We start from the raw sequence: 56,763 nt of genomic DNA on the forward strand, positions 1-56,763 counted from the left end.
GGAGGCCTACCGGAAGGCGACCGCGGGGGAGGACCCGCGGGCGGAGCTGTTCCAGGCTGCGAAGGGAGCTTGAGATGGACGGCCGTCGACGTAATCCGTACCAGCTGACGGACGAATCACCTGTCTACGTGATCTCGATCGCGGCCCAGCTCTCGGGCCTGCATCCGCAGACGCTGCGGCAGTACGACCGTCTCGGCCTGGTCTCGCCCGACCGTACGGCGGGACGCGGCCGGCGCTACTCCGCGCGGGACATCGAACTGCTGCGTACGGTGCAGCAGTTGTCGCAGGACGAGGGCATCAACCTCGCGGGTATCAAGCGCATCATCGAGCTGGAGAACCAGGTCGCCGCGCTCCAGCAGCGCGTCGCCGAGCTCTCGGCGGCCGTGGACGGCGCGGCCGTGGCCATGCAGCAGCGCGAGGCCCAGGTGCACGCCTCCTACCGGCGCGACCTCGTTCCGTACCAGGACGTGCAGCAGGCCGGTGCGCTGGTGGTCTGGCGGCCCAAGAGGCCGAAGGACTGAGACAGCCGTACAGGGCCCGCTCCCGGGGTTTCACGCCCGGGGGCGGGCCCTTGCGCGTGTGGGGCCCACGGGTGCGGCAGCGCGCCCCGTACGGCCCGGAGGACGGCCTCCGGGCCGTACGGGGCGCCCTGGGCCCCGGAGGCCTCGGGTCGGAGCCGTCGGATCAGGAGTCCTGGTCCAGGATCCCCGAGCGGGCGATCAGATAGCCGAGCTGGGCGCGGCTCGTGCTGCCCAGGGTGGCCGACAGCTTGGCCACGTGGGCCCGGCAGGTGCGGACGTTCATGCCGAGGCGACGTGCGATGGAGTCGTCCACGTGCCCCTCGACGAGGAGCTGGGCGATGGAGCGCTGAACACCGCTGATTCCCGCGGGAGTCGGCTCGTACTTGATCTCTTCGAGCAGGGGGGCCGCCCTGGTCCACAGCTGCTCGAAGACCTTGGCGAGGTACTCGACCAGCCCGGGGTGGCGTAGCTCCAGGGCGACCATGCGGTCGTCCTGGGCGGGTATGAAGGCGACGCTGCGGTCGAAGACGATCAGGCGTTCGATGAGTTCTTCGAGGGTGCGTATCTCCACGTGGTCGCCGGCCATGCGCTCGGCGTAGGCGAGCGTGCTCTGGCTGTGGCGCGCGGTGTGCTGGTAGAGGGTGCGTATCCGCACGCCGCGGTGCACGACCGACAGTCCGCGTTCGAGGGACTTGCTGAGGCTGTCCTCGGGCCTCCCGCCGCCCGGCTGGACCGTGAGGACCTCGGAGCGGCATTCGGCGGTCGCCAGGTCCAGGGACGCGTTGATCCGGTTGACGCCCTCGAGCACGGTGATGGCGTGCGTGGTGGACGGACCCTGGGCGCTGATGTCCATGAACGGCTCGAAACACTCGGCCAGCGCCAGGGAGTGCCGCCGCCGTTCCTGGATCTCGCGCTCGATGGGATGCATGTGCTGGGCCAGCACGGCCGACGGGGCGACCGGGCGCAGCCAGTCCGTGGCGTCCGGATCGGGATGCAGGAGGGCGAACTCGATCAGGCAGGGGGCGGGTTCGACCTCGGCGCGGGCGATCCGCCCGGTACGCAACGCGATGGCGTAAAGGCGAGCTCCGTCTTCACACAGATCGGCGATCCCATGAGGATGTACCGGTTTTGCGGTACTTGCGCTCATATCTCCACCCCCCAGCTTCCTGCTCTTACAGGAACATGATGCATCGACTCGGTGGTGTTCGAGTGCCCAGGTGAGACATCGTCTTCAGTGCGGGGGAGAAGAATCCACAAGTGAGGACGAAGCCGACTATGTACAAGCGAATGCTTCGCTCGGCGCTTGCCGCCTCGTTCGTCGCGGCCATGGGTTTCGGGCTGTCGAGCGCGGGCGACATCGGCTGGAGCAGCGAGGCGACTGCTGCGCCGGGTGACATCGGCTGGAACGTGCAGGCAGCCACGCCGAAGGACATCGGCTGGATCGCTCCCCAGGGCGACCGGGGGGACATCGGCTGGTCCGCCCAGGGCGACATCGGCTGGAACGCTGCTCCGGCCCGCACAGTCGCATGACCACCCCTCCGGACGACCGCACCTTCCGGCGGGAGATGGCTACGGCGTATCGGTCAGGGTGGCACTTCATCGATCTGCTCACGGCCCTCACCCGGCAGGGCGATTCGTTGATGGTCACCCTGTTCGGCGAGCCGATCGTCGTCGTGATGGAAACGGATGAGGACATCCGCGCCTATCGCTGCCTCCGCCGGCCGCGGGGAGCCCCGCAACCGGTCCGCTGTGCCGTGAGGTACGGCATGATTTTCGTCAATCTCGATCAGCGCGACCATGAGCTGTTCGAACAAGAAGCCATTTCCGCCACCCCCCGCAGCGCCTGAACGATTCCCCCGTCGTTCCATATCGTTCAGGCGCTTCCCCCACACAACGGCGCCATCGTGACCTGAACACGATGGCGCCGTTGTGCTGTCCGGAACCGTAAACCGGAACCCGGCGGGTAAGGGAAGGGAAAAGGAAAGGGAAAGAGCGACGGAGGGCGAAAGGCGCGCAAAGGCGGAGGGGAAAGGGTTCAGCCCCTTCCGAGCGCCCTGTCCACGGCGATCTCGATGACGACCCGGTTCGGGTTCGGCCTCGGCGTGCGCTCGTACCGCTCCGCGTAGCGGCGTACGGCGTCGTCCACCTCGCCGGGCTCCGTGCGGACCACCGCGCGGCCCTCCAGGGTCGCCCAGCGGCGCCCCTGCATCTGGCAGACGGCGACCCGTGCCCCCTCCGGGCCGGCGGCCAGGACGTGGGCGACCTTCCGGCTGTGTCCGTCGGTGATGACGCGCGCCGTGAGCGTCTCGGGGTCGTACGTCACGCCGACCGGCACCACGTGCGGGGTCCCGTCGGGCCGCGGCGTCGTCAGCGTGCATACGTGGCGCTCCCGCCAGAAGGCGAGGTACTCGGGTCCGGGGTTGCGTACGTCAGGCATGGGGTCAGCCTAGGGAGAGGAGGTGCGAAGGGCCACGGTGGAGGCGACGTTCAGGCTTGAGTGGAATAGACTCAACTTTCTACTCGTTGTGAGAGTCATAGCTGCCAGGCCGGAAACACCAGCACGAGGAGGAGACAGCGCCCGTGGACGCCGAGCTGACCAACAAGAGCCGGGACGCCCTCAACACGGCCACCAGCAGGGCCGTCAAGGACGGGCACCCCGATCTGACCCCCGCCCACCTGTTGCTCGCCCTGCTCGCCGGTGAGGACAACGCGAACATCACCGACCTGCTGGCGGCCGTCGAGGCCGACCAGGTGGCCGTGCGCGCGGAGACCGAACGGCTCCTCGGCGCCCTGCCGAGCGTCACCGGGTCGACCGTGGCGCCGCCGCAGCCAAGCCGTGAGCTGCTCGCCGTGCTCGCCGACGCGGACCAGCGGGCCAAGGAACTCGGGGACGACTACCTCTCCACCGAGCACCTGCTGATCGCCGTCGCCGCGAAGGGCGGCCGCGCGGGTGAGATCCTCGACGGACAGGGTGCCGGTGCCGAGGAGCTGCTGGACGCCTTCGAGAAGAGCAGGGGAGGGCGCCGGGTGACCACTCCCGACCCCGAGGGCCAGTACAAGGCCCTGGAGAAGTTCGGCACCGACTTCACGGCCGCCGCACGCGAGGGCAAGCTGGACCCGGTGATCGGCCGGGACCAGGAGATCCGCCGCGTCGTACAGGTGCTGTCGCGCCGGACGAAGAACAACCCGGTGCTCATCGGCGAGCCCGGCGTCGGCAAGACGGCCGTCGTCGAGGGTCTCGCCCAGCGCATCGTCAAGGGTGACGTCCCCGAGTCCCTGAGGAACAAGCGGCTCGTCTCCCTGGACCTCGGTGCGATGGTCGCGGGCGCCAAGTACCGCGGCGAGTTCGAGGAGCGCCTCAAGACCGTCCTCTCCGAGATCAAGGAGAGCGACGGCCAGATCATCACGTTCATCGACGAGCTGCACACCGTGGTCGGCGCGGGCGCCGGCGGTGACTCGGCGATGGACGCGGGCAACATGCTCAAGCCGATGCTGGCCCGCGGTGAGCTCCGCATGGTGGGCGCCACCACGCTGGACGAGTACCGCGAGCGCATCGAGAAGGACCCCGCCCTGGAGCGCCGGTTCCAGCAGGTCCTGGTCGCCGAACCGTCCGTCGAGGACACCATCGCGATCCTGCGCGGTCTCAAGGGCCGCTACGAGGCCCACCACAAGGTGCAGATCGCGGACTCCTCGCTGGTGGCCGCCGCGACCCTCTCCGACCGCTACATCACCTCCCGCTTCCTCCCCGACAAGGCGATCGACCTGGTCGACGAGGCGGCTTCCCGGCTCCGTATGGAGATCGACTCCTCGCCTCTGGAGATCGACGAGCTCCAGCGTGCCGTCGACCGCCTGCACATGGAGGAACTGGCTCTCAAGAACGAGTCCGACGAGGGCTCCAAGCAGCGCCTGGAGAAGATCCGCCGCGACCTCGCGGACAAGGAGGAGGAGCTTCGCGGCCTGACCGCCCGCTGGGAGAAGGAGAAGCGGGGCCTCAACCGCGTGGGTGAGCTCAAGGAACGTCTGGACGATCTGCGGGGTCAGGCCGAGCGCGCCCAGCGCGACGGCGACTTCGACACCGCCTCCAAGCTCCTGTACGGGGAGATCCCCGGTCTGGAGCGGGAGCTGGCCGAGGCGGCCGAGGCCGAGGCCGAGCAGGAGGCGGCCAAGGACACCATGGTCAAGGAGGAGGTCGGGCCGGACGACATCGCCGATGTCGTCGGTGCGTGGACCGGCATTCCGGCCGGCCGGCTCCTGGAGGGCGAGACCCAGAAGCTCCTGCGCATGGAGTCCGAGCTGGGCAGGCGGCTGATCGGCCAGACGGAGGCCGTGCGCTCCGTCTCGGACGCCGTACGCCGCACCCGCGCGGGGATCGCCGACCCGGACCGTCCCACCGGTTCGTTCCTCTTCCTCGGGCCGACCGGTGTCGGCAAGACCGAGCTGGCGAAGTCCCTGGCGGACTTCCTGTTCGACGACGAGCGGGCCATGGTCCGGATCGACATGAGCGAGTACGGGGAGAAGCACAGCGTCGCCCGGCTCGTCGGTGCTCCGCCCGGCTACGTCGGCTACGAGGAGGGCGGCCAGCTCACCGAGGCGGTGCGCCGCCGTCCGTACAGCGTCGTCCTGCTGGACGAGGTGGAGAAGGCCCACCCCGAGGTCTTCGACGTCCTGCTCCAGGTGCTGGACGACGGCCGCCTGACCGACGGGCAGGGCAGGACGGTGGACTTCCGCAACACCATCCTGATCCTGACCTCGAACCTGGGCAGCCAGTTCCTCGTCGACCCGCTCACCGAGCCCGAGGTGAAGAAGCAGCAGGTCCTGGACGTCGTCCGGGCCTCGTTCAAGCCGGAGTTCCTCAACCGGCTCGACGACCTGGTCGTCTTCTCCGCCCTGTCCGGTGACGAGCTGGCCCACATCGCGGGCCTCCAGGTCCGCCGCCTCGCAGACCGGCTGGCCGACCGCAGGATCACCCTCGACGTCACCCCCGACGCCCTGGCCTGGCTTGCCGTGGAGGGCAACGACCCGGCGTACGGCGCCCGGCCGCTGCGCCGGCTGATCCAGACCGCGATCGGCGACCGGCTCGCGAAGGAGATCCTCGCGGGCGAGGTCAAGGACGGTGACACGGTCCGGGTGGACCGGGCCGGAGCCGGGCTGACCGTGGGAACCGCGCCGGCGGCGAAGGTCCTCTGAGGACGCACCGGGAGCGTGGCAGCGGTGGAGGTTCGCGGGACAGCCGTTAGCCCCCTGTCCCCCGGCCGGACGTGCCTGTTCCGGCCGGGGGACACGTGTGTGTGCGCCCCGCCCGCAATCATGGGTGCATATAGCACGTACCGCCCTGGCGGGCCGCCCTTGAAATCGAGCCGAAAACTCCCGTCCGGTGGCCGGATCGAAGGCGGGTGTATGCGGGAGGATAGGCCACCCTTTGTATTTCGACCATACATATTCCCTCCTTGCTCGGAGCCCGATCGGTTGGTGCGCGGGCGATCGGACCCCACTCGATATCAGGACACTCCGGACTCTTTTTCTTTATTGCGGGTGCGGCGGTCCTGAATTCGGAAACGGGTAAGGTACGGGCATGATGGAGCGGATACCGGGCGAGACGGGTGCGGAGTCGAAGGATTGCAGAAGTGACAGTCTGATTCGCCGAAGCGAATTCCGTGCGCTGTGGGCGGCTTTCGCGCAGTCGGTCCTGGGGGACCAGCTGGCGCGGGTGGCGCTCTCCCTGCTGGTCTTCGAACGCACCGACTCGGCGGGCTGGACCGCGGCGACCTACGCCCTGACGAGCCTGCCCGCCCTGCTGTCCGGAGTGCTCCTGACCGGGCTGGCGGACCGTTTCCCCCGCCGCACCGTCATGATCGGCTGCGACCTGGTCCGTGCCGTACTCGTCGGGCTGATGGCCCTGCCCGGCACGCCGCTGCCGCTGCTGGCCGCCCTGCTGGTGCTGGCGCAGCTCGCCGAGGCCCCGTTCGGCGCCTCGCAGGGGGCCCTGATGCCCGCCGTGCTCGGCACCCGCCTGTACGAGCGGGGGCAGCGGGTCATGCTCATCACCCACCAGGCCGGGCAACTGGTCGGCTTCGCCGCCGGCGGGGTCCTCGTGGTGTGGCTGGGCAGCCATGTCGCCCTGGGACTGAACGCGCTCACGTTCCTGATCTCCGCCCTCCTGATCCGGGTGGGTGTGCGGGCGCGGCCCGTGGACGAGAGCGCCGACGCGCGGCCCAGGCGGATGAGCTCGCAGGTCGGCAGCGCGGCCGCGCTGATCTGGTCGGACCCCCGGCTGCGCTCCCTCGTCGCACTCGGCTGGCTGGCGGGGTTCATCGTGCTCCCCGAGGGCCTGGCCGCCCCCTTCGCGGAGGAGGCCGGCGGGAGCGCCGCGTCGGTGGGGCTCCTGCTGGCCGCGCATCCCGCGGGCATGGTCGTCGGCGCCGCCCTCCTGGGGCGGGCGGGCGTCGGCGCGGAACGGCGCAGACAGCTGCTCGGGCCGCTCGCGGTGGGCTCGAACGTCCCGCTGCTCGTCTACTGGGCGGATCCCGCCGTGGGGCCGGCCCTCCTGGTGCTGCTGGTGTCGGGTATCTGTTCCGCGTACCAGATCACCGCCGGAGCCACCTTCGTCCTGCTCACCCCGGCCGGCCAGCGCGGTCAGGCCCTGGGGCTGGCCCGGTCGGGACTGACCGCCATGCAGGGGATCGGTGTCGCGGCGGGGGGCCTGGCGGCGGAGCTGTCCGGGTCCTCGGCCCGGACGATCGGCGGGGCGGGCCTCGTCGGGACGATGTGCGCGATCGCCGTCGCGGTTTCCTGGGCGCGGGCCCGGGAGACGAGCGCGGGGACGATTCCCCTGAGCGCGTAGGACTACCGGCCGCGAGGGCGGCTAGGGTCGACGGAAGGAAACCACGAGCGATCCACAGGAGTACCCAGCGATGTCTATCGACCCGTCCTCGATCCCCAACTTCGGGGGCCAGCCCGAGCCGCAGACGACAGGACCCGAGGGCCCCGTGGTCCCGGACCAGGACCTCGTCAAGCAGCTCCTCGAGCAGATGGAGCTGAAGTACGTCGTCGACGACGAGGGCGACCTCGCCGCGCCGTGGGAAGAGTTCCGCACGTACTTCATGTTCCGCGGCGAGGAGGAGCAGCAGGTCTTCTCGGTGCGTACGTTCTACGACCGCCCGCACGCCCTGGACCGGCGTCCCGCGCTCCTCGACGCGATCGACGACTGGAACCGCCGCACGCTGTGGCCCAAGGTCTACACCCACTCCCACGAGGGCGAGGAGGGCGCGGCCGCCTCCGTCCGGCTGATCGGTGAGGCGCAGATGCTCATCGGTACCGGCGTCAGCCTGGAGCACTTCGTCTCCTCGACGGTCAGCTGGGTCCGGGCCTCCATCGAGTTCGACAAGTGGCTCGTGGAGCGCCTCGGCCTGGAGTCCGGCGAGAAGAAGACCGAGGGCGAGGGTACCGAGCAGTCCCCCGAGGGCTGACCCGGGAGCTGCACGCCCGGCCCGGCACGTACCGAGGGCCCGGTCCGGGGCGGTGGTCACGGCGACCGCCGCCCGGGCCGGGCCTTCGCGCGTGCCGCGCGGGTCAGTGCGCGGAGAGGCTCTTCAGCCGGCTGACCGCCTCGGCGAGTACGTCCGTGCGCTTGCAGAACGCGAAGCGGACGAACGGCGCGCCCTGGTCCCGGTGGTCGTAGAACACCGCGTTGGGAATGGCCACCACCCCGCACCGCCCGGGCAGTTCGCGGCAGAAGGCGAAGCCGTCGCGTCCGCCGCCGAGCGGACGGATGTCGGTGGTGACGAAGTAGGTGCCCGCCGGCCGGAAGACCCCGAAGCCGGCCTCGGCGAGGCCGCTGCTCAGCAGGTCGCGCTTGGTGCGCAGATCGGCACGCAGGTCGTCGAAGTAGCCGTCCGGCAGCCGTAGGGCCTCGGCGACGGCGTACTGGAGGGGCCCGCCGGAGACGTAGGTCAGGAACTGCTTGACGGAGCGCACGGCGGCGACCAGGTCCTGGCTCGCGGTGATCCAGCCCACCTTCCAGCCGGTGAAGGAGAACGTCTTGCCGGCACTGCTCACCGTGACGGTGCGCTCCCGCATGCCCGGGAAGGACGCCAGGGGGATGTGCTCGCCCTCGAAGACCAGGTGCTCGTACACCTCGTCGGTGACGACGAGGAGGTCGCGCTCGCAGGCGAGCGCGGCGACGGCTGCCAGCTCGGCCCGGGTCAGGACGGTGCCCGTGGGGTTGTGCGGGGTGTTGAGCAGGATCAGCCGGGTCCGCGGGGTGACGGCGGCGCGGAGCTCGTCGAGGTCGAGCGCGTAGCCGTCCTCGTGCGGGCGCAGCGTGACGGGGACCCTGCTCCCGCCCGCCATGGCGATGCAGGCGGCGTACGAGTCGTAGTAGGGCTCGAGGGCGATGACCTCGTCTCCGGGCTCCAGGAGCGCCAGCAGGGCTGCGGCGACGGCCTCGGTGGCGCCCGTGGTGACCAGGACCTCCGTGTCGGGGTCGTACGTCAGGCCGTACCACCGCTGCTGGTGCTCCGCGATCGCGGTGCGCAGCTCGGGGACGCCGGAGCCCGGGGGGTACTGGTTCCCGTGCCCGGCACGCAGGGCGCGGACCGCGGCCTCGCGGACCTCCTCGGGGCCGTCGGTGTCGGGGAAGCCCTGCCCGAGGTTGATCGAGCCGGTCCGTGCGGCCAGTGCCGACATCTCCGCGAAGATCGTCGTACCGAACGCGGCGAGGCGGCGGTTGAGCAGCGGTCGTCCCTGCGGTCCCTGTGTCATGGACGCCATCCTGTGCCGAAGCTCTGGAGTTGCTCAAGTCCGCTTTGGCGCCCTCGGGGCATGGGAATCTCCCGGTCAGTCGAGAAGCGGGACCTCGCTTCGGGGGAAGAGAAGGACGTGAGGTCGATGGCCTTGTTCATCGTGGTGGCCGTGGTGGTGGTCGTGGTCGTGGGACTGGTCGCGCTCGTCGCGGGCGCCGGACGCAGAGGGGACCCGCTGGCGGGCCGCACCAGGCGCGGCGGCCGTCGCGGGTCGGGCGGGGACGGTGGCGGAGGCTCCGACGGGGGCAGCTGGTGGAGCGGTGACAGCGACGCCGGTCACTCCGGGGGCCACTCGTGCGGGGGCGGTGGCCACTCGTGCGGCGGCGGGGGCGGCTGTGGCGGCGGGGGCGACTGAACCGCGCCTTCCGTTCCTGCCCGCACTCCCGGGTGTTTGTCAGGTGCCCGACGGGACGAACTCCCGTCGGGCATCTCTTTGTTGGGGCGCGCGGGGAACAACTGAACCGTGCTGCCCCCTGAGGGATGGAAACCACGTCAAGTTGGGTAAAACCACTGCGGGTATGGGTACTTCATGATTCCCTCGTCGGAGAGAACATTCAGCCCTCGGACCCCAGTTGGGCCGGATCGGGCGTTCCCCTCCCCCACGTGCACCGCACCACCGCACCGGGGGCGCCTCCTGTCCACGTGTCCATGTGTGTTTGCGGAGCCGACCCATGCTCACGACCCTCCAGACCGCCTATTCCGATACCCGAGCCGCCGATCTGGCCTGGACGCTGGGGTGCGAGCCGCTGCCCGCCCTCGCCGTGCTCGACCTGCGGCTCGCCGGCGCCGAACTGCAGCTCAGGCTGCTCGGCGCCTCCCACCAGGTGCTGCTGGAGGAGGAGCGCGGTACGTGCTCCGAGACCGTCGCCTGCATGCCCGGCAGCAGCACACCCCTGCCCCTGGGTGTCGCCGAGCGGCTGGGCGACTGGGAGTACGAGTTCGCGGCCCGCGTCGAGACGCTCTCCGAGGGCTCGTTCGCCGGGCGCGCGCAGGAACTGCTCGCCCTGGTGGCCGACCACCCGCACGGCCTCGCCGGCACCTTCCCCGGCAGCCCCTACGCCTTCACGGCGATGCTGGCGCAGTGCACGGAGGGCCAGGTGCGCTGGCGTACGTGGCACGCGTACCCGCAGGAGGGGCAGCTGGTGGTCACCCGCACCCGGGTGGGCGTACGCGCGGCGGCGCCGGTGTCATGAGCGCGCAAGGGCGGCGGTGCGTGGGGGATCATGCGCGAGCGGCCGTACTTGCACCCGTGTGGGTGACAAAGCGCGACCTTTCCGTCACGTAGCGTCTGTTTCATGATCGACCACGAGGTGTCGCAGCGCGGGGGCGCGGCGCGGCTTCCGGTGCGGCCGAGGACCGGCCGCTTCCTGGTGCTGGCCGTGGTCTTCGTCTGCGCCGCGTGCGGGCTGGTGTACGAGCTGGAGCTCGTCGCGCTGGCCTCCTACCTCGTCGGCGACACGGTCACCCAGGCCTCCGTGGTGCTCTCCGTGATGGTGTTCGCGATGGGCTTGGGCTCGCTGCTCGCGAAACGTTTACGCAGCCGTGCCGCCGTCGGGTTCGGGCTGATCGAGGCGGCCCTGGCCCTGGTCGGCGGCGCCTCGGCGCTCGTCCTGTACGCGTCCTTCGCGTGGCTGGGCGAGTCGCGTCACGTACTGGTCGGGTTCTCCCTGGTCATCGGCGTTCTGATCGGGGCGGAGATCCCCCTGCTGATGACGCTGATCCAGCGGGTCGACCGGCAGGACGCGGGCGGGGCCGTCGCCGACCTCTTCGCCGCCGACTACGTCGGAGCGCTCGTCGGCGGCCTCGCCTTTCCGTTCCTCCTCCTTCCGCGGATGGGACAGCTCTCCGGTGCGCTGTGCACCGGCGCGGTCAACGCGGCGGCCGGGGGCGCGCTGGTGCTGTGGGTGTTCCGGCGGGACCTCACCCCCGGGGCGCGGCGGCTGCTGATCGTCGTCGACGTCACGGTGATCGTCCTGCTCGCGACGGCGTCGGTGCTGGTCGACGACTTCGAGCGGGCTGCGCGGCGCGCGGTGTACGGCGCCGAGGTGCGGGTCGCCGTGCGGACCGGGGTGCAGGAGGTCGTCCTGACGGGGGCGGGACGCGGCTCGCTCGACCTCTATCTGGACGGCCGGCTGCGGGCCAGCTCCCGCGACGAGTGCCCTTTCCACGAGGCGCTGGTCCACCCGGCGATGAAGGGGCCCCACGGGCGTGTCCTCGTCCTGGGCGGAGGTGACGGGCTGGCCGCCCGCGAGGTGCTGCGCTATCGCGACGTGCGGTCCGTCGTCGTGGTCGAACTCGATCCGGGAGTCACCCGGCTGGCCCGCACGGACCCGGCGCTCTCGCAGCTGAACGGGCACGCGCTGGAGGACGCGCGGCTGACGACGGCCACGGGGGACGCGTTCACCTGGCTCCGGGCCACGCGCGACCGGTACGACGTGGTCATCTCCGACCTGCCGGATCCGCGCATCACGGCCAGTACGAAGCTCTACTCGGCCGAGTTCTACGGTCTTGTCTCCCGGGTCCTCGCTCCGGGCGGGCGGCTGGTGGTGCACGCGGGGGCTCCGGGCAGCGGGCGGGCGACGTTCTGGACGGTGGAGGCCTCGATACGCGCGGGCGGTCTGGCGACCCGCCCGTACCGCGTCGAGGGGCGGCTCACCGGCGCTGCCGCGGGTTCCGGCCGGGCGGCGGGCGGGCCGGGCGCACCCCCCGACTGGGGCTTCGTCCTGGCCGCCCCGCACAGGGTGGGGCGACTCGGTACCGACCCGCGGGCTCCGGCGCTCCGGTCGCTGGGGGAACGGGAACTGGCGGCGGCCGGACGGTCCGCGGAGCGATTACGGCAGCCGGACGTACCCCCCTCGACGCTGGTCCACCCGCGCTACCGGGAAGGGACGTGAGACGAGCCACGACAGGGGTCCGTGAGGAGTCCCGGGTGGGGAAGCGCTGACGGGACGGCCGGGGCTGAGTAGGCTCGGACGATATGGAGCATGAGGTGTTCGTTCCGGTTCCGGTCGCGTCCCTTCGGCGGACGCTGGGTGATCCTGCGCGGGTGGCGCGCTGTGTCCCGGGCTTCCAGCAGGACGCCGACGCGGCCGCAGGCCCGCTGGCGGGCCGTCTGAAGCTCCGGGTCGGCGGTCACACGATCACGTACCGCGGATCGCTGGCGCTGCGTCCCTCCGGCACCGGCTTCTCCGTGACGGGGGAAGGGGTGGAGGCCCGGGGCACGGGCTCGGCGCAGCTCGCCCTGACGATCGGCCTCACCGAGTCGGACGGCGGTACGACGATCGGGTTCGCCGGGACGGCGAGCGGCGACGGCCGCATCGTCGACCTGGAGGAGGACGCGGCCCTCGCGGCCGCGCACCGGCTGCTGGACCGGCTGACGCAGCAGTTGGTGACGGAGGCGCTGGCGTCGCGGGACGGGGACGACGCGTCGACGGACCGGGACGTCACCGCGCGGGACGGGGAGGAGTCCGGCGGGGCTTCCGCCTCCGGCACGGCCGGCCGGCCGGTCGCGGACGTGCCGACTGCGGACGCTCCGGCTGAGGAGGGAACGGCGGACGCTCCGGCCGACGAAGGGGCGGTGGACGCCCCCGCAGTGGACGTACCGCAGGACGTACCGGCCGCGGAGAAGCCCGCTGCCGGCGCGTCGGCCCCTGGATCACCCGCCGGGGAGCAGCCCTCCGGGGAGGAGCGGACGTCCCGGGGACAGCAGCCGTCCGGGGAAGAGCAGAGGTCGTCCGGGGAGCAGCCGTCCGGGGAGGAACAGCCGCCCCGGGAAGAGCGGCCGTCCGAGGAGGAGCAGCCTTCCGCGGAGCAGCCGTCCGGGCCGTCCGAGGAGGAGCCCGGCAGCGAGTCGGTGTTCGACGCGCCCGTGCCGCCATCGGCCCTCGATCCTGCCGCGGAGCTGGAGTTCACCGTGCCGGACGAACCGCCGGCCGAGGCCGCGCACGCCCGCCGCACCATGATCGGCCGCAGTACGGAGGAGGTCGACCACGCCCCGCCGCGCGGCCGGTACGCCCCCGTGCCGTCGCCCGACACGAGCCCCGCCGGCATCGCGCTGCGCTGGGCCGCTCCGGCCGCCGCGCTGGCGATCGCCTCGGCCGTCGTCATCGGCCGGGCCCTGCGCCGCCGCCGGTGAGGCCCGGCCCGGTGGACGTGCCGGCCGTGCTCGCCCTGAGGCCCTGAGGCCCTGTGGGCCGGAGGCCCCGTGGCCTCGCCGGGCCCCGGCGTCGCACGCCGATCCGGAGGACGGCAGGCCACCTCCCCGGCCGCGCGCCAGTAGTGTCGTGGGGGTGAGCAGAGCTGAGAAGAGCGTCCGGCTGACCGCCGGCGACGCCGAGTTGACCGTCGACCCCGTCCATGGCTGCCGGATCCGCAGCCTGCGCATCCGAGGCGCCGAACTGCTGCGCCAGGGCGAGCGGTACGGCTGCTTCCCGATGGTGCCGTGGTGCGGCCGCACCGAGAACGGCCTCTTCCGCAACGGCGGCGAGCCGCACCAACTGCCTCTGAACTCCCCGCCGCACGCCATTCACGGCACCGGCCGCGACACCACGTGGCAGCTTGCCCGGCAGGACGACGCGGAAGCGGCCTTCTTCTACGACCTGGCCGACCCCTGGCCGTACGAGGGACGGGTGACGCAGTCCTTCGAGCTGACCGAGGACGCACTGACCCTCCGTCTCGGCATCGAGACCTACGGGGACTCCTTCCCGGCGCAGGCCGGTTGGCATCCATGGTTCCTCCGGAACCTCGGGGGGCAGGACGTGCGGATCGCCTTCGACGCGGCCTGGCAGGAGGAGCGGGGCGACGACCACCTGCCGACCGGCCGGCGTATCGACCCTCTTCCCGGTCCTTGGGACGACTGCTTCGGGATGCCCGACGGCGTCGATGTGAAGCTCACCTGGCCCGAGCAGCTCGAGCTGACGGTCAGGAGCCGGGACGAGTGGGTCGTGATCTACGACGAGCAGGCCGAGGCGGTCTGTGTGGAGCCGCAGTCCGGACCGCCGAACGGGCTGAACACCACCCCTCGGCTGGTCACACCGATCGACCCCCTGGAGATCGCGGCCACCTGGAGCTGGGTGCGGCTCTGAGCGGCCGCGCGGTACCCGCCGCCCCGGCCGTTACCCTCATGGGCATGACTGACGTACGCGCTGAGCTGCTCCAGCAGATCAAGGACAAGGCCGTGGTGCACGGCAAGGTGACCCTCTCCTCGGGTCTGGAAGCCGACTGGTACATCGACCTGCGCCGGATCACGCTGGACGGCACGGCCGCGCCGCTCGTCGGCCAGGTGATGCTCGATGCCACCGCCGAGCTGGACTACGACTGCGTCGGCGGTCTGACGCTGGGCGCCGACCCGGTCGCCACCTCGATGCTGCACGCCTCCGCCGCACGCGGGAAGAGCCTGGACGCGTTCGTCGTCCGCAAGGCGCAGAAGGCGCACGGGATGCAGCGCCGGATCGAGGGCACGGACGTCAAGGGCCGCCGCTGCCTCGTCGTCGAGGACACCTCGACGACCGGCGGTTCGCCGCTGACGGCGGTGGAGGCGGTGCGCGAAGCCGGCGGTGAGGTCGTCGCCGTCGCCGTGATCGTCGAGCGGGGGGCCGCTCCGGCGATCGCCGAGGCGGGGCTGCCGTACGTCAACGTCTACTCCGTGGCGGACCTCGGCCTGTCCTGACCTGCGGGTTTGCAGGGAGGTGCCAGGTTTCACGTGAAACCTGGCCCGCTACCCGATGGGCAGGGCGGAGCCGGGACGAGAGTCTGGGAAGATGGGGGCGACGATGACGTCGCCCCCAGGTCAGGGACCAAGCACTGCACACCCGCACATCCCAAGGAGCGGACAGATGCCCATCGCAACCCCCGAGGTCTACGCCGAGATGCTCGACCGGGCGAAGGCAGGCAAGTTCGCCTACCCGGCCATCAACGTGACGTCGACCCAGACCCTGCACGCTGCGCTGCGCGGCTTCGCGGAGGCGGAGAGCGACGGCATCGTCCAGATCTCCACCGGTGGGGCCGAATTCCTGGGCGGCCAGTACAACAAGGACATGGTGACGGGCGCAGTGGCCCTCGCCGAGTTCGCGCACATCGTCGCCGCCAAGTACGACATCACGGTCGCCCTGCACACCGACCACTGCCCCAAGGACAAGCTGGACGGTTACGTCCGTCCGCTGCTCGAGGTCTCCGCCGAGCGTGTCGCCAAGGGCCTGAACCCGCTCTTCCAGTCCCACATGTGGGACGGTTCGGCCGAGACCCTCGCCGACAACCTGGCCATCGGCCAGGAGCTGCTGGCCAAGGCCGCCGCCGCCAAGATCATCCTCGAGGTCGAGATCACCCCGACCGGTGGCGAGGAGGACGGCGTCACGCACGAGATCAACGACGAGCTGTACACGACCGTCGACGACGCCCTGCGGACCGCCGAGGCGCTCGGCCTGGGCGAGAAGGGCCGCTACCTGCTGGCCGCGTCCTTCGGCAACGTCCACGGTGTCTACAAGCCGGGCAACGTCGTCCTGCGTCCCGAGCTTCTCAAGGACCTCCAGGAGGGCGTCGCGTCCACGTACGGCAAGGCAGCCGGCAGCCAGCCCTTCGACTTCGTCTTCCACGGCGGCTCCGGCTCCACGGCCGAGGAGATCGCCACCGCCCTGGAGAACGGCGTGGTGAAGATGAACCTCGACACCGACACCCAGTACGCCTTCACCCGCCCGATCGTGGACCACGTGTTCCGCAACTACGACGGCGTGCTCAAGGTCGACGGCGAGGTCGGCAACAAGAAGGTCTACGACCCGCGCAGCTGGGGCAAGTCCGCCGAGGGCGGCATGGCCAAGCGTGTCACGGAGGCCTGCGCCAACCTGCGCTCCTCCGGCACCAAGCTCAAGTAGGACGCGGCCCCGGCCCGACCGGGCACAGGGGCCGGAGCACGCCGGAACTCGGCAGGACGTGTGAGCCGAGGCCGGCGGAGCGCGTACCCGTACAAGCGGGCACGCACGTCGTGGACGTGCGCGTGGGCCCGGCCTCCCGTCACCACGGGAGGCCGGGCCCACGGCCGTACCGGTGAGGAAGGAACGTCCGTGAGCAGGGCCGCGCGCTACGACTTCGACACCGCCGTCGACCGCCGGGGCACCTGGTGCGTCCAGTGGGACGGGGTCGCCGACCGGTTCGGGGTGGACGGGCTGCTGCCGTTCACCATCTCCGACATGGACTTCGAGACCGCGCCCGAGGTGCTGAGCGCGCTGCGCGCCCGCCTCGGCCACGGAGTCCTCGGCTACACCACCTGGCGGCAGGACGACTTCCGCTCGGCCGTCGCGCACTGGTACGCGACGCGGTACGGCACCACGATCGACACCGGCCGGCTGGTCTACGGCCCCTCCGTCCTCAGCCAGGTGTCGCAGCTGGTCCGGATGTGGACGCGGGAGGGGGAGGGCGTCGTCCTCCACACGCCCACGTACGACGGCTTCCGCAAGGCGGTCACCGGGCTCGGCCGGGAGCTGCGCGGGGTGCCGCTGGGGGACACCGGGGCGCTGGAGCGGGAGCTCGCCCGCCCCGACGCGAAGGTGCTGGTGCTGTGCTCGCCGCACAACCCGACGGGCCGGGTGTGGACGGAGGCGGAGCTCCGGGAAACGGCCGCGCTCGCGGCCCGTCACGGGGTCGCGGTGATCAGCGACGAGATCCACGCGGACTTCGTCCACGAGGGGTACACGCACGTGCCCTGGGTCAGGGTCGCGGGCGACGGCCGCTGGGCGGTCGTCACCTCGGCGTCCAAGGCCTTCAACTTCCCCGCGCTGACGGGGTCCTACGGGTTGATCGGTGACCCGGCCGACCACGCGGAGTTCCTGCGCCGCATGGAGACGGCGGAGGGACTGGCCTCCCCCGCGGTCCTCTCCCTGACCGCCCACATCGCCGCCTACCGCGAGGGTGCCGCCTGGCTGGACGCGGTGCGGGAGTACACCGCCGGGAACCTCGCCCTGGTCGCGGACCGCCTGAACGGGGCCTTCCCGGAGCTGGGCTGGGAGCCGCCGCAGGCCGGCTACCTCGCGTGGGTGGACCTCCGCCCGCTGGGCGTGGACGACGAGGCGCTGCAGCGGGTGCTGATCGAGCGGGAGAGGACCGCGATCATGCCGGGATCGGTGTACGGGGCCCCGGGTTTCCTCCGTCTGAACGTGGGCTGCCCACGCCGCAAGGCGGAGGCCGGAGTGGCGGCCCTGGTGCGCGCGCTGGGGGCCGTGCGCCCGGCGGCATAGGGGAGCCGGGCCCGGCCGGCGACACCGTCGCCGGGGGACACCGTCCGAACGTCCGGCGCCGACCGGGTGGCCCCCGGGCGCGGCGGCCCCGATGCTGGGCACATGGGCGAGACGACCTCCGACGGTGACATCCGCGTGGCCTCGGCACCCGGGCGCTGGGTGGTCCTGACCACCGTCCTCGGGTCGAGCATGGCCCTGCTCGACTCCACGGTCATCAACGTCGCCCTGCCCCGCATCGGCGCGGACCTCGGCACCGACCTCGCCGCCCTGCAGTGGACGGTCAACGCCTACATGCTCACGCTGGCCGGGCTCATCCTCCTCGGGGGCACGCTCGGGGACCGGTTCGGCAGGCGCCGGGTCTTCGTCGTCGGGATCGTCTGGTTCGCCGGGGCCTCGCTGCTCTGCGGGATCGCGCCCGACGCGGGTGTGCTGGTCGCCGCGCGGGCGCTGCAGGGGGTGGGCGGCGCGCTGCTCACCCCCGGTTCGCTGGCCATCATCCAGGCGAGCTTCCACCCCGACGACCGGGCCCGCGCGGTCGGGCTCTGGTCCGGTCTCGGCGGGGTCGGGGCCGCGGTCGGGCCGTTCCTCGGCGGCTGGCTGGTGGACGGGCCGGGCTGGCGGTGGGTGTTCCTGCTGAACCTTCCGCTGGCCGCCGTCTGCGTGCCCGTCGCGCTGCGCCACGTCCCGGAGTCCCGGGAGCCCGGCGCCCACAAGGGCTTCGACGTGCTCGGTGCCGCGCTGGCCGCGCTCTCGCTCGCCCTGGTCACGTACGCCCTGATCGAGGTGCCGGAGCAGAGCGCGTCGCCCCTGGTCATCGGTGCGGCCGTCGCCGGAGTGGTGCTGGGGGCGCTCTTCGTGCAGGTGGAGAGGCGGCGGGCGGAGCCGATGGTGCCACCCTCGGTCTTCGCCTCCCGGCGGTTCACCGCCGTCAACATCGTCACGTTCTGCGTGTACGCGGCATTCGGTGGGTTCTTCTTCCTGTCCGCGATCCAGCTCCAGGTCGTCGCCGGGTACTCGGCGCTCGGCGCGGGCACCGCGCTGCTGCCGACCACCGTCCTGATGCTGCTCTTCTCCGCGTCGGCCGGAGACTTCGGCCGGCGCGTCGGGCCCCGCGTCCCGCTCACCGTGGGCCCGCTGCTGGCGGCCGCCGGCATGCTGCTGATGCTGCGGGTCGGCCCGGGTGCCTCGTACGGGCGGGACGTGCTGCCGGCCGTCCTGGTGCTGGGGCTCGGCATGGTCACCCTGGTCGCGCCGCTCACCGCGACGGTGCTGGCCGCCGTGGACACCGGGCGGGCCGGGCTCGCCAGCGGGATCAACAACGCCGCCGCGCGGGCCGCCGGCCTGATCGCGGTGGCCGCGCTCCCCCTGCTGGCCGGGATGGGCCCGGAGGCGTACCGGGACGCCGGTGAATTCGCCTCGACCTTCCGGCGGGCGATGCCGATGTGCGCCGGGCTTCTGGTGGCGGGGTCGGTGATCGCCTGGTGGAGTCTGCGGACCGGGCCGCGGGCCACGCGGGCCGCCCGGCCGGTGTGCGCGACGCACTGCGGGGTCACCGCCCCTCCCTTGGAGCCCGGCCCCGGGGACAGGCACACTTGAGCCATGTCCATCCACGAGAACCTGCTCGGGGGCCCTGCCCCGACCCACCTGCCCGACGACCCGGAGCCGCGCGAGCTGCTCGCGGCCGGTACCGCACCCGCCGACGTCGCCGCGAAGTACCCCACGTCCTCGCTGGCGTGGGCGCAGCTCGCCGACGAGGCGTACGAGGGCGGCCGGGTCGTCGAGTCCTACGCGTACGCCCGCACCGGCTACCACCGCGGCCTGGACGCCCTGCGCCGGGCCGGCTGGAAGGGCCACGGCCCTGTGCCGTTCGAGCACGAGCCGAACCGGGGCTTCCTGCGTGCGCTGCACGCCCTGGCGCGCGCCGCGCAGTCGATCGGTGAGCAGGACGAGTACGAGCGCTGCTCGTCCTTCCTGCGCGACTCCTCGCAGACCGCCGCCGACACCCTGGGCTGACCCGCCCCTCTCCGGGCCCCGCGGGCAGCGCCCGCGGGGCCCGGAGCGTGCCGGACGGGACCGGCCCGGTGCCGTGACCGGTGCTGTCCGCCCCAGGGGGAGTGCCGTCCCGGCGGGCGGACGCCCCGGCGGAGGAGCTTCCAGGACGTCCTGCCGACGCTGCGGGCGTGCGCCCCGGGTGGCGCGACGAAGCGAAGCTTGCGGGACAGCCCTTAGGATGCCGACAGGGGACCGGAGCTCCACTACCTCTCAGGAAGGGGCGGACCGCTACCCGGAAGCTCGTGTCGAGGAGACAGAAATGTCGACCATCCACCCCGACCCCGAAGCCACCGGTGCGGACTCCCCGCATCTGGACTTCGCGGGTACGACTCCGTACGAGGACTATGTCCAGGCGGATGTCCTGACCCATCTGCAGCACCTGCGCTCCGAGGATCCCGGAGAGATGGTCTTCCTGGTCACCACCCAGGTCATGGAGCTGTGGTTCACCGTCATCGTCCATGAGTGGGAGACCGCGGCGCACGCCCTGCGCGAGGACCGCGTCCAGGTGGCGCGCGACGCGCTGAAGCGCTCGCTGCGGGAGCTGGAGGCGCTGAACGCCTCCTGGAAGCCGCTGGCCGGACTCACCCCCGCGCAGTTCAACTCCTACCGGGGCTCGCTCGGCGAGGGATCCGGATTCCAGTCGGCGATGTACCGGCGGATGGAGTTCCTGCTGGGTGACAAGTCGGCGTCCATGCTGGTGCCGCACCGGGGCGCGCCCCGTGTCCACGCCGAGCTGGAGAAGGCGCTCCACGAGCCCGGTCTGTACGACGAGACGCTCGCGCTGCTGGCCCGGCGCGGCCACGCCGTCCCGCAGTCGGTGCTCACCCGCGACCTGTCGCAGAAGTACGAGCCGTCCCCCGAGGTCGAGGCCGTCTGGGCGGAGATCTACGCCGCCCCGGACCAGAACGACGAGCTCGTGCGGCTCGGCGAGGTGCTGACCGACGTCGCCGAACTGGTGTGGCGCTGGCGCAACGACCACCTGACCGCCACCCGGCGCGCGATGGGTTCCAAGACCGGCACCGGGGGCTCGGCCGGGGTCGCCTGGCTGGAGAAGCGGGCCACCAAGACCGTCTTCCCCGAGCTGTGGACGGCGCGCAGCCATGTCTGACCTGGGGGAGCGCGCACAGGCGCTCGACACCGCCGACGAACTCGCCGCGCACCGCGAGCTGTTCGCCCTCGACGACACCGTGTACCTCGACGGGAACTCGCTGGGCGCGCTGCCCCGCCACGTCCCCGCCCGCCTGCAGGACGTCATCACCCGGGAGTGGGGCGCGCTGCGCATCCGCTCCTGGGACGAGAGCGGCTGGTGGACGGCGCCCGAGCGGATCGGCGACCGCATCGCCCCGCTGGTCGGCGCGGCCCCCGGCCGGATCGTGGTGGGTGACTCCACGAGCGTCAACGTCTTCAAGGCCGTGGTGGCCGCGAGCCGGCTGGCCGGCGACGGACGCGACGAGATCCTCGTCGACGCGACGACGTTCCCCACGGACGGGTACATCGCCGGGTCGGCGGCGCGGATGACGGGGCACCGCCTCGTCCCGGTCGCCCCCGCCGACGTGCCGGCCGCCGTCGGTCCGCGCACGGCGGCCGTCCTGCTCAACCACGTCGACTACCGCACGGGCAGGCTCCACGACCTGCCGGGGCTCACGGCCGCCGTGCACGGGGCGGGCGCCCTCGCCGTCTGGGACCTGTGCCACAGCGCGGGCGCCCTGCCGGTCGGCCTGGACGCGCACGGCGTGGATCTGGCCGTGGGATGCACGTACAAGTACCTCAACGGCGGCCCCGGTTCGCCCGCCTACCTGTACGTCGCGGAGCGCCACCAGGCGGCCTTCGACTCGCCCCTGCCCGGGTGGACGTCGCACGCCGACCCGTTCGGGATGACCCCCGCGTACACGCCCGCGGACGGCTCCGTACGGGGCCGGGTCGGCACTCCGGACATCCTCTCCATGCTGGCGCTGGAGGCGGCGCTGGACGTGTGGGACGGGGTGGGTGTGGAGGCGGTGCGGGCCAAGTCCCTGGCTCTGACGGACTTCTTCCTGGAGTGCGTCGCCGCGTACGTCCCCGAGGGCCGGGTCGCCTCGGTCACCCCGGTCGCCCACGCGGAGCGGGGCAGCCAGGTGTCGTTGCGGTGCGAGGACCCGGCCGAGGCGGAGCCGGTGATGCGGGCGCTCATCGGGCGCGGCGTGATCGGTGACCTGCGGCGCCCGGACATCCTGCGGTTCGGTTTCACCCCGCTGTACGTCGGTTTCGCGGACGCGGAGCGGGCGGCGCGGGTCCTCTCGGAGGTGCTGACGGCGTAGCCCCCGGGCCGGACGGGGCCGCTCTCCGGTCCCGTCCGGCCGTCGCCCGTCGTACTGGTACCGTCCCCGCAGATCGGTCCAGTTGGGCTTGTGCGTAGGACGGTTGGAGCAGCATGTCGGATTCTGCCGCGCGTGATCAGGACGCCGCCGAGACCGAGTCGGCGCTCGGGCATCCGGCGGTCGCCCCCGACCGGTCGGCTGCCTACGGCGACCATCCCGACCAGGTGATCGACTTCTTCGCGCCGCGCGGCGGCCGGGACGCCGCCCCGCTCGTAGTCGTCCTGCACGGCGGAGCCTGGCGTGCCCCGTACGACCGGCTCCACGTCTCGCCGTTCGCCGGCTTCCTGGCCCGGCGCGGGTTCGCCGTGGCGAGCGTCGAGTACCGGCGCGGCGGCGAAGGCGGACCGGGAGGGGGCACGGACGCGCCCGCCGCCGGACGCTGGCCCGAGACCTTCGACGACGTGGCCGCGGCGATGGACGCCCTGCCCGGGCTGGCGGCCCGTGACCTCCCCCGGGCCGACATACGCAGGACCGTCGTCACCGGTCACTCGGCGGGCGGGCAGCTCGCCCTGTGGGCCGCCGCCCGGCACGTCCTCCCGGCCGGGTCGCCGTGGCGGCTGCCCGCGCCTCCCCCGCTGCGCGGGGTCGTCGCCCTGGCGCCCATCGCCGACTTCGCGACAGCCGTGGAGCTGGACGTCTGCTCCGGCGCGGTGCACCAGCTCCTCGGCGGGCCGGACGAGGCGGCGGAGCGCGCCGCGCACACCGATCCGGCCCTGCTGCTGCCGACCGGGATCGCGACGGCCGTGGTGCAGGGCAGCCGCGACCTCACCGTGCCCCAGGCGGTCGCGGAGGCGTTCGTGGACGCCGCGGCGAAGGCCGGCGAGATGGTCGGGCTGACGGTGCTCGACGGCGTCGGCCACTTCCCGCTGATCGACCCCTCGGCGGACGCCTGCGCGGTGGTGGCCGAGGAGATCGCCCAACTGGCCTGGTAGTACTTGCGACGGACGGCGCGGGATCCGTATCACTGCTGACGACCGGCGCGCCGTGCTCCCCTACCGTGAGGAGCGTGACCGAGACGAAGACCAGAAGCCCGGAGTACCGGCTGGCCGCAGGCGCGATAGGCGACCTGCGGCAGGACCTCTTCCACCCTGTGCTCGACTACCGTCCGATGGGTCCCCTGGGCACGGACGGGCCGGTGATCCGCCGGCTGCCGCAGCCGCTCCGCAGGCGGGTCGTCTGGTTCCCGCACGCGGTGGTGGCCGCGGTGGCGGGGATCACGCTGCTCGCAGGCGTCTTCGACGCGAACACCTACGCGCCGTTCGGGATCACGACCGTCCTCAGCGCCTTCCTGCCCGCCGTCACGCTGCTCATGACCCTGGTCCGTCCCGTCCTCGCGTTCTGGGTGTCGATCGCGTGCACCCCGCTGGTGGCTGTGGCGGGCAACGGGGAGTGGCCCTGGGCGCCCGCCCCGTTCGTGTGCCATCTGGCCGTGCTGACCGTCGTCGCGGCGAGGACCCGGCCACGTACCGCCGCCTGGATGTGGGTCATCACCCTGCTCGTCGGGAGTTTCCTGGGCGAGTTCGGCCCCGGCTTCTCCAACACCGCGCCCATGGCCGTGACCTCCGCCTTCGCCCTGCTCGTCGTCACCATGATCCAGGTCCGCCGCGAGGCGCAGCGCGAGGTGACCGTGCAGCGCACCGTCACCGCCGTCGAGCGGGACCGGCGCACGCTCCTGGAGGAGCGCACCACCATCGCCCGCGAACTGCACGACGTCGTCGCCCACCACATGTCGGTCGTCGCGATCCAGGCCGAGGCCGCCCCGTACCGGGTGGAGAACCCGCCGCCCGAGCTGGAGCAGGCCTTCGTCACGATCCGGGAGAACGCCGTCGCCGCGCTCACCGAACTGCGCCGCGTCCTCGGTGTCGTACGGGCGGAGGACTACGAGGCGCCGGACGCCCCGCAGCCCACCCTCGCCGAGATCGACCGGCTGCTGGACAACGTCCGGGAGACGGGCCTGGATACGGAGAAGACGGTCACGGGCGCGGTACGCGCATACCCGCAGGGCGTCGAGCTGTCGGCGTACCGGATCGTCCAGGAGGCCCTCAGCAACACGCTCCGGCACGCCCCGGGCGCCACCGCCGGGGTGGAGATCGGCCATGTGCTCGGCGGGCTGGCGCTGCGCGTCGTGAACGGCCCCGCCAGGGGGCTGGTCAAGCCCTCGCCGGGGGCCGGTCACGGGATCACGGGGATGCGGGAGCGGGTCGCGATGCTGAACGGGCAGATGACGGCCGGGCCGACGGAGGACGGCGGGTACGAGGTCACCGTGTTCCTGCCCGTACCGGCTGCCGAGGTCACCGCGGAGAAGGGCGGAACGGCGTGAGCGACCCCATCCGCGTCCTCGTCGTCGACGACCAGATGATGGTCCGCGAGGGCTTCTCCGTCCTGCTCAACGCGATGCCCGGCATCGAGGTCGTCGGCGAGGCCGTCGACGGCCGGCAGGCCGTCTCGCAGGTCGCGGCGCTCCGCCCCGACGTGGTGCTCATGGACATCCGCATGCCGGAACTCAACGGCATCGAGGCGACCCGCGAGATCGTCGCCGCGGACGCGGACGCCAAGGTGCTCGTCCTGACGACGTTCGACCTGGACGAGTACGTCTACCAGGCACTGCGGGCGGGAGCGTCCGGCTTCCTCCTGAAGGACGCCTCCGCGCGGCAGCTCGCCGACGGCGTACGGGTCGTGGCCTCCGGCGAGGCACTGCTCGCGCCGACCGTGACCCGGCGCCTGATCACGGAGTTCTCCAAGCTCGCCGGTGCGCCCCGGTCGCCCGCCATGGCCCGGATCGGCGACCTCACCGAGCGGGAGACCGAGGTCCTCGTACTGATCGCCCAGGGACTGTCGAACCTGGAGATCGCCTCGCACCTGGTGGTCGCCGAGTCGACGATCAAGACGCATGTCAGCCGCATCCTGGTGAAACTCGGCCTGCGCGACCGTACGCAGGCGGCCGTGTTCGCGTACGAGGCGCGGCTGGTCACTCCCGGCTAGCGTGACGCCGGGGTGAGGCCCGGACGAGCAGGACCGTGACCGCTCCGAGGACCGCAGACCCGCGGCCGCCGTAGCCTGCCGCCTCGCCTCGCTCCATGTGTCCCGGGACGCGCCCGGGCACGGGGCGGTTCCCTACGGACCCTCGGTCGCCCCGACCGGACCCGCTGTGGAACCTCGGCGGACCCCTCCCCGTGCCTGGGTGCCGCCCCGCCGCGCGCCCTCAGCCTTCGGGTGGGTCCGCCGGGAGTATCAGCCCCCATGCCCCCGCCCGCACCGTCCAGGTGCGGGTGCGGACCGGGCCCGCGGCCTGTATGTCCGCGCGGTAGCGGAAATCCGGGCCCGAGACCGTGACGGCCTTGGCCTCCGCCGTGACGGTCTCGCCGGTGGCCGTGTGGACCACCACGTCCACCAGGCCGCCGTCGCCCCGCGTGGTCACCGACACCCCGTCGACCGGCCGGTCCAGGTCGTTCAGCAGGGCGCCGTCCGCCTCGACCCGGAGCCGGTGGGCCCGGGGAGCAGCCGACGCGGAGGCCGGGGCCGGGCGTACCAGGGCGGCCACCAGCGTGCGGCAGGTGTCCCAGACCGTGGAGGGCGCCGCCCCGCCCCCGGCCGGCCCGCCGGCCGGGATGCGGAGATCCCCCAGGACCACCCCGTCGCTGTCGTCGACCAGCAGGTCCAGCCGGCGCGCGACGCCGTCGAGCGCCGTGCGCGCCGCCGCGACCGCGCCCCTGGGCACGCCGAGCGCGTGGGCGAGTTCCAGGGTCTGCGCCGTGCCGACCGGGACCAGGGAGAGCGTGCTGTCCGTGAGCTCCCGCTCCCGGTGCAGCTGGGTCACCGCCCGCAGCAGCGCATGGTCGTCGCCCACGACCACCGGACGCCTCCCGCCCCGCCTCGACAGGGCCCGGGCGAACTCCTCCGGGCCGTCGGGCAGGCAGATCTTCGCGTGGGAACCGGCGCTCAGCACGTCCTTCGCGATGCGGACGGACTCGCCGTCGGAGCGCCTGGCGAGGGGGTCGATGAGTACGAGTAGCTGGTGGTCGCCGTCGCCGGGGGGCTCTGCAGCCGACACCTCGGTCCTTCCTCGGGTAGCATCTTGGTGCAAGAGCCCCTTGCGCTATTGCGCCAGGGGCTTCGTCTATTCCGGGGCACCCGGTTCGACGGCTCAGGCTGTGCCGTACATCGTCGTGCGGCAGGTACGACCTTTACGTACGCCCCCTGACCTTGGACATGCCCCGCCCGGAAGGGGTGTACGCCTGTGCCCGCACTTGTGCTGCTCGGTGCTCAGTGGGGTGACGAGGGCAAGGGGAAGGCCACCGACCTCCTCGGTGGATCCGTCGACTATGTGGTGCGTTACCAGGGCGGCAACAATGCCGGCCACACGGTGGTCGTTGGCGACCAGAAGTACGCACTGCATCTCCTCCCCTCCGGAATCCTGTCACCGGGATGTACCCCGGTCATCGGTAACGGTGTCGTGGTCGACCCGGCGGTCCTGCTCTCCGAGCTGAGCGGTCTGAACGAGCGAGGCGTCGACACGTCCAAGCTCCTGATCAGCGGCAACGCTCATTTGATCACTCCGTACAACGTCACCGTCGACAAGGTGACGGAACGCTTCCTCGGGAAGCGCAAGATCGGTACGACCGGGCGCGGCATCGGCCCGACGTACGCCGACAAGATCAACCGGGTCGGCATCCGCGTCCAGGACCTCTACGACGAGTCGATCCTCACCCAGAAGGTCGAGGCGGCGCTGGAGCAGAAGAACCAGCTCCTGGCCAAGGTCTTCAACCGGCGCGCGATCGAGTCGGAGAAGATCGTCGAGGAGATGCTCCAGTACGCGGAGCAGATCAGGCCCTACGTCGCCGACACGACGCTGATCCTCAACAACGCCATCGACGAGGGGAAGGTCGTCCTCTTCGAGGGCGGCCAGGGGACCCTCCTGGACGTCGACCACGGTACGTATCCCTTCGTCACCTCGTCGAACCCGACGGCGGGCGGTGCCTGCACCGGGTCCGGCGTCGGCCCGACGAAGATCAGCCGGGTCATCGGCATCCTCAAGGCCTACACCACGCGCGTCGGTGCCGGACCCTTCCCGACCGAACTTCTCGACGAGGACGGTGAGGCGCTGCGCCGCATCGGGGGCGAGCGCGGTGTCACCACCGGGCGTGACCGCCGCTGCGGCTGGTTCGACGCCCCGATCGCGCGGTACGCGACCCGGGTCAACGGCCTCACGGACTTCTTCCTCACGAAGCTGGACGTGCTGACCGGCTGGGAGCAGATCCCGGTGTGCGTGGCGTACGAGATCGACGGCAAGCGGGTCGAGGAACTTCCGTACAGCCAGACCGACTTCCACCACGCGAAGCCGATCTACGAGATGCTGCCGGGCTGGTCCGAGGACATCACCAAGGCCAAGACCTTCGGCGACCTGCCGAAGAACGCGCAGGCGTACGTGAAGGCGCTGGAGGAGATGTCCGGCGCCCCGATCTCCGCGATCGGCGTCGGCCCCGGCCGCACCGAGACGATCGAGATCAACTCCTTCCTGTAGGGGAGCGCGTGAGGGCCTCCGCCGGACGTTCCCCACGTCCGGCGGAGGCCCTCACCCGTGTGCGGGGCCCGTCGGTCCGCGCGCCGGAAGCCGTTTCCTCACCGTGCGGGGTGTGCCCGCCCGGTGCCCGGCACGTTCGGCTCAGGGAAAGGCCAGTCAAGGTCTAGACCTTGACAGGTTCAGACCAGCGGCGGTTGAGTGGCCGTACCCCCCATGGCGGCGCTCGCCCCTCGGCGGCGCCGCGCCGAAGGAGTGATCACGTGTTCAGACGTGTCATGAGCATGCTTATTGCGATGGCCGCAGCCGTCGCCACCCTCGTCCTTCTCCCCGCGGCATCGGCCTCGGCGGCCACCTGCGCTCCCGCCTGGAACTCCTCGTCCGTGTACTGGGGCGGCGGCACCGCCTCGTACAACGGGCACAACTGGTCCGCGAAGTGGTGGACGCAGAACGAGAAGCCGGGCACGGCCGACGTCTGGGCCGACCAGGGGACCTGCGGTACGGGCGGCGGGACGGACCCGGGCCAGCCGGATCCCTCGGGATTCGTCGTCAGCGAGGCCCAGTTCAACCAGATGTTCCCGAGCCGGAACTCCTTCTACACCTACAGCGGCCTGACCGCGGCCCTGAGCGCCTACCCGGGCTTCGCGACGACCGGCAGTGACACGGTCAAGAAGCAGGAGGCCGCGGCGTTCCTCGCCAACGTCAGCCACGAGACCGGTGGCCTGGTCCACATCGTGGAGCAGAACACCGCCAACTACCCGCACTACTGCGACAGCGGCCAGCCCTACGGCTGCCCCGCCGGGCAGGCCGCCTACTACGGCCGCGGCCCGATCCAGCTCAGCTGGAACTTCAACTACAAGGCCGCCGGTGACGCGCTCGGCATCGACCTGCTGGGCAACCCCTGGCAGGTGGAGCAGAACGCCTCCGTCGCCTGGAAGACCGGCCTCTGGTACTGGAACACGCAGAACGGCCCCGGCACCATGACGGCCCACAACGCCATGGTCAACGGTGCCGGCTTCGGTGAGACGATCCGCTCCATCAACGGCTCCCTGGAGTGCAACGGCGGGAACCCCGCCCAGGTCCAGAGCCGGATCGACAAGTACCGGGCGTTCGTCCAGATCCTCGGCACCACACCCGGCTCCAACCTGAGCTGCTGAGCGAGCCGCCACCGCACCGCCCGGGACGGGGGGTGCGGTGGCGGCCGGGTACACCCCCTGCCCCGTTCCGGCCCCGCACGGGCCGGAAGTCCGCACCCGGGCCGGGGCCGACGTCGGAGCGGAGCGGGACTGGCGGACATCGGCGGGTGCCGGTGAGCCGGCGGATTTCGTGTCCTTCCCGGCCGGGAGCCCCCGGCGCCCCGAAGCCGGGACCCCCGACGGACGGCGGGGGACGCGGAGTCGTGGGTCAGCTGGTCCTGCGGTAGGTCAGGCTCTCGCCGGTCTCCGGGACCTCCCGGCGCAGGCTCCCGTCGGGCAGCAGTGTCAGCACCGTGGGCCTGCCCGGGGTGCAGGAGGTCATCGGTTCGCCGGCCGTGACCTCGGAGGGGCCGAGGCGTACCGGGGAGCCGGGGGAGGGCTCGGCCCGCAGGGTGGCCTCGAAGACGCAGTGGTAGGAGCCGCCGGTGGCCAGCGGGCCTTCGGCCGTGAGGGACAGGACGGTCTCCCCGACCTCGCCCTGCCGGACGACCAGGTCACGGGTGGACCGGCCCGCGCCGTTGTCGACGGTTCCCGACCAGGAACCCAGATAGCCGGCAGGGATCGCGCCCTCGGCGTGCTTCCCGTCCTCGGAGGGGCCCGGCGACGGACCGGAGCCCTCCGTCCCGGAGCCCGTCGCGCCGGAGCGCGTCGCGGACGTGGTGGGCGACGGCGAGGCCGTGCCGTCTCCCTCGGTGCCGCGCATGAAGGCGTAGACCGACCAGCCCGCCCCCAAGGCGACGAACAGCGCCACCGCGACCAGCAGCACGGTCGAGCCCGCCGAACGCCCCCGCCCCGGCACGGGGGCGGGGTGCGGGAAGTGCGGCGGTGGCGGGCCGTCCGGGGGAGTGGGCCCGAAGCCGTCGCCGTACGCCGGGGCGGGCCGGGGGTAGCCGTACGAGGGGGCCGGGACGGGCTGCTGCGGGTAGCCGTACGGGGGCGCGGGCTGCCGCGGAGGGGGGTACGCGGCCTGCGGTCCCGGCTGCGGCGGCGACGCGGCTGCGCCGGCGGGTACCCCCTCGGGGGCGGGCGGTCCGGCGGGTGTCTGCCGCGGATGCGGGGCGCCGTCGGGGCCTTCCGGGCCTTCCGGGCCTTCCGGGCCTTCCGGGTCCGGGTCCTCGGCGTCCAGCAGCTCGACCGCGTGCCGCCCCAACTGGGCGACGAGCGTGCCGGGGAGCCAGGGCTCGTCGGTCTCCGCGCCGGCGAGCCGCTCCAGGAGGTCGCCCGTCGTGGGGCGCGCGGCCGGGTCCTTCGCCAGGCAGTCCCGGATCAGCCCGACCAGGTCCACGGGTACGCCGGTGAGGTCGGGATCCTCCTGCGCGATACGGAACATCAGCGCGTGGGCCCCGCTGTCCGCCGCGCCGAAGGGAAGCCGCCCGGTGGCGGCGTACGCCAGGACGGAGCCGAGGCAGAAGACGTCGCACGCGGTGGTCACCCGCTCGCCCCGGACCTGTTCCGGTGCCATGAATCCGGGGGAGCCGATCAGGGCGCCCGTGCGGGTCGGACCGTCGGCGACGGTGTCCAGCGCCCTGGCGATGCCGAAGTCGATGACCCGGGGGCCGTCGATCGTCATCAGGACGTTGGACGGCTTCAGGTCGCGGTGGATGAGGCCGGCCCGGTGGATGTCCTGGAGGGCGCTCGCGAGCCCGGCCCCCAGGACCCGTACGGAGCGTTCGGGGAGCGGGCCGTAAGCCCCCGGCGCCCCGGCCGGGGCGCCCGGGTGGCCCGAGACGACCCGGTGGAGGGCGGGCCCGGCGACGTAACCGGTGGCCACCCACGGCACCGGCGCGTCGATGTCCGCGTCGAGGACGGGAGCGGTCCAGGCGCCGCCGACCCGCCGTGCCGCCCGCACCTCGGCCCGGAAGCGGTCGCGGAACTGCTGCTGCTGCGCGAGATCGGGACGGACCAGCTTGATGGCGACGGTGCGTCCGCGGTCGGAGCGGGCCAGGAACACCTGTCCCATCCCGCCGGCGCCGAGGCGTCCGAGCAGGCGGTAGTTCCCGATGCGTTGCGGATCGCCGGAGCCCAGCTTCTCCATGTGCGCGCTTCCTCCCCGTACGGCCGTGGTGGGCCGGGGTCGAGGATAGCGGCGGGTTCCCCCGGCCGGACCGGGGCGGACCGGGGCCGGGCCCGCGGGTGCCGTCGCCGAGGTGACGGCGTCGCTGCGGTGCGGTTTCCTTACCGGGTTGCTATTGATGACAGGGAAACGTGAGGAGTGCTCACGCATTCCTTCGAACGCGTCGGGCTTTTTCGCGCATGCCTATGGCTCGCGGCGGTTATCCGCGAGCTGATTTCGTTACCCGCAAGTAGTGCACGTTTTTCCGAAGTGGCTCGGCGTGAGCCGTGTGGAGAACGCTGCATTGCGGGCCGGGGGACGTACTGCGGAATATCGGACGGGGACGGGGGGAATTGCTCGTGCGATCAGCGGAGGCGAAGTGTGTTCACACCTATGGAGACGCTGTGTGGCGGCGCAACGGTTGCAGTCGGTCCGCCGCCCGCCCGGTGGCCCGTACGGCGGGGCCGCCGGGGCCCCGCACGCCGGGCCGGGAGAGGGCCCGCGGTGCCCGGCGCGGGCAGGGCGGAGTCCCTCCGGGCCCCGGCGGTCCGGATGCGCTCCGGGCCGGCGGGCGGGCCGTGCCGCGCACCGTCCTCCCCGCGCCCGGCGGTGCCGGAACCCTTGCTCCGTAGGGCGCCTGACGGAGCGTCGTGGATGCTGGGGGAGCGACGGCCCCGAGGTGTGACGCGGAGCGACCGGCAGGGGAGGGGGCCGCGACCAGTGGTCCATGCCTTTGGTCGCCGCGTGCGGGGCGGATGGCGCCCGGTGTCGAGCGCCGGTCGGGGGTGTCTGCGGTGGGTGTCCGGCGGGGCGCTGAACGCACCGACGGCACCGGCGTGTTCGCAACGGCCCGGCCGGGTGTGCCCGGCGGGGCGTGGAGGGCGCGAGATCGGCCGAATCGTGCTCAACCCGGGCCGGTGGCCCCCGTTCGGGGCCCGAATCGGGCCCGCCTGGGCGTGCGATTCGGTCATGGCCGGAGGGTGGGCGGGTCCGGCGCGTTCCAGGGGTGGATGGCCGCTACCGGACATCGGTGGATCCGCTCCGTGTCCACTCGGTCACATACCGCAGGGTAAGTGGAATGTGGAGGGTTTGAATAGGGGCCCCGGATGCAGCTTGGTGACATTTTCGCGCCGCCGGGTGTGCCCGGAGGCGCCCGGACGGGAAATCGCGGATCGGATCCGTCCGCTTGTGCCGGTGGGCCGTTGACTGGTTCACGTCCGAGATCTAATGTCTGCGAAAGTAGCGCGATGGCGCGTAAGTGACCCTGGGAAAAGCAAACGGTTTACCGGTCAACCTCATTTGACTCCGCAGCGCCTTTGAGGGGTGAATGCAGCGCGCGTGCTTGTTTCCCGGGTCGGTCGAATCAGTGAACGAGGGAGCGTAATGGGTTCGGGGGTGACGGATGCGCCTGAAGGTATGCGCGGTGCTGATTCCGTGGAGCGCGCGCTCTTGGAGGCGCGGGCACTGATCGAGTCCTCGGTGTCGATGCACCGCAGCCGGCCGGGAGGTGCCTCGCTGCTGGTGAGGGCGGACGACGGCTCGGTGGACAAGGCCGTCAAGCGCGTCATGGCGGGCGCCAAGTACTCGGCGCACCTGGCGGTGACCGGCAACTGGAAGCACTCGTCGGTGGTGATCAAGGCGGTGGCCGCGGCAGTGGCGCAGCCCGCTGCGCCGAGGAGACGGGGCCAGCTCGCCGTACGGCTGCTCGCGGCGGGCCGGGCGCTCGAACTGTCCGCCGACTGCCATCAGGGCTTCGCCGACACGTCGCTGGAAGTGCGCATGACCAACGGCGAGTTGCGCGAGGCGCTGATCGTCGACGGCCGGACCGCTCTGGTGCAGTCGGGCGACGGCTCGGGCGGCAGGCACGCGGCGGTCGTCACGGACCCCGCGGCGGTGGGCGCGCTCGATCTGCTCTTCGCCGGAGCCTGGGCCGTCGCCCGGCCCGTCGCCGACGAACTCCGGCTGGAGGGAAGTCTGCGCGGCGAACTGGCGCGGCGGATCCTGGAGCAGCTCCGGGCGGGGCGCACCGACGACGTGGCCGCCCGGGAGATCGACGTGTCACTGCGTACCTACCGGCGCCATGTCGCCGCGATCATGCGGGTGCTCGGGGCGAACTCCCGTTTCCAGGCGGGAGTCCGCGCCGTGGAGCTCGGGTTACTGGAACGGTGCTGATGCGTCGGTCCGTGCACTGACACCAGCTGTGGAGCAACGGGGGCAACAGAACATGACGAGAAGCACACCCGAAACCGGCCCGAGCGCGGACGACGGCGAAGGGCGCAGACCCGAGGAACCCGGCGGGGGACCCCTCGGTCCACCGGACCGCGGCCCGGACGGCCAGGAGGGGCAGGACGCCATAGAGCAGGCGCTGCTCCAGGTCAGGGCCCTGATCGAGTCGACGGTGGAGCGGCACCGCAACAGGGTCTCGTGGGACCACCAGATCGTCGCCGTGGACGGCCGGCGGGACCATCTGCTGGACCAGGCGCGCAAGCTGGTGCTGACGGCCCGGTCGACCATCGACGTGGTGCTGGCCTCCGGCCCGAGCTGCGGGGCGGAGGCCAGGGCACCCCTGCGGGAGCTGACCTACGTGGTGCCCGGCACCGTCCGTATGCGGCTGCTGTGCTCCCCGGCCATGATCGACGAGGACTTCGTACGCGAACAGCTCGACCAGGGCACCCCGGTCGAGGTCCGGGTGGCCCGGGTCCCGCCCCTGCAGGCCGTCATCGTGGACGGGGCCGTCGCGCTCGTCTCGGCCGAGTCGTCGACCGGGCGCCGGGCGTCGCTCATCAAGGTGCCCGACGTCATCAGCACGCTCCGTACGCTCTACGAGGGCGTCTGGCGCAACGCGGTGCCGGCCTACGCGCGCATCACCTTCGGCGACCACTGCCGCACGGATCTCGCCCGGCGGATACTCGGGGCCCTGCGCGCCGGGGTCACCGACGAGGTGGCCGCACGGGAACTCATCGTCTCCGTACGCACCTACCGGCGTTACGTCGCGGAGATCATGACCCTGCTGGACGCCAGCTCCCGCTTCCAGGCGGGTGTCAGGGCCGCCGAGCTCGGCCTGCTGGGCGGCATCGAGGGGCCGGGGAGGTCACCGGCCCCTCCCGCCGACGGGACCTGACGGACCGGCGACGGCGGCCCGTGCTGGCAGCTTCCTGAAGTTGCCGTTGTCGGGCCGGGAAGCGGACGGCTACAACTGGCTGCGTCGACGGACGGCCGCGACCGGCCGCCTCGACCGGGCGCGCCTGCGTGCCCCGGCGCAGTACCGCCACGAAGTACCGCTGACGCGAGGTGCGAACAGGATGAAGGCCGGCACGGGCGGCGGACGGATCCGCCGCCACAGGGCTGCGGTTCTCCGCACGGGTCCGCCGGTCCTGTCTCCTGCGGGAGGCCGTGTCGTGTTCCCCGTCCGGTGGTGCCGGGCGGCGGGCCGGAAGGCCGTGGGCCCCCACGCGCTGCCCCCGCTCGCCTGTGCGGTGGGCGAGGAGGCGCTGATCCCCGTCTCCGGGTGCCCCACCGGTCCGTACACGACCGTCCCGGGGAGCCCGGACGCGCGGGCCGCCGCCCGGCGTGCCGAACCGGCCGGTGCGCCGGCCGAGTCCCTGGAGTGTGTTCGATGACCACCATGTCCTTCCCGGGACTCGCACTCCCCCACGACAGTGGGGTCGGCGTGCTGAACAAGGCCTCCCTGCTGTTGAGCGTGCTGGAGGACGGGCCCGCCTCGCTCTCCAGGATCGTGGTGGTGTCGGGGCTGACGCGTCCCACCGCCCACCGTCTGGCCCTGGCCCTGGAGCGGTTGCGGCTCGTCACCCGGGACGCCGGGGGCCGCTTCCAGCTCGGCCCCCGGCTGGGGGAGATGGCGGTCGTCGTGCACGGGGACCGGATGCTGGACCTCGCCGGCTCCGTACTGGCCGGGCTGCGCGACCGTACCGGGGCGAGCGCCCGGCTGTACCGGCGGTGCGAGGGCGGGCAGTTGTGCGTGGCCGGTGCGGAGGTGGCGGCGGCGGGGCAGGAAACGGTGCCGGTGGGGACCGCCTTCTCCCTGCGCTCCGGTGCGGTGGCCCAGGTGCTGCTCGCCTGGGAGCAGCCCGAGGTCCTGTACGCGGGCGTCACCCGGGCCCGCTTCACCGCCGCCGCGCTGACGCAGGTGCGCCGCCGGGGCTGGGCGCAGACGCTCGGTGTCTGGGACACGGACGTCGTCACGCTGGCCGCTCCCGTGCGGGGGCCCGGCGGCCGGGTGGTCGCGGCGCTCTCCCTGTCGGGTCCGGTCCCCGTGCTGACCAGGGAACCGGCGCGGGAGTTCGGCGGTGCCGTGATCGACGCGGCACTGCGACTGGGCGAGGCGTCCGACGGATGACCTTCCCCCAACAGGACGGGGGGCGGCCCCGCCTGCCGGGAGGGCAGGACGTGCCGGTGCCGCAGACGGAGTTCAGGATCCTGGGTCCCACGGAGATCTGGACGCGGGGAGTGCGCGTCCCGCTCACCGCGGCCAAGCAGCGCACGGTCCTGGCGGCGCTCCTCCTCTCCCCGGCGCGGTTCGTCTCCGACCTGTGGCTCGCCGAACTGCTGTGGGGGCCCACCCCGCCCGCGACGAAGTCGGCACAGCTCTACACCTACGTCTCCCGGCTGCGGCGCAGTTGCGAGCCCGGCGTCCGGCTGGTGCGCAGGCACCGCGGCTACGGCCTGATCCTGGGGTCCTCCCGGCTCGACTGGAAGACGTTCCAGCGGCTGGCCGAGCAGGGGCGGCAGTACCTGGCCCAGCACCGTTACGCGGAGGCCGCCGCATGTCTGGAGCCGGCCCTGCGGTTGTGGCGGGGGCCGGCTCTCGCGGACGTCACGGACGTGCTGGCCCGGACCGAGCTCCCCCTGCTGGAGGAGGCCCGGCTGCGGGCGCTGGACCACCGGATGGAGGCGGTCCTGGCGCTCGGCAGACACGAGACGGCGCTGCCGGAGCTCACCCGCCTGGTGGCGGAGAACCCCGCACGGGAGTCGCTGCGCGGCCACCTGATGACCGCGCTGTACCGCTGTGACCGGCAGATGGACGCGCTGCGGGTGTACGAACAGGGCCGCCGGGTCCTGCAGGAGGAGCTGGGGGTGGCCCCGGGGGCGTCGCTGCGGGCGCTCCACCGGGCGGTGCTGCTGGAGGAGCTGCCCGGCCCGGCCGCCGCCGAACCCCTGACACTGACCGTACGGCGCGCCGGGTGCGCCCCGCCGGCTCCGGACGCGGCGGCCGGCGGACCGCGGAACGCGGCGGACAGCCCCTGGAACGGACTGGTCCCGGCGATGCTGCCCGTGGACGCGCCCGGATTCGTCGGCCGCCGCGCCGAACTGACCCGCGTGGTGGAGGAGTTACGCAACAGTCGGAGCCCCTACCGAGGCGTCGTCCTGACCGGTGCGGCCGGGGTGGGCACCTCGGCGCTGGCCGTGCGCGCGGGGCACGCCTGCCGGGACGACTTCCGGCAGGGTCAGCTCTACACCGATCTGCGTGGCGAGGGAGGCCGCGCCAAGGATCCGCTGGACGTGCTCGGCAGCTTCCTGCGCGCGTTGATGTCCGTACGGGGCGCGGACCTGCCCGCCACGCTGGAGGAGCGGGTGCAGTTGTACCGCAGCGCCCTGTCCCGCCGCCGGATCCTCGTCGTGCTCGACAACGCGTCGGACGAACGCCAGGTGCGGCCCCTGCTGGCGAGCGGCCCCGGCTGCCGGGTGCTGATCAGCGGCGGCCGCCGGCTGGTCTCGATGGAGGGCGTCAGACCGGTGCCGGTCGGACGGCTCGACGACCGGGAGGCGCGCGAGCTGCTCGCCTCCCGGGTCGGCAGGGAGCGGCTGACCGCCGAACCGGGCGCCACCGGGCGGCTGCTGGACCTCTGCGAGGGCCTGCCGCTGGCCCTGCGGTTCTGCGCGACGCGGCTGATGGCCCGCCCGCAGTGGCCGGTGGCCGCACTGGTGGACCGGCTGGAGAGAGGAGAGGTCCGGCCGGACGAGTGGGAGGAGGGGGCCGACGAACTGTGGACCGTCCTGAGAGAGGGCGTCATGCGGCTGGAGCCGCCGCTGCGCCCCGTCCTGCGCGCGCTGGCCCGTACGGAGCCGGGCTCCGTCTCACCCGCCTGCCTCGCGAGGCGGCTCGACTGGTCGGAGGACCGGGCCCGCGGCGCGCTGGAGGCGCTGGTGGAGGCGGGGCTGCTGGAGGTGGTCGCCGGGAGACCCCTGGTGGGCGCGGTGGCCGACGGGGGTACGGAGGCGGCGCCGGGCGGGCCTCCTCCGTACCCGCCGGCCGTCGCGCCGCCGCCCCAGGACCGCTACCGGTGCACACCGCTGGTCAGGCTGATGGCCCGGGGGACGGCCGCCGTGACCGACGGTCCCTGACCCGGACCCCACGGGTCAGCCGGCCGGCGGAGTGCTGGGCGGCGGGGGCTGTACGTCGTTGATGAACGCCGCCAGCAACGCGGCCCAGCGCAGCCCCTCGTCGTCCGCGACCGCGTCCTCCTCCGGGAACCCCTCCTCCTCCGGTCCGTCCCCGCCCACCCCGTCGGGGACGTCGGCCGGTGCGCACCCGTGCCTCTGTGCCCCGGTCCGCTCCGGAGTGTCCGGCACCTCGGTCGGATCCGGTGCGGCGTCCGTGCTCATGGTTCCCTCCTCGTCGAACCGCCCCTGCCGGGCGTTCCCTCCAGAGTTGGGTACATACCTATGCCTTTTCTATACTCCGGGCCCCCGGAAGCACAGGCGGTCCCCGGCACCCCGCCTGCTGGCAGCTTCCTGAAGCGGGTATTGCCGAGCGCGGCGGGCCGGCAGTTCCATGAACGCGTCAGGTGCAGTGCTCGCCCCGAACGCGGAGCCCACCTGTCCGGCAGGCGACCCCCCTCGTACTGCCGGGACGCCCGGGGGTCCGGTCCCTTCGTGTGGCCGGACCACCGGAGTTGACGCGTGACGTGCCCGCCGTGCCCTCCCGCGACGCCGCGAGCCCGCCGAGAAGAGGACGAGGACATGACTGCCACGGCCCTGCCCGGTTCCGAACTGCTGGCCAACCTGGCCGCGCACGACCCGCGCTTCCGGGAGCGGACGGCGCACGCGCTGCTGGCCGTCGAGAAGCGTCTCCTGGCCTGCGCGGCGGACGCACCCGATCCGCGCGTGGCCGAACTCGTGGGCCACATCGCGACGGCGGGCGGCAAACGGCTGCGCCCCCTGCTCGTGCTGCTCGGCGCGGAGTTCGGGGAACCGTGGAGGGACGGCGTCGTGGAGGCCGCCGTGATCGCGGAGCTCGTCCACATCTCCTCCCTCCACCACGACGACGTGATGGACGGGGCGGAGCTGAGGCACGGAGTGGCCAGCGTCAACGCGCTCTGGGGCGCCCGGCTGGCCGTGGCGGGCGGCAACTGGCTGCTCGCCCGCGCCGCCCGTCTCGCCGCCGAACTGGGCCCGGAGATGGTGCGGTTCCAGGCCGACGTGGCCAGCGAGCTCGTCGAGGGCCAGCTGCGCGAGCTGACGGGTCCCGGCGAGGGCGAGGACCCCGTCGCCCACTTCTTCCGCGTCACCTCGGGCAAGACCGCGGCCCTGCTGGCCATGGCGCTGCGCGCCGGGGCGCTGCACGCCGGCGCCCCGGCCGCGTACGGAGGAGCCCTCGACGAGTACGGCCGCCAGCTGGGCGTCGCCTTCCAGATCTCCGACGACCTCCTCGACCTGGTCGCACCCGCGTCGAGCACCGGCAAGGAGCTCGGCAAGGACCTGGCCGCCGGGGTCCCCAGCCTGCCGGTGGTCCTGGCCGCCACCGACCGTCGCCCGGCCGGCGCCGAACTGCGGGAACTGCTGTCGTCCGGGCCGCTGGACGACCCGCGGGACCGCAGGCGCGCCCTGGACCTGTTCGCCGCCTCGCCCGCCCCGGCGGCGGCCGCGGCGCATCTGGGACACCGGCTGCGCCTGGCCCGGGAGGCGCTGGGCGTGTTGCCGCCGGGCCCGGCACGCCGGGCGTTGCACGCCCTGTGCGACTACGTCGACTCGCGCGTCGCCCGTACGGCGGACGCGGGGCACCGATCTGACCAGCAGACACGACAAGGGGTGGGACATGCCGACGGAATCGGTTGACGAACTGGCGGCGATCCGCGCCGAAGCGCTGAGCGGGCCGGGTGACGCCCGCTGGCTCCGCGTCGTGCGGTTCCCGTTCGACTGCCGGGCCCTCGCATAGCGCGACGACGACCTGCTCCCAAGCAAGTTCCTCCTCGAGCAGTTGCGCCGGCACCGGGCGACGGGGTTCGGCCTGGAGGCGAAGAGGCCGTACACGGACGGTGTGATCACCGGCTGGGGGACGGTGGAGGGCCGGACGGTCTTCGTCTACGCCCATGATTTCCGGATCTTCGGTGGGGCGCTGGGTGAGGCGCACGCGACGAAGATCCACAAGATCATGGACATGGCCATCTCGGCCGGGGCTCCGCTGGTGTCGCTGAACGACGGTGCGGGGGCCCGTATCCAGGAGGGGGTGAGCGCGCTCGCCGGGTACGGCGGCATCTTCCAGCGCAACACCCGGGCCTCGGGTGTGATCCCGCAGATCAGTGTGATGCTGGGCCCGTGCGCGGGTGGCGCGGCCTACAGTCCGGCCCTGACCGACTTCGTGTTCATGGTCCGTGAGACCTCGCAGATGTTCATCACCGGGCCGGACGTCGTCAAGGCGGTCACGGGTGAGGAGATCACGCAGAACGGGCTCGGTGGCGCGGACGTGCACGCCGAGACCTCGGGCGTCGCGCACTTCGCGTACGACGACGAGGAGACCTGCATCGCCGAGGTCCGCTACCTGATCGGCATGCTCCCCTCGAACAACCGGGAGAACCCCCCGGTCGTGCCGAGCGACGACCCCGCGGACCGGCGCGGCGACGTCCTGCTCGACCTCGTCCCCGGGCTGCCGTTGGCGGGGATGCTGTACGTGTTCCAGTAGCTCCTTGAGCAGCTGCTGCCGCTGAAGGAGCTCCAGGTGCTTGCGACCCGCACCAACATCATCTGCGCGCTGGCCCGCCTCGACGGACACGTCGTCGGCATCGTGGGCAGCCAGCCACTCTCGTACGCCGGGGTGCTGGACATCCACTCCTCGGAGAAGGGCGCGCGCTTCGTCCAGTTCTGCGACGCCTTCAACATCCCGCTGGTCACGCTCGTCGACGTCCCGGGCTTCCTGCCGGGCGTCGACCAGGAGCACGGCGGGATCATCCGGCACGGGGCCAAGCTGCTCTACGCGTACTGCAACGCGACCGTGCCGCGGATCTCGCTGATCCTGCGCAAGGCCTACGGAGGCGCGTACATCGTCATGGACTCCACCTCCATCGGAGCCGACCTGTCCTACGCGTGGCCGACCAACGAGATCGCGGTGATGGGCGCCGAAGGTGCCGCCAACGTCATCTTCCGCCGCGAGATCGCCGCCTCCGACGACCCCGAGACGACGCGCGGCCAGTTGGTCAAGGAGTACAAGGCCGAGCTGATGCACCCCTACTACGCGGCCGAGCGCGGCCTGGTCGACGACGTCGTCGACCCCGCCGAGACGCGGCACCTGCTCATCCGCTCCCTGGAGATGCTGCGCCTCAAGCACGCCGACCTGCCGTCGCGCAAGCACGGCAACCAGCCCGCGTGAGCGCCGTGCCCGGGCAGGGCGGTTCCCTGCTGAGAGTGGTCAACGGCTCGCCGACGCCCGAGGAGCTGGCGGCCGCGGTCGCGGTCGTGCTCGCCGCAGTCCAGCGGTCCGCAACGGCCGCCCCGGACACGGCGGCGCCCGCGCGGGCGCCGTGGCGCCGGGCGGAGGCCCCGGCCTCGTCCCGTGTCTCCTGGCGGGGCGGGCGCTGACCTGCCGGCGGATGCAGGTCGTTGCACGGCTACTTGAAGTCGGCGGGGACCTTGCGGAACGTGGCCGTCCAAAGGTCCGAGTGCAGATACGCGGCGGGACGAGCCGCGGGTGAAGACGTGGAGGATTCCCATGTTCCGAGGGATCGGGCGGTTCTCGGTGAACCGCCCATGGACGGTGGTCGTGCTGTGGTTGCTGGCGACCACCGCCCTGATCGCGCTGGCTCCGCAGCTGAAGCCGACCGACGACCAGGCGGAGTTCCTCCCGTCGCACTACGAGTCGGTACGCGCGGTGCAGATCCAGCAGGACGCCTTTCCGCAGAGCCGTCAGCCCGCGGCCATCGGCGTCGTCCAGCGCGCCGACGGCGGCAAGCTGACGGCGGCCGACACGGCGAAGGCCGGCGAGATCGCGGCCGCCCTGCGGGACGAGAAGTTCGCGAAGATCACCGAGGTGGTGGCCGACCCGAAGGCGGTCTCACCGGACGGGAAGATCGCCCTCGTCCACGTGTTCGCCTCCACGCAGAAGGCCAACGACGAGACGCTGGTCGAATCCGTCGGTGAGCTCCGCACCGCGACCGCCGACCGGATCGGGAGCAGCGGGCTGGAGTGGGCCTACACGGGTCCGGCCGCCACCGTGCTGGACTCGATGGAGGCGTCGGACAGCACCGACGCCATGGTCATGATGGCCACCCTGGTCCTCATCATCGTGCTGCTGCTGGCCATCTTCCGCAGCCCGGTCATCGCCCTGATGCCCGTCCTCGTCATCGGGGTCGTGTTCATGGTCACCATGGGCGTCATCGCCACAGCCGTGGAACTCGCGGGCATGCGGGCGCCCGCCTCCATCTCCGCCATCCTCATCGTGGTGCTCTTCGGCGTCGGCACCGACTACACGCTCTTCCTGCTGTTCCGGTACCGGGAGCACCTGAGGGACGGGATGGAGGCCAAGGAGGCGCTGGCCACCGCCGCCGGCCGGGTCGGCGAGACCATCGCCTCCGCCGCGGGCGTGGTCATCGCCGCGTTCCTCTCGCTGCTGCTGTCGTCCATGGGCATGCTCAGCAGCATGGGCCTGTCGCTCGCGCTCGCCGTCGCCGTCACCCTGATCTCCGCGCTCACCCTCGTGCCGGCCGTGTTCTCGCTGCTGGGCACCAAGGCGTTCTGGCCTTCGAAGGCCTGGCGCACCCAGCCGAAGAACGCCCTCTCGGGCCGGGTCGGAAGCTTCGCGTCCCGCAGGCCCGGCCTCATCGCCGGCGTCTCCGGCCTGGTCCTCGTGGCGCTCGCCTCGGGGGTCCTCGGCTTCCGGGCGGAGTACGACACCGAGAGCTCGCTGCCGGACACCCTGGAGTCCGTGCAGGCCATGGAGGACTTCCAGACCGGCTTCTCGGCCGGCCAGTCCGACCCCACGTTCGTCTACGTGAAATCCACCGGCGGGGCGCTCGACAAGGCCGCACTGGACGCCTACGGGAAGGAACTGGCGGACGTCGGCGGGGTGGCACAGGTGGCCCCGGCCGTGGTCAGTCCCGACGGCAAGGTCGCGCAGTACGGCGTCGTGCTCGACTACCGCCCCACCGAGGACCGGGCCATGGAGCTCGTCGGGGGCGACCTGCGGGACACGGTCCACCGGGCGGCGCCCCAGGGCACCGAACAGTTCGTGGGCGGCAGCACCGCCCTCCTCGCGGACGTCCGGACCGCCGTGAACCGCGACTACAAGCTCGTGTTCCCGGTCGCCGCCGTGGCGATCATGCTCATCCTCGGCCTGATGCTGCGCAGCGTCATCGCCCCCTGGTACCTGATGATCTCGGTCGGTCTGGGCTTCGGCGGCACCCTCGGCGCCACCGTCTGGCTGTTCCAGAGCGGTTCGGGCGGGCTGCTGTTCATGCTGCCGGTGATCGTCTACCTCTTCGTCGTCGCCATCGGGACGGACTACAACATCCTGATGGTGGCCCGGCTGCGGGAGGAGGTCAGCAGTGGCAAGGAGCCGAGGGAGGCCGTCCGGCTGGCCGTCACGCACTCCGCCCCCACCATCAGCGCGGCTGCGGTCATCCTCGCCGGCACCTTCGGTGTGCTGATGCTCGCGGACAACGCCATGCTCAAGCAGATGGGCTTCGCCGTGGCCTTCGGGATCCTGCTCAGCGCGTTCGTGATGGCGATCCTCCTCGTTCCCGCGGTCACCACCCTGGCGGGACCGAAGGCGTGGTGGCCGGGCAACCGTGGCGCCGCGGCGGCGGACGAGGAGGCCGCGGAGCCTCTCGCCGGCCACGGCTCCGACGACCTCGTGGGCTCCCGGAGCCGGTAAGGGCTGTCCCGCACTTCCCGGCGGGCGTGCGACGACAGCTACGGCACCTCGCCGCGTTGTCGGAACGTCCCCATACATCCAGTATGCGGACGCCCCTCCGCCGTGCGATGCACCGCATCCGACGCCGCACGCCGATCCACCGGGAAGTGCGGGACAGCCCTCAGGGCATGTCCCGGAGGCGGCGCCGTCCGCCCGGGTCAGGACCGGCGGCGTCCGGTGCCCGAGCCCTCGGTCCCTCCGGGCCGCCCCGGATCACCGCCCGCCCCCGGCCGGACCTCCCGGCCGGGGGCGGGCGTCTTCCGTCCCCCCGGCGGGCCGTGCAGCTTCCTGAAAGACGAGGGGAGCGAACAGTGGGGGTGTCTGTAGGATTTTGATACGGCGTTCCCGGTCATCGGAATTCCCGCCGCGGTATCGGCCGAATGCGAGGTGTGATGCACGAGCGTGAGTTGAGAGCTTTCGTTTCGGTCGCGGAAACCGGACGGATGGATGCCGCGGCACGGCAACTCGGCTATTCCCAGCCGGCGATCACCTATCAGATCCAGTGCCTGGAACGTTCCCTCGGCTTCAAGCTGTTCACCCGGCACCCCGGTGGGGCCAGGCTGACCCGCGGCGGACGATCGGTCCTGACGTCCGCACAGGCGGTTCTGGCGCTCATGAGCGACATCCGCGGCCCGCGCCCGGACGAGGACGCGGAGTGCGGACGGACGCCCGCCGGGGCGGCCGTGCCGATGGCCGGGAAGAACAGCGCCTGAAAGGCGTGCGCCGATTCCCTTCGGCGGCGTCCACTGTTTCCGCGGCCGTTCCGGCGGAGATCTCTTCCCATCTTCTTCCCCTTCCAGAAACGTTGGAGAGAAAACGATGAGCACCAACCCGTTCGAGGACAACGACGCCTCCTACTACGTGCTGGTCAACGAGGAAGGCCAGCACTCCCTGTGGCCCGCGTTCGCCGAGGTCCCCGCCGGCTGGACGGTGAAGCACGGTCAGGACAGCAGGCAGGCCTGCCTGGACTACGTCAACGAGAACTGGACCGACATGCGCCCGCTGAGCCTCCAGCGCCAGATGGCCGAGTCGAAGTAGGACGCGGCCGGAAAGGACGATCATGCAGACGGTCTCCTCCGCCTCGGCGGTGTACCGGCCCCGGCCGCGTCCGGGCGCAGGCCGGGTCCTGGTGTGCCTGAGCTTCTGCGGCGGAGGCACCGCACCGTTCCGCCGGTGGGCCGACGTCATGCCCGCCGACGTGGAGTTGGCGCTGATCTGCTACCCGGGGCGGGAGATGCGGTTCGGCACGCCGTTCGCGCGGGACTGGATCACCCTGCGCGACGACGTGGTGAACGCCGTCCGTGGCCTCACCTCCCGGCCCTACACCCTGTTCGGCCACAGCATGGGGTCCTGGCTGGCCTTCGAGACGGCGGCCCAGCTCGAGCGCATCGGCGTCCCGCCCCCGTCCTCGCTCGTCGTGTCCGGCGGGGTGGCGCCCCACAAGCGCCAGGCCCACGGGGCCCACACCCCCCGCTCGGACGACGGCGACGACGCCCTCGTCGCCTGGATGCGCGCCTTCGGGCAGATGCCGGCGGTCGTGGCCAACGAACCCGAACTCCGCGCCATCGCCGTGGAACTGCTCCGCGCGGACCTCGCCGTGTCGGAGTCGTACCGCTTCACCGAGGGGACCCGGGCGACCGTGCCGCTGAGGCTGCTCTACGGCTCCGGCGACACCGCGCCCTTCGCCGAGGTGGAAGCGGACTGGAGGTCGCTGGCCGACGGCGGCTTCGAGGCCTGCGAGCTGCCGGGCGGGCACTTCTACGAGACGGATGTGTGGTCCGGGCTGCCGCGGTGGTGCACGGAATCCCTTCCGGGCACGGCACGTCCGTGACGCCGGAACGCCGCGCCGACCAGGTCGACGCGGCGTTCACCGTACGGGCAGGAGGACTTCAGGCCGCCTCGCGCAGCGCGCGCCTGCGGTCGTGCAGCACCAGCAGGATGACCATTCCCATGAGCACGCCCAGGACCGTGCCGGCCTGGCCGGCCAGCAGGTGCGCCACCTCGCTCTCGGGGGCGGGACGCTTCGTGCCGAGGTTGGTCAGCAGGCTGTAGAGGCTGTACGAGAAGAGCATGCCCGAGGAGATCCAGGACGCCGCCATGGGGACCAGGAACTTCCTGGCCCCCCGCCGGCCCGTCAGGACGAGCAGCCCCCAGGCGCCCAGGAAGGCCCAGACCCCCATGCTCAGGGACAGCAGGTGCCACCACATGTCGCGGTAGGACAGACGGTCCGCGTCGAGCCCCACCGTCACGCCGGCCGCCCAGAACACCTTGACGAGGCCGAGCGCGACGCAGCCCGCGGCGAGCAGCCGCGCCACCGTGATCTGCAGCGACCGGGTGCCGCCCGCGGCCTCGCCACCGTCGACCGGACCGCTCAGGGCCTCCGGCCAGCGCGCCCGGGCGTATCCGGCGAGCGCGAGGGGCAGGCCGATGCCGACCCCGACCAGCGAGATCATGACGAGCACCTGCTCGTACGCCCACAGGTCGTTGGAGGCGTCGGCCTGTTCGTCCTGGGACATGGCGGCCGGGCCGAGCACCGGTGCCAGGACCAGCATCGGGACGAGCAGGCCGGTGCCCACCCAGACGGGCAGGACGATCAGCCAGGCCGGAAGCCTCTCGCCCCAGGGCTGGATGAAGGCCACCGCCAGCAGGATTCCCACCGCGGCGAGCACTGCGGTCGTGGCATTGATCGCACGCCAGTCCGCCTCGCCCATTTCGTCGTTCGGAAGGAATATTCCGAATGTCCAGACGATTTTGATCAGCATGTACGGCATAACCGCGACCACGGTGCCGTAGCCGCATATTCTGCGCATCTTGATCAGCCGTGAGGTCGGCTGTGCCGCCATTACTGTCATGATCGGCATGCTATCCGACCGGTCATCGGCGGTCAAAGTATCCCACCTTCTCCCATGGGTTCCTGCATTGCGGAAGAATGGTGAAATCGATGTTCTTCCGGGCTGCGCAGTGCTATGGCGGTGAGATGCCCCGAATCGGAGAGGGAGACCAGCAGCGCGGTTCCTCCCGCCCTCGCCAGCGCGGTCAGTTCCAGCATTCCCGAGACCGTGCAGTGCCGGGCCTCGGTGATGCGGCCGCCGGAGCCGCGGAGCGAGCCACCGGCCCCCGCGGTCGCCGCCGCGACGGCGTCGAGCACCGCCGCCGCGAGCGGCGCGGCCCCGGCCGGAGCGCTGACGACGAGCCGTACACCGTGCGCGCCGGCGGCCAGGGCGGCGACGCGTGCGCCGGCCGCCGCGACGGCCTCCGGGTCCCGGCGGCCACCGGGACCCCGCGGCAGGAAGCGGGAGAGGCCGCCGGTGATCTCGGCGAGCGCGTCGTCCGGGCCGGCCGCGTCCGGCGTGGACAGGACGACGGCGGCGGCGCCGTCCAGCAGGCCGTGCCCCTCGTCCCCCTCGGGCGCCTGGTCGGTGGCCGCGGCCACCACCCGGTCCGCACGGCCGGTACGCAGCGCCGTGAGCGCGAAGTGCACGGCCTCCAGCCCCGCGGTGACGGGATTGGTCAGCGTGACCGAGAACGCCCGGGCCCCGGTGCTGATCGCGAGCTGGCTGCCGGGGGTGCTCATCGAGAAGGCGGGGACCTCGGCCGGGCTGATCCCCCGGACGCCCTCGGTGCGCAGGGTGTCGTCCATCCGGCGGTGCGCCCGGGCGATCGCGTACTGGGTGCCCGTGACCACACCGAGGCGCAGGCTCGGATCGCCGTCCAGGGGTGGGTCGTCGTGGCGGCGGCCGAGCGCCTGATGGCCGGCGGCCAGGAGGTAGCGGGTGGCCGGGCCGAAGTACTTCCAGCCGCGCCGGCCGAGGTGCGCGGCGGGGTCGAACCAGGCCGGGTCCCGGTCCCCCGCCCCGTCCGGGAGAGTCTCCGCGACCGCGCCGGCGCCCGTGAGCAGTACGTTCACGCGACGGCCTCCCAGGCGAGCACCGCGTTGTTGGCCCCGAACCCGGTCCCGCTGACCAGCACGGCCGGGCGGGGCAGCGGCACGGGCCCCACGAGGGGGACGTCCATCGGGCAGGTGGGGTCGACCTCGGTGACGTGGGCGTTCGGCGGGACCAGGCCGGTGCGCAGCATCCGGGCGGCTATGACGCAGCCGAACACACCGGCCGCACCCGCCGTGTGGCCCATGACCGCCTTCGGCGCGTAGCCGGCCGTCCGGGTGATGTCACCGCCGGCGGCGGTGACGGCCTCGCTGACGGCCGTGCTCTCCACGGAGTCGTTGAGCGCCACCCCGGCGCGGTGGAGGACCACGGCCCCCGGGAGTCCCGAGGTGGCGAGGGCCTGGGCCGCCGCCCGCCGCAACTGCCCGCCGGACGGCTCCGGGGCCATCGGGTGGTGGGCGTCGCAGCTCCATCCCTGGCCGGTGAGCGCCGCCTGGGCGGTCACTCCCCGGCGCCGGGCGGACTCGGCGGACTCCAGCACCACGGCCGCGGCGCCCTCACCGGTGACCATGCCCGCGCGCCCGGTGTCGAAAGGCCGGCAGCACTCGGGGTCCAGCAGTCCGAACCGGTGGAGCGTGCCGACGGCGACCCGGGAGAAGGCGTCGCCGCCGCAGGCCACGACGATGTCGGCCTGCCCCGTCTCGATCAGCCGGGCGCCCCAGCCCACCGCGTACGCCCCGGCGGAGCAGGCGGTGGACAGGGTGTGGGCGCTCCCCCCGATGCCGAACCGGTCGGCGACCACCGCGGACACCCCGTGCGTGGCGGTCCGGCGCTCCGGCCCGTCCGGCAGCTCGGCCAGATCGATGTCGCCGAGCGACGTGCCGACGGTGAGGCCCGCGTCGAACAGGTCCTCCCGGCTCAGCCGGGCCTCGGCGACGGCCTCCGCGACCGCCTCGACGACCAGCGAACTGGTGCGTCCGGGGGTGCCGGTACCGGGCGGAGCGGCGTACAGCGGCGGATGCTCCGGCAGCCCGCAGCCGTTCGGAGCGGGCACCGGGCGGCGGTCGGCGCGCAGCAGACCCTCCCACAGCGCGTCGACCCCCCTGCCGAAACAGGTCATCGCCCCCAGTCCCGTGACAACGACCGTCACCGGCACCCCACTCCTTCCGAACGTGCGGAATAAATTGACCGATAGCGACCAGAGTGCCGTCGTGGAAGCTCTGCGGCCGTTATCCCTGCAAGTACCTGCAGAAAAGGGCCGGGTGTTAGGCGGCCTCCCATACGATTCGGGGCGATCGGTTCGGCTCCGTAAAAAGGAAAAAGAAGTCCTTATGAAGCGGAGTCGAATTCAATATTCGAAAGAAAGGGGATCCGGTGACGGTCGAAAGCACGCTGGACACGTCGGAGCTGCGGGACATGGTTGCGGACACCCTGGACGTCGAGCCCACGGCCCTGACCGACGACGCGCTCCTCATCGAGGAGCTGGGCGTCGACTCGGTCGTCGCGCTGGAGCTCGCCGTCACGCTGGAGCAGCGCTACGGGATCAGGATCCCCGAGGAGGAGCTCGTCGAGCTCCGGACCTTCACCGACATCCGCGAACTGCTCAGCCGGAAGCTGAGCGGTTGATGGAGGCGCAGCCGGTCCGGACCGCGGACACCGGCGGAGCCGCCGCCTCCTACCTCCTGATCGAGAGCAAGGGCACCTGGGCGGGTCCCAACGCGGGCACCTTCCTCCTGGACGCCGTGGCGCTGGCCGAAGCCGGCCACCGGGTCCGGGTGTATCTCGTCGAGGACGGGGTGCTGGGCGCGGTGGGAACCGCCGTGCCGGAGATCGAGCGGCTCGCCGAGGCGGGGGTCGAGGTCCTGGTGGACGACTTCTCCGCGGCGCAGCGCGCGCTGGCACCCACCCGGCTGTCGCCGCACGTGAGGATCGCCGGCATGGACAGCGTCGCGGCCGCCCTGGCCGAGGACGGCTGCAGGGGGGTGTGGCACTGATGGGTACTCCGATGAAGCGCCGTGTCTGGGACCTGCTGCTGATCATGACGGCGGCCCCGCACTCCGGTGACGTGGTCACCTCCGCGCTGCGGCTCTCGCACGCGGTGCTGGAGAACGGCGGCTCGGTGCGGGTCTGGGCGTGCGGCTACGCCAACATGCTCACCCAGGACACGTTCGGTGACACCAAGTTGCCGAACACCCGTGATCCGGAGGGACACTACCCCTCCACCTCGGCCGTCGTCCGGCAGCTGACCGCCGACGGCAAGGGCCGCTTCGCCTGGATCGCGTGCACCGCGTGCTCCGAGGAGCGCGGCGCGACCCACCACATCCCGCAGGTGCGGCACCGCTCGCCGCTCCGGCTGGCGGGGACCATCGACGCGGCCCGGCAGACGCTGTACCTCGGGGGAGCCTGATGACGACGAACCGACGGGCGGAGCCCCGCAGGCGCGTGCTCTGCGTCATCGACCGTGCCTACCGGGGCGCGGTCGAGGTGCAGTTCTTCCACCCGCTGTACGGACTGCTCGATCTGCACGGGCAGTTCGAGCAGGTCGACCTGGCGCTGCGCGGCGCGACGGTGACGATGGCCGTCGAGGAGCACACGTACGTGCCCTCCCTGCAGCTCGGCTCCACGACCCTGGACACGCTGCCGGACTACCGGGGTTCCGTACGGGACCTGGTCGCCGAGGGCTTCGAGGTCTTCGTGGACGGGGCCGCGCTCACCGCGCTCGGGTTCACCCCCGAGGACCTGGTGCCGGGCACCACCTGCCTGGACCCGGCGGAACTGGCGGCCCGCTGGCCCGCGTACGACCACGTGTGGTTCATATGAGCGGCGTTCCGGCCGTGGCGCCGCGCACCTTCGCCACCCCGCTGCGCGCGGTCGACCGGATCGAGGTGTGCCCGGGCGGGCCGGACCTGCGGTTCCGTACGTTCAAGACGGTCCGTGCCGAGGACCCGTACATGGCCGGGCACTTCCCGGGACTCACCCTGCTGCCGGCCGTGTTCGTCCTCGAAGGACTCCGGCAGGCGGTGACGACCCTCACCGGCGCCGCCGAGCCGCTGAATCTGCTGGAGGTCACCTCCGGCCGGTGGCTGGCGCCCATGCAGGGCGGCGACGAGGTCCGCCTCGACGTCACCGCCGCGCAGACCGCGGACGGACGATGGCTGGTCACCGCCGACGGTGTGCGCCAGGACGGTGTCCCGGTCGTCGCCGCGAAGGTGGTGCTCGGCGGCCGGGACGCCGTCCTGTCCGACCGGCTCGCCCCCGCGGGCGGGCCGCCCCCGGTACCCGCCACCGCGTCCGGACCGGACTACACCGCGATCCTGGACCGGCTGCCCGTACGCCACCCCATGCTGCTGGTGGACCGGGTGGAGGCCTTCGACCCCGGCCGGGAGATCACGACGCTCAAGGCCGTCTCCGGGTCCGAGCCGTGCTACGCCGCGATGGAGGACGGCCTGCCGCTGTCCCGGTACATGTATCCCCGGGCGCTCATGCTGGAGTCCTTCGGGCAGTCCTCGGTGCTCCTGTGGCTGTCGAGCGGAACCACCGGGGGCGTGCAGGTCGCCGCGGCGTTCCGGCACTGCCGCTTCGCCGGCGAGGTCCGGCCCGGGGCGGTGCTGCGGCACGTGGCGCGCATCGACCGGCTGATGGCCGACAACGTCTTCGTCTCCGGGGAGAGCTGGGACGGCGACCGGTGCGTCATGACGGTCGGCGCCCTCATCGGTTCGAGCAGGCCGCGCGCCCAGGTCGACCGGACGGCCGCGGCCCGCTGACACAGACCGGCGTGTGCCGGGGTACCTGACACCCCGGCACACGTCATGACAGCGCGGGGGCCGAGAGGAACTCGGTGACGGCGCCGGCCGTCAGGTCGCTGCGCAGGATGTCGGCGTGGCGGACCGGGATGTCGACGGCCCGCGCGGCGAGCCGGGAACCCTCGGTCGGCTCCGCGGAGTTCACCGCGGTGGCGGTGCGCCAGGCGGCGGCCGGATCGATCCCGCGGGCCGCGTCCAGGTACGACACGAACGACCGGAACACCGCCGCGAACTCCTCGAGCAGGTCCGGGTCGAGCTCCTCGCGGGCGAACGCGGCACCGGCCTGCTCCCGGAAGATGCGTACGAGTTCGTCCCCGAAGGCGGCGAAGTCGGGGGCGGCGGTCCGTGCCGTCGCCGCGGCCTGCCGGGCGGTGGCCACCTCGTCCGCGGAGAGCACCGAGGCGAACTGGTCCAGCATGGCGGTGAAGTCCCGGTCCAGTGCGGCCCGGGTCGGCACCTCCGGGTCGAACATCAGGAACCCGGGCGGCTCCGTCCGTCCGGCCCCCAGCCTGGCGGCCAGCTCCCCGGCGAAGACGCTGCCGGCGCAGTAGCCGAGCACCGCCCGGACGGGCCGGCCGCAGGCCTCGACCTCGCGGGCCCACCGCTCGACGTAGTCCCGCGCGGACATCCCGTCGCCGGTGGCCGGCTGCCGGGTCTCCCACACGGTGAACTCCGGGCCGAGGCGCGGGGCGAGGTCGGAGAAGCCGGAGTCGGAACGCCCGGTGGTGGCGAAGTCGACGGCCAGGACGAGGCCGGGGCCCCGGCCCGCGCTCAGTACTTTCCAGGCGCTGGGTGTTGTCATGGATGCAGTCCACTCTGGTCGACGGCCCGCACCGCGCACGGGTGCGGACGGGGGGGAGGCGTGGTGGGGGCACGACGGAGGGCCCGCCCCGCACCGGGGTCTCCCGTTTCGGAGGACCCCGGCGGCGGCGGACCCGCCGGGCCGGTCTGTACGGGGCGGCTGAGAGCCTGTCGGTGGCCTCCGACCGAGCGGCCACGCCCCGGTACGCACGCTTCCCGCGTTGCCGGGATGCCCACGTAACCGAGCTACGTGGGCATCCCGGCGCCTCGGAGTCGCACGCACCGGACCGCGTCCGCTTTCCGGTCCCAGGTCACCCGACAGGCTCAGCCGCCGGTGATCCGGATGGCCTTGGACGGGCAGATGTGCTCGGCGATCTTGCGTGCGTGCTCGGAGTCGACACCCGCGGGGCGGTCGTCGAGCAGGACGACCAGGCCGGTGTCGTCCTCCTGGTCGAAGACCGACGGCGCGCTCATGACGCAGAGACCGGCACCGATGCAGCGGTCGCGGTCGACGCTCACCCGCATGCCGCTCACCAGCCGACCACGAGCTTGTGCACCGGCGGCAGCCCGTCGACGAGCTCGATCGGCTCGTCGGACTCGACCACGTGCAGACCCGGGAAGCGGGTGAACAGCGAGGTGAAGCAGAGCTCCATCATCAGCCGCGCCACGTGCTGGCCCAGGCACTGGTGGACGCCGTACCCGAAGGCCAGGTGGTCCCGGGAGTCGCGGTGGATGTCGAAGGCGTCGGGGTCCGTGTACTTGGCGGGGTCGCGGTCGCCGAGGCCCTTGAGCACGAGGATGCCCTCGCCCTCCTTGATGGTCACCCCGTCGATCTCGACGTCGGCGAGCGCCACGCGGGCGATGATCTCGTCGACGATGCTGAAGTGCCGCAGCACCTCGTTCACGGTCTTGGGCATCAGCCCCGCCGGGTCGGCCTGCAGGGCCTTCAGCTGGTCGGGGTGGTCGAGGAGCGTCTGGGTGCCGAGCGCGATGCGGTTCACGATGAACTCGTAGCCCGCCAGGAGCAGCATCTTCGTCATCAGCGTCAGACCGTGGTGGTCGAACTCGTCGGTCCGGCCGGCCCGGGTGATGAAGTTGCCGAGCATGTCGTCGGTGGGGTTCTTCTGCTTCTCGGTGACGAGGGTCGCGAAGTACTCCATCAGCTCGTTGTTGGCGGCCATCTTCTCGTCCATGGTGTACGAGTGGCGCGTGCCCACCATGATCGCGGCGTTGCGCGTGAAGACGTCACGCTCGGCCTCGGGGATGCCGGCCATCTCGCAGATCACCTGCGCGGGCAGCGGCAGGGCGAGGGCCTGGACGAGGTCGAGCGGGCCGCCGGCCGCCTCCATCCGGTCCAGGTAGCCGTCGATGAGCTCCTGGACCCGGGGGCGCAGCTTCTCGGCGGCCTTGATGGTGAAGTCCGGCAGGGCCATCTGACGGACCCGCGTGTGCCGCGGCGGGTCCATGGTCACCAGCAGGTTCTTCGAGTCCCGGGCGATCATGTCCAGCAGTTCCTGCGGCGCCGGGAACCTGATGGGGAACGTCGGGTGCGGCTCCACGCTGAACCGGTCGTCGGCCAGCAGCCGCTGGATGTGGTCGTGCTGGGAGACGAGCCACGCCTTGCTGCCCGACGGCATGGTCACCTGGGTCAGCGGACGACCCGCCGGCACCTGGTCGTACTCGGCGAGCAGCGGGTTGGGCCAGCCGCGGGGGGCGACGGGGCAGGTCGCCGGTATCTCCATGGCGTCGGTCATGGGAAATTTCCCTGTCTTCGATGTGGTAATGAGCCTGCTCGGGGTGATGCTACGGACGGAATTCCGGTCCGCCGGAGGCTCTGCCACTTGCTGCAAGACAATCCGGTCCGGCGGAATCCGCATCCTTCGGGCCGAGGGTGAGAAGAGCCCTTTCCGGAAATTGCATCCACGTGCGACACGGCTTGTCCGGACGTGTATTCGTTTACTGGACGTTGATGGACCGCAGCCGGCGGAAACCGGTTCCCACGGGCGAACGGCACGGCCCTGCCCACCTACTGACGGCCGGTGAGCCGGCCCGCGCCGGGCGGCACCGGAGCCCCGTGCCTGCCGACACCCAGCTCACCGACCGATTCCCGGATCGGCCAGGCCCGAAGAAACAGAGGACAGATGTCTGACTCGTCAGCCACGGTTCTGCCGCTGACCGCCGGCCAGGCCGGAATCTGGTACGCGCAGAGCCTCAGCGGTCCGAACGCGACGTTCAACGCGGCCCTGTACCTGGAGATTGCGGGCGCGGTCGATCCCCTGCTCTTCACCGCCGCCATGCGCCAGGTCGTCGGCGAGACCGACGCGCTGCGCGCGCGGTTCACCGACGGGGGCGCAGGCCCCGTCCAGGTGATCGGGCCGGTCACCGACTGGTCGGCGGAGCCCGTCGAGGTGCTCGACCTCACCGCCGAGGAGCGGCCGGGCGAAGCGGCCGACGCGTGGATGTGGGCGGACGCCCGTACCCCGGTCAACGTGCTCGGCGGTGCCCTCTACCGCTTCGCGCTCCTCAAGGTCTCCGACGACCGGTTCCTCTTCTACTACCGCTACCACCACCTGGTGATGGACAGCTTCGGCGCGAGCCTGGTCGCCTCCCGCACCGCCGACGTCTACACCGGTCTCGTCACGGGCGCGGACACCTCCGACGGCGCGTTCCCCCCGCTGCGCGAGCTGATCGAGGACGAGGTCGCCTACCAGGAGTCCGCCGCCTTCGCCGCCGACCGCGACTTCTGGACCGCGCAGTTCGAGGACCGCCCGAACGCCGTGAGCCTCGGCGACCGCCCGACGGCCCTGCCCACCGACCTCGTACGCGAGACGCTCGGTGTTCCGGCGGAGACCGGCACCCGGGTCCGCGACGTGGCCCGCGGCGCCCGGGTCGGCTGGCCGGCCGCGGTGCTGGCCGCCCTCGCCGCGTACACGAGCCGGATCTCGGGCAGCGCCGACGTCGTCATCGCCCTGTCGGTCGCCGCACGGACGACGGGCACCGGGCGGGCCGTGCCCGGCATGGTGTCCAACGTCGTCGGTGTCCGGATGACGGTGCGTCCCGACATGACGGCGCGGGAGCTCGTCCGCCACGCCCACGAGCGCATGCGCGCGGTCTCCCGTCACAAGCGCTACCGCTACGAGGACCTGCGGCGCGACCTCAAGCTCCTCGGCTCCGACGGCCGGCTGCTCGGCCCGCGCCTCAACCTGCACGTCGTCTCGCCCGCCCTGCACTTCGCGGGGCTGCCGGCGAGCCTGCACCCGCTGGTGGCCGGACACGACGACGACTTCTCCCTCATCGTCCTCGGCCGGCAGGACGGCGGCTTCCAGCTCGACGTCTCGGCCAATCCGGACGTGTACGCCCCCGAGGCGGTGCGCCAGCACCACCGGCTGATCACCCGGCTGCTCGGCGAGCTCGCCGAACACCCCGACCGCCCGATCGGCGCCCTGGACGTCGTCGACCCCGACACGCTGGCCAGGCTCGTCGGTGACTGGGGCGGTGCCGCACGGAACTCCGGTCGGGGCGAGGACACCTCGCTGCCCGAGCGGTTCGCCGCGGCGGCGGCCGCGTACCCGGACAACAGGGCGGTGGTCTACCCCGACGGGGCAGGCACCCGGTCCCTCACCTACCGGGAACTGGACGACCGCTCCGACCGGCTGGCCCGGCTCCTCATCGCCCGCGGCGTCCGGCGCGGCCAGCTCGTCGCGCTGGCCATGCCCCGCTCCGTGGACATGGCCGTGGCCCTGCTGGCCACGCTGAAGGCGGGGGCGGCGTACCTGCCGATCGACCCCGAGTACCCCGCGGACCGGGTGGCCTACATGCTCGGCGACGCCGAGCCCGCCGTCGTGGTCACCGCGCAGCGTGACGCCTTCGCGCAGCTCACGGTGCGCACCCCGGAGATCGTGCTCGACCACCCGCAGACGACGGTCGAGCTGGACGGCCTGCCGGGCGGCCCGCTCCGGGACGAGGAGCGCGGCGGACCGGTCCTGCCCGACCAGGCGGCGTACGTCATCTACACCTCCGGGTCGACGGGCCGCCCCAAGGGCGTCGTCGTCGCCCACCGGAACGTGATCCGGCTCTTCGACTCCACCGCGCGGTGGACCGGCTTCGGGCCCGACGACGTGTGGGCGCTGTTCCACTCGTACGCCTTCGACTTCTCCGTGTGGGAGATCTGGGGAGCGCTGCTGCACGGCGGGACGCTCGTCGTCGTGCCGTTCGCGGTGAGCCGGGCGCCGGAGGAGATGCTCAGACTGCTGGTACGGGAGCGGGTGACCGTCCTGAACCAGACGCCGTCGGCCTTCTACCAGCTGGTCCAGGCCGACCGCGACAACCCGGACACCGGGCGGGCGCTCGCCCTGCGGTACGTCGTCTTCGGCGGTGCCGCCCTGGAGTTCGGGCGACTGGCCGAATGGTACGAGCGGCACCCGGAGGACTCGCCGCGGCTCGTCAACATGTACGGCATCACCGAGACCACGGTGCACACCACCGAGCGGATGCTCGACGCCTCGTGCGCCACGTCCCGCAGCGGCAGCATGATCGGCCTCGGCATCAGCGACCTGCGCGTCTACCTGCTCGACTCCGCGCTGCGCCCGGTCCCGCCCGGCGCGACCGGTGAGCTGTACGTCGGCGGTCCCGCCGTCGCCGACGGCTACCTGGGGCGACCGGACCTGAGCAGCACCCGGTTCGTGGCGGACCCCTTCGGTCCGGCCGGGGAGCGCATGTACCGCTCCGGGGACCTGGCGCGCTGGGCCCTGGACGGCAGCGCCGACCTGGAGTACCTGGGGCGCGCCGACCAGCAGGTCAAGATCCGGGGCTTCCGGATCGAGCTGGGCGAGATCGAGGCGGCCGTGCTGCTGCACCCCGATGTCCGGCAGGCGGCCGTCGTCGTCCGTGAGGACACCCCCGACGACCTGCGGCTGGTGGCCTACGTCGTCGGCGGCGAGGGGCCCGAGGGCCGGGTCGAGCTGGAGACGGCCATGCTGCGCAAGCACGCGGCCGCCACCCTGCCCGAGCACATGGTGCCCACCGCCTTCGTCCAGCTGGACGTGCTGCCCCTGACCGGCAACGGGAAGCTCGACACCCGGGCCCTGCCCGCCCCCGACCTGGCGGGCTCGGCCGGCGGCCGCGCGCCCCGCACCCCGGAGGAGGAGATCTTCTGCGGGGTCTTCGCCGAGATTCTCGGTGTGCCCTCGGTCTCCATGGACGACAACTTCTTCGACCTGGGCGGCCACTCCCTGCTGGCCACCCGGCTGGTCAGCCGCATCCGCGGGGCGTTCGGCGTCGAACTCGCCATCCGTACCGTCTTCGAGGCACCCACCCCGGCCGCGCTCATCGCCTGGCTCGCCGGCCACGGCGACGTGCCCAGGGCCCGGCGCCCGCTGACCCGGATGGAGAAGCCGGCGGAGATCCCGCT

The 56,763-nt window shown here is 72.4% G+C and carries 52 protein-coding genes and 1 pseudogene (2 of these 53 only partly in view); 41 read left to right on the forward strand and 12 right to left on the reverse strand.

Translation table 11 applies throughout. The features are described from left to right. Both dnaJ and BA175_RS15140 read left to right on the forward strand, forming a co-directional pair. Window positions 1-73, forward strand: the 3' portion of a protein-coding gene (gene dnaJ, locus BA175_RS15135; protein ID WP_069171792.1) for a molecular chaperone DnaJ. Its footprint begins 1,115 nt before the window's first position; the window shows 73 of its 1,188 coding nt (coding positions 1,116-1,188); its start codon lies beyond the left edge, outside the window; it ends in the stop codon at window positions 71-73. A 1-nt stretch (window position 74) separates the two neighbouring features. Then, window positions 75-521, forward strand: a complete 447-nt coding sequence (locus BA175_RS15140) for a heat shock protein transcriptional repressor HspR (RefSeq protein WP_033296623.1) — start codon at window positions 75-77, stop codon at window positions 519-521. Between the two features lie 163 nt (window positions 522-684). On the opposite strand, the gene BA175_RS15145 is transcribed toward BA175_RS15140, so the two are convergent. Continuing rightward, on the reverse strand, window positions 685-1,668 hold the full coding sequence (locus BA175_RS15145) for a helix-turn-helix transcriptional regulator (protein ID WP_175420827.1): 984 nt from the start codon (window positions 1,666-1,668) through the stop codon (window positions 685-687). Between the two features lie 128 nt (window positions 1,669-1,796). Here BA175_RS15145 and BA175_RS15150 point away from each other — a divergent pair, with 128 nt between their 5' ends. Continuing rightward, complete coding sequence (locus tag BA175_RS15150) at window positions 1,797-2,051, forward strand: 5'-nucleotidase (RefSeq protein WP_107407565.1); 255 nt, start codon at window positions 1,797-1,799, stop codon at window positions 2,049-2,051. Next, entirely contained in the window at window positions 2,048-2,368 is a 321-nt protein-coding gene (locus BA175_RS15155) for a (2Fe-2S)-binding protein (RefSeq protein ID WP_069171793.1), read from the forward strand. The genes BA175_RS15150 and BA175_RS15155 overlap by 4 nt, the downstream gene beginning before the upstream one ends. Window positions 2,369-2,556: 188 nt before the next feature. Here BA175_RS15155 and BA175_RS15160 read toward each other — a convergent pair whose 3' ends face one another. Then, entirely contained in the window at window positions 2,557-2,958 is a 402-nt protein-coding gene (locus BA175_RS15160; RefSeq protein WP_069171794.1) for a pyridoxamine 5'-phosphate oxidase family protein, read from the reverse strand. 143 nt (window positions 2,959-3,101) lie between these two features. Between BA175_RS15160 and clpB the strand changes: the two genes are divergently transcribed. The 3 genes from clpB to BA175_RS15175 all read left to right on the forward strand — a co-directional run bounded on the left by clpB (window position 3,102) and on the right by BA175_RS15175 (window position 7,987). Next, on the forward strand, window positions 3,102-5,708 hold the full coding sequence (gene clpB, locus BA175_RS15165) for an ATP-dependent chaperone ClpB (protein WP_069171795.1): 2,607 nt from the start codon (window positions 3,102-3,104) through the stop codon (window positions 5,706-5,708). Window positions 5,709-6,093: 385 nt separating this feature from the next. Continuing rightward, window positions 6,094-7,362, forward strand: coding sequence for an MFS transporter (locus BA175_RS15170; RefSeq protein ID WP_069171796.1), 1,269 nt, complete (start codon window positions 6,094-6,096; stop codon window positions 7,360-7,362). A 70-nt stretch (window positions 7,363-7,432) separates the two neighbouring features. Further along, complete coding sequence (locus tag BA175_RS15175) at window positions 7,433-7,987, forward strand: YbjN domain-containing protein (RefSeq protein ID WP_069171797.1); 555 nt, start codon at window positions 7,433-7,435, stop codon at window positions 7,985-7,987. 103 nt (window positions 7,988-8,090) lie between these two features. Here the strand turns inward: BA175_RS15175 and BA175_RS15180 are convergent, their stop codons facing one another. After that, window positions 8,091-9,281, reverse strand: coding sequence for a pyridoxal phosphate-dependent aminotransferase (locus BA175_RS15180; protein ID WP_069171798.1), 1,191 nt, complete (start codon window positions 9,279-9,281; stop codon window positions 8,091-8,093). A 126-nt stretch (window positions 9,282-9,407) separates the two neighbouring features. Between BA175_RS15180 and BA175_RS32125 the strand changes: the two genes are divergently transcribed. The 15 genes from BA175_RS32125 to BA175_RS15255 all read left to right on the forward strand — a co-directional run bounded on the left by BA175_RS32125 (window position 9,408) and on the right by BA175_RS15255 (window position 24,938). Next, the gene (locus BA175_RS32125) at window positions 9,408-9,677 is read left to right on the forward strand and encodes a hypothetical protein (RefSeq protein WP_069172128.1); all 270 of its coding nucleotides are present in this window, start codon (window positions 9,408-9,410) and stop codon (window positions 9,675-9,677) included. 316 nt (window positions 9,678-9,993) lie between these two features. Beyond that, the gene (locus BA175_RS15190) at window positions 9,994-10,515 is read left to right on the forward strand and encodes a DUF2617 family protein (protein WP_069171799.1); all 522 of its coding nucleotides are present in this window, start codon (window positions 9,994-9,996) and stop codon (window positions 10,513-10,515) included. Window positions 10,516-10,617: 102 nt separating this feature from the next. Then, a complete protein-coding gene (locus tag BA175_RS15195; protein ID WP_069171800.1) occupies window positions 10,618-12,216 on the forward strand; it encodes a polyamine aminopropyltransferase in 1,599 nt (532 codons plus the stop codon). An 83-nt stretch (window positions 12,217-12,299) separates the two neighbouring features. Then, entirely contained in the window at window positions 12,300-13,457 is a 1,158-nt protein-coding gene (locus tag BA175_RS15200; protein ID WP_254667874.1) for an SRPBCC domain-containing protein, read from the forward strand. A gap of 154 nt (window positions 13,458-13,611) precedes the next feature. Continuing rightward, window positions 13,612-14,406: an aldose epimerase gene (locus tag BA175_RS15205; RefSeq protein WP_069171802.1), complete on the forward strand. Its 795-nt coding sequence runs from the start codon at window positions 13,612-13,614 to the stop codon at window positions 14,404-14,406. Between the two features lie 44 nt (window positions 14,407-14,450). Beyond that, window positions 14,451-14,990 (forward strand): orotate phosphoribosyltransferase, encoded by a 540-nt coding sequence (gene pyrE / locus BA175_RS15210; protein WP_069172129.1) that lies wholly within the window; start codon window positions 14,451-14,453, stop codon window positions 14,988-14,990. A 166-nt stretch (window positions 14,991-15,156) separates the two neighbouring features. Then, window positions 15,157-16,188, forward strand: coding sequence for a class II fructose-bisphosphate aldolase (fbaA, locus tag BA175_RS15215; RefSeq protein WP_069171803.1), 1,032 nt, complete (start codon window positions 15,157-15,159; stop codon window positions 16,186-16,188). A gap of 189 nt (window positions 16,189-16,377) precedes the next feature. Next, window positions 16,378-17,547: a MalY/PatB family protein gene (locus BA175_RS15220; RefSeq protein WP_069171804.1), complete on the forward strand. Its 1,170-nt coding sequence runs from the start codon at window positions 16,378-16,380 to the stop codon at window positions 17,545-17,547. Window positions 17,548-17,649: 102 nt separating this feature from the next. After that, entirely contained in the window at window positions 17,650-19,143 is a 1,494-nt protein-coding gene (locus BA175_RS15225) for an MFS transporter (RefSeq protein ID WP_069171805.1), read from the forward strand. Between the two features lie 3 nt (window positions 19,144-19,146). Next, entirely contained in the window at window positions 19,147-19,560 is a 414-nt protein-coding gene (locus tag BA175_RS15230) for a DUF3151 domain-containing protein (RefSeq protein ID WP_069171806.1), read from the forward strand. Window positions 19,561-19,858: 298 nt separating this feature from the next. Then, window positions 19,859-20,707, forward strand: a complete 849-nt coding sequence (locus tag BA175_RS15235) for a tryptophan 2,3-dioxygenase family protein (protein WP_069171807.1) — start codon at window positions 19,859-19,861, stop codon at window positions 20,705-20,707. After that, window positions 20,700-21,896, forward strand: a complete 1,197-nt coding sequence (kynU, locus tag BA175_RS15240) for a kynureninase (protein WP_069171808.1) — start codon at window positions 20,700-20,702, stop codon at window positions 21,894-21,896. Before BA175_RS15235 ends, kynU begins: the two co-directional genes overlap by 8 nt. Window positions 21,897-22,009: 113 nt before the next feature. Then, window positions 22,010-22,888 (forward strand): alpha/beta hydrolase family protein, encoded by an 879-nt coding sequence (locus BA175_RS15245; protein ID WP_069171809.1) that lies wholly within the window; start codon window positions 22,010-22,012, stop codon window positions 22,886-22,888. A gap of 74 nt (window positions 22,889-22,962) precedes the next feature. Beyond that, a complete protein-coding gene (locus BA175_RS15250) occupies window positions 22,963-24,276 on the forward strand; it encodes a sensor histidine kinase (protein WP_069171810.1) in 1,314 nt (437 codons plus the stop codon). Between the two features lie 35 nt (window positions 24,277-24,311). Beyond that, a complete protein-coding gene (locus tag BA175_RS15255; protein WP_069172130.1) occupies window positions 24,312-24,938 on the forward strand; it encodes a response regulator transcription factor in 627 nt (208 codons plus the stop codon). A gap of 220 nt (window positions 24,939-25,158) precedes the next feature. On the opposite strand, the gene BA175_RS15260 is transcribed toward BA175_RS15255, so the two are convergent. After that, window positions 25,159-26,007: a diacylglycerol kinase gene (locus BA175_RS15260; protein ID WP_069171811.1), complete on the reverse strand. Its 849-nt coding sequence runs from the start codon at window positions 26,005-26,007 to the stop codon at window positions 25,159-25,161. Between the two features lie 186 nt (window positions 26,008-26,193). Here BA175_RS15260 and BA175_RS15265 point away from each other — a divergent pair, with 186 nt between their 5' ends. Together BA175_RS15265 and BA175_RS15270 are read left to right on the forward strand one after the other, a co-directional pair. Beyond that, a complete protein-coding gene (locus tag BA175_RS15265; RefSeq protein WP_069171812.1) occupies window positions 26,194-27,477 on the forward strand; it encodes an adenylosuccinate synthase in 1,284 nt (427 codons plus the stop codon). 260 nt (window positions 27,478-27,737) lie between these two features. Beyond that, window positions 27,738-28,631: a glycoside hydrolase family 19 protein gene (locus tag BA175_RS15270; protein ID WP_069171813.1), complete on the forward strand. Its 894-nt coding sequence runs from the start codon at window positions 27,738-27,740 to the stop codon at window positions 28,629-28,631. 247 nt (window positions 28,632-28,878) lie between these two features. Here BA175_RS15270 and BA175_RS15275 read toward each other — a convergent pair whose 3' ends face one another. Further along, window positions 28,879-30,705 (reverse strand): serine/threonine-protein kinase, encoded by a 1,827-nt coding sequence (locus BA175_RS15275; RefSeq protein WP_069171814.1) that lies wholly within the window; start codon window positions 30,703-30,705, stop codon window positions 28,879-28,881. A gap of 1,452 nt (window positions 30,706-32,157) precedes the next feature. Between BA175_RS15275 and BA175_RS15280 the strand changes: the two genes are divergently transcribed. The 4 genes from BA175_RS15280 to BA175_RS15300 all read left to right on the forward strand — a co-directional run bounded on the left by BA175_RS15280 (window position 32,158) and on the right by BA175_RS15300 (window position 37,086). Then, window positions 32,158-32,895, forward strand: coding sequence for a helix-turn-helix transcriptional regulator (locus BA175_RS15280; protein WP_254667875.1), 738 nt, complete (start codon window positions 32,158-32,160; stop codon window positions 32,893-32,895). Window positions 32,896-32,947: 52 nt separating this feature from the next. Further along, window positions 32,948-33,844: a LuxR family transcriptional regulator gene (locus BA175_RS15285; RefSeq protein WP_254667876.1), complete on the forward strand. Its 897-nt coding sequence runs from the start codon at window positions 32,948-32,950 to the stop codon at window positions 33,842-33,844. Window positions 33,845-34,339: 495 nt separating this feature from the next. Then, on the forward strand, window positions 34,340-35,080 hold the full coding sequence (locus tag BA175_RS15295) for an IclR family transcriptional regulator domain-containing protein (protein ID WP_079159565.1): 741 nt from the start codon (window positions 34,340-34,342) through the stop codon (window positions 35,078-35,080). Further along, window positions 35,077-37,086, forward strand: coding sequence for a BTAD domain-containing putative transcriptional regulator (locus BA175_RS15300; protein WP_107407567.1), 2,010 nt, complete (start codon window positions 35,077-35,079; stop codon window positions 37,084-37,086). Before BA175_RS15295 ends, BA175_RS15300 begins: the two co-directional genes overlap by 4 nt. A 15-nt stretch (window positions 37,087-37,101) precedes the next feature. Here BA175_RS15300 and BA175_RS15305 read toward each other — a convergent pair whose 3' ends face one another. Next, window positions 37,102-37,347 carry a hypothetical protein gene (locus BA175_RS15305; RefSeq protein WP_069171818.1) on the reverse strand — a complete coding sequence of 82 codons (246 nt, stop codon included), beginning with the start codon at window positions 37,345-37,347 and terminating at the stop codon, window positions 37,102-37,104. Between the two features lie 357 nt (window positions 37,348-37,704). On the opposite strand from BA175_RS15305, the gene BA175_RS15310 reads away from it, so the two are divergent. The 7 genes and pseudogenes from BA175_RS15310 to BA175_RS15340 all read left to right on the forward strand — a co-directional run bounded on the left by BA175_RS15310 (window position 37,705) and on the right by BA175_RS15340 (window position 44,696). Beyond that, window positions 37,705-38,799 carry a polyprenyl synthetase family protein gene (locus BA175_RS15310; protein WP_069171819.1) on the forward strand — a complete coding sequence of 365 codons (1,095 nt, stop codon included), beginning with the start codon at window positions 37,705-37,707 and terminating at the stop codon, window positions 38,797-38,799. Window positions 38,800-38,932: 133 nt separating this feature from the next. Next, window positions 38,933-40,321 (forward strand): annotated as a pseudogene (locus BA175_RS15315) (acyl-CoA carboxylase subunit beta); the annotation flags it as partial. Between the two features lie 2 nt (window positions 40,322-40,323). Next, window positions 40,324-40,536, forward strand: coding sequence for an acyl-CoA carboxylase epsilon subunit (locus BA175_RS15320; protein WP_079159567.1), 213 nt, complete (start codon window positions 40,324-40,326; stop codon window positions 40,534-40,536). Window positions 40,537-40,666: 130 nt separating this feature from the next. Then, window positions 40,667-42,826: an MMPL family transporter gene (locus BA175_RS15325; RefSeq protein WP_069171821.1), complete on the forward strand. Its 2,160-nt coding sequence runs from the start codon at window positions 40,667-40,669 to the stop codon at window positions 42,824-42,826. Between the two features lie 431 nt (window positions 42,827-43,257). Then, window positions 43,258-43,578, forward strand: coding sequence for a helix-turn-helix domain-containing protein (locus tag BA175_RS15330; protein ID WP_069171822.1), 321 nt, complete (start codon window positions 43,258-43,260; stop codon window positions 43,576-43,578). A 106-nt stretch (window positions 43,579-43,684) separates the two neighbouring features. Next, window positions 43,685-43,903 carry an MbtH family protein gene (locus tag BA175_RS15335; RefSeq protein ID WP_069171823.1) on the forward strand — a complete coding sequence of 73 codons (219 nt, stop codon included), beginning with the start codon at window positions 43,685-43,687 and terminating at the stop codon, window positions 43,901-43,903. 22 nt (window positions 43,904-43,925) lie between these two features. Next, a complete protein-coding gene (locus tag BA175_RS15340) occupies window positions 43,926-44,696 on the forward strand; it encodes a thioesterase II family protein (RefSeq protein WP_069171824.1) in 771 nt (256 codons plus the stop codon). A gap of 58 nt (window positions 44,697-44,754) precedes the next feature. On the opposite strand, the gene BA175_RS15345 is transcribed toward BA175_RS15340, so the two are convergent. From BA175_RS15345 to BA175_RS15355, 3 genes are read right to left on the reverse strand one after another with little or no spacing between them, the layout of a single operon-like run. Beyond that, complete coding sequence (locus BA175_RS15345; protein ID WP_069172133.1) at window positions 44,755-45,717, reverse strand: hypothetical protein; 963 nt, start codon at window positions 45,715-45,717, stop codon at window positions 44,755-44,757. Between the two features lie 32 nt (window positions 45,718-45,749). Beyond that, window positions 45,750-46,772, reverse strand: coding sequence for a beta-ketoacyl synthase N-terminal-like domain-containing protein (locus BA175_RS15350; protein ID WP_069171825.1), 1,023 nt, complete (start codon window positions 46,770-46,772; stop codon window positions 45,750-45,752). Continuing rightward, window positions 46,769-47,899, reverse strand: a complete 1,131-nt coding sequence (locus tag BA175_RS15355) for a beta-ketoacyl synthase N-terminal-like domain-containing protein (RefSeq protein ID WP_139131398.1) — start codon at window positions 47,897-47,899, stop codon at window positions 46,769-46,771. Before BA175_RS15355 ends, BA175_RS15350 begins: the two co-directional genes overlap by 4 nt. Before the next feature lie 224 nt (window positions 47,900-48,123). On the opposite strand from BA175_RS15355, the gene BA175_RS15360 reads away from it, so the two are divergent. From BA175_RS15360 to BA175_RS30580, 5 genes are read left to right on the forward strand one after another with little or no spacing between them, the layout of a single operon-like run. Next, complete coding sequence (locus BA175_RS15360) at window positions 48,124-48,375, forward strand: acyl carrier protein (RefSeq protein WP_079159571.1); 252 nt, start codon at window positions 48,124-48,126, stop codon at window positions 48,373-48,375. Next, entirely contained in the window at window positions 48,375-48,743 is a 369-nt protein-coding gene (locus BA175_RS15365; protein WP_069171826.1) for a DsrE family protein, read from the forward strand. The genes BA175_RS15360 and BA175_RS15365 overlap by 1 nt, the downstream gene beginning before the upstream one ends. Continuing rightward, complete coding sequence (locus tag BA175_RS15370; RefSeq protein WP_139131399.1) at window positions 48,743-49,156, forward strand: hypothetical protein; 414 nt, start codon at window positions 48,743-48,745, stop codon at window positions 49,154-49,156. The genes BA175_RS15365 and BA175_RS15370 overlap by 1 nt, the downstream gene beginning before the upstream one ends. Then, window positions 49,156-49,569: a hypothetical protein gene (locus BA175_RS15375; protein WP_069171827.1), complete on the forward strand. Its 414-nt coding sequence runs from the start codon at window positions 49,156-49,158 to the stop codon at window positions 49,567-49,569. Before BA175_RS15370 ends, BA175_RS15375 begins: the two co-directional genes overlap by 1 nt. Beyond that, entirely contained in the window at window positions 49,566-50,513 is a 948-nt protein-coding gene (locus BA175_RS30580; RefSeq protein WP_107407569.1) for a hypothetical protein, read from the forward strand. Before BA175_RS15375 ends, BA175_RS30580 begins: the two co-directional genes overlap by 4 nt. Before the next feature lie 43 nt (window positions 50,514-50,556). Here the strand turns inward: BA175_RS30580 and BA175_RS15385 are convergent, their stop codons facing one another. The 3 genes from BA175_RS15385 to BA175_RS15395 all read right to left on the reverse strand — a co-directional run bounded on the left by BA175_RS15385 (window position 50,557) and on the right by BA175_RS15395 (window position 53,107). Next, on the reverse strand, window positions 50,557-51,354 hold the full coding sequence (locus BA175_RS15385) for a hypothetical protein (protein ID WP_069171828.1): 798 nt from the start codon (window positions 51,352-51,354) through the stop codon (window positions 50,557-50,559). Between the two features lie 323 nt (window positions 51,355-51,677). Further along, window positions 51,678-51,878: a ferredoxin gene (locus tag BA175_RS15390; protein ID WP_069171829.1), complete on the reverse strand. Its 201-nt coding sequence runs from the start codon at window positions 51,876-51,878 to the stop codon at window positions 51,678-51,680. Window positions 51,879-51,883: 5 nt separating this feature from the next. Continuing rightward, on the reverse strand, window positions 51,884-53,107 hold the full coding sequence (locus BA175_RS15395; protein WP_069171830.1) for a cytochrome P450: 1,224 nt from the start codon (window positions 53,105-53,107) through the stop codon (window positions 51,884-51,886). 387 nt (window positions 53,108-53,494) lie between these two features. Between BA175_RS15395 and BA175_RS15400 the strand changes: the two genes are divergently transcribed. After that, window positions 53,495-56,763: the 5' portion of a non-ribosomal peptide synthetase gene (locus tag BA175_RS15400; protein ID WP_069171831.1), read on the forward strand. The gene runs 4,429 nt beyond the window's last position; the window shows 3,269 of its 7,698 coding nt (coding positions 1-3,269); its start codon is at window positions 53,495-53,497; its stop codon lies beyond the right edge, outside the window.

Origin of the sequence: Streptomyces griseus, assembly GCF_001715295.1 — a bacterium.
GTDB lineage: Bacteria > Actinomycetota > Actinomycetes > Streptomycetales > Streptomycetaceae > Streptomyces > Streptomyces griseus_G.

Bases quoted from the DNA above. Each gene is read 5' to 3' on its own strand.
- BA175_RS15140 (WP_033296623.1), top strand. From the start codon at position 75: ATGGACGGCCGTCGACGTAATCCGTACCAGCTGACGGACGAATCACCT.
- BA175_RS15145 (WP_175420827.1), bottom strand. From the start codon at position 1,668: ATGAGCGCAAGTACCGCAAAACCGGTACATCCTCATGGGATCGCCGAT.
- BA175_RS15150 (WP_107407565.1), top strand. From the start codon at position 1,797: ATGTACAAGCGAATGCTTCGCTCGGCGCTTGCCGCCTCGTTCGTCGCG.
- BA175_RS15155 (WP_069171793.1), top strand. From the start codon at position 2,048: ATGACCACCCCTCCGGACGACCGCACCTTCCGGCGGGAGATGGCTACG.
- BA175_RS15160 (WP_069171794.1), bottom strand. From the start codon at position 2,958: ATGCCTGACGTACGCAACCCCGGACCCGAGTACCTCGCCTTCTGGCGG.
- BA175_RS15170 (WP_069171796.1), top strand. From the start codon at position 6,094: ATGATGGAGCGGATACCGGGCGAGACGGGTGCGGAGTCGAAGGATTGC.
- BA175_RS15175 (WP_069171797.1), top strand. From the start codon at position 7,433: ATGTCTATCGACCCGTCCTCGATCCCCAACTTCGGGGGCCAGCCCGAG.
- BA175_RS15180 (WP_069171798.1), bottom strand. From the start codon at position 9,281: ATGACACAGGGACCGCAGGGACGACCGCTGCTCAACCGCCGCCTCGCC.
- BA175_RS32125 (WP_069172128.1), top strand. From the start codon at position 9,408: ATGGCCTTGTTCATCGTGGTGGCCGTGGTGGTGGTCGTGGTCGTGGGA.
- BA175_RS15190 (WP_069171799.1), top strand. From the start codon at position 9,994: ATGCTCACGACCCTCCAGACCGCCTATTCCGATACCCGAGCCGCCGAT.
- BA175_RS15195 (WP_069171800.1), top strand. From the start codon at position 10,618: ATGATCGACCACGAGGTGTCGCAGCGCGGGGGCGCGGCGCGGCTTCCG.
- BA175_RS15200 (WP_254667874.1), top strand. From the start codon at position 12,300: ATGGAGCATGAGGTGTTCGTTCCGGTTCCGGTCGCGTCCCTTCGGCGG.
- pyrE (WP_069172129.1), top strand. From the start codon at position 14,451: ATGACTGACGTACGCGCTGAGCTGCTCCAGCAGATCAAGGACAAGGCC.
- fbaA (WP_069171803.1), top strand. From the start codon at position 15,157: ATGCCCATCGCAACCCCCGAGGTCTACGCCGAGATGCTCGACCGGGCG.
- BA175_RS15225 (WP_069171805.1), top strand. From the start codon at position 17,650: ATGGGCGAGACGACCTCCGACGGTGACATCCGCGTGGCCTCGGCACCC.
- BA175_RS15230 (WP_069171806.1), top strand. From the start codon at position 19,147: ATGTCCATCCACGAGAACCTGCTCGGGGGCCCTGCCCCGACCCACCTG.
- BA175_RS15235 (WP_069171807.1), top strand. From the start codon at position 19,859: ATGTCGACCATCCACCCCGACCCCGAAGCCACCGGTGCGGACTCCCCG.
- kynU (WP_069171808.1), top strand. From the start codon at position 20,700: ATGTCTGACCTGGGGGAGCGCGCACAGGCGCTCGACACCGCCGACGAA.
- BA175_RS15245 (WP_069171809.1), top strand. From the start codon at position 22,010: ATGTCGGATTCTGCCGCGCGTGATCAGGACGCCGCCGAGACCGAGTCG.
- BA175_RS15255 (WP_069172130.1), top strand. From the start codon at position 24,312: ATGATGGTCCGCGAGGGCTTCTCCGTCCTGCTCAACGCGATGCCCGGC.
- BA175_RS15275 (WP_069171814.1), bottom strand. From the start codon at position 30,705: ATGGAGAAGCTGGGCTCCGGCGATCCGCAACGCATCGGGAACTACCGC.
- BA175_RS15285 (WP_254667876.1), top strand. From the start codon at position 32,948: ATGACGAGAAGCACACCCGAAACCGGCCCGAGCGCGGACGACGGCGAA.
- BA175_RS15295 (WP_079159565.1), top strand. From the start codon at position 34,340: ATGACCACCATGTCCTTCCCGGGACTCGCACTCCCCCACGACAGTGGG.
- BA175_RS15300 (WP_107407567.1), top strand. From the start codon at position 35,077: ATGACCTTCCCCCAACAGGACGGGGGGCGGCCCCGCCTGCCGGGAGGG.
- BA175_RS15305 (WP_069171818.1), bottom strand. From the start codon at position 37,347: ATGAGCACGGACGCCGCACCGGATCCGACCGAGGTGCCGGACACTCCG.
- BA175_RS15310 (WP_069171819.1), top strand. From the start codon at position 37,705: ATGACTGCCACGGCCCTGCCCGGTTCCGAACTGCTGGCCAACCTGGCC.
- BA175_RS15325 (WP_069171821.1), top strand. From the start codon at position 40,667: ATGTTCCGAGGGATCGGGCGGTTCTCGGTGAACCGCCCATGGACGGTG.
- BA175_RS15330 (WP_069171822.1), top strand. From the start codon at position 43,258: ATGCACGAGCGTGAGTTGAGAGCTTTCGTTTCGGTCGCGGAAACCGGA.
- BA175_RS15335 (WP_069171823.1), top strand. From the start codon at position 43,685: ATGAGCACCAACCCGTTCGAGGACAACGACGCCTCCTACTACGTGCTG.
- BA175_RS15340 (WP_069171824.1), top strand. From the start codon at position 43,926: ATGCAGACGGTCTCCTCCGCCTCGGCGGTGTACCGGCCCCGGCCGCGT.
- BA175_RS15345 (WP_069172133.1), bottom strand. From the start codon at position 45,717: ATGACAGTAATGGCGGCACAGCCGACCTCACGGCTGATCAAGATGCGC.
- BA175_RS15365 (WP_069171826.1), top strand. From the start codon at position 48,375: ATGGAGGCGCAGCCGGTCCGGACCGCGGACACCGGCGGAGCCGCCGCC.
- BA175_RS15370 (WP_139131399.1), top strand. From the start codon at position 48,743: ATGGGTACTCCGATGAAGCGCCGTGTCTGGGACCTGCTGCTGATCATG.
- BA175_RS15375 (WP_069171827.1), top strand. From the start codon at position 49,156: ATGACGACGAACCGACGGGCGGAGCCCCGCAGGCGCGTGCTCTGCGTC.
- BA175_RS30580 (WP_107407569.1), top strand. From the start codon at position 49,566: ATGAGCGGCGTTCCGGCCGTGGCGCCGCGCACCTTCGCCACCCCGCTG.
- BA175_RS15385 (WP_069171828.1), bottom strand. From the start codon at position 51,354: ATGACAACACCCAGCGCCTGGAAAGTACTGAGCGCGGGCCGGGGCCCC.
- BA175_RS15390 (WP_069171829.1), bottom strand. From the start codon at position 51,878: ATGCGGGTGAGCGTCGACCGCGACCGCTGCATCGGTGCCGGTCTCTGC.
- BA175_RS15395 (WP_069171830.1), bottom strand. From the start codon at position 53,107: ATGACCGACGCCATGGAGATACCGGCGACCTGCCCCGTCGCCCCCCGC.